General features: G+C 73.0%; 42 protein-coding genes and 1 pseudogene. 28 read left to right on the forward strand and 15 right to left on the reverse strand.

The window, feature by feature from the left end:
- Window positions 1–69: 69 nt before the first annotated feature.
- The gene (locus SLP03_RS24120) at window positions 70–900 is read right to left on the reverse strand and encodes an MBL fold metallo-hydrolase (RefSeq protein WP_319462906.1); all 831 of its coding nucleotides are present in this window, start codon (window positions 898–900) and stop codon (window positions 70–72) included.
- Window positions 897–1301, reverse strand: a complete 405-nt coding sequence (locus SLP03_RS24125) for a thioesterase family protein (protein WP_319462907.1) — start codon at window positions 1299–1301, stop codon at window positions 897–899. Before SLP03_RS24125 ends, SLP03_RS24120 begins: the two co-directional genes overlap by 4 nt.
- Window positions 1302–1585: 284 nt before the next feature.
- Between SLP03_RS24125 and SLP03_RS24130 the strand changes: the two genes are divergently transcribed.
- Window positions 1586–2683 carry a phosphatase PAP2 family protein gene (locus tag SLP03_RS24130; protein ID WP_319462908.1) on the forward strand — a complete coding sequence of 366 codons (1098 nt, stop codon included), beginning with the start codon at window positions 1586–1588 and terminating at the stop codon, window positions 2681–2683.
- Window positions 2684–3135: 452 nt separating this feature from the next.
- Here SLP03_RS24130 and map read toward each other — a convergent pair whose 3' ends face one another.
- Window positions 3136–3954 (reverse strand): type I methionyl aminopeptidase, encoded by an 819-nt coding sequence (gene map, locus SLP03_RS24135; protein WP_319462909.1) that lies wholly within the window; start codon window positions 3952–3954, stop codon window positions 3136–3138.
- Window positions 3955–4030: 76 nt separating this feature from the next.
- Here map and SLP03_RS24140 point away from each other — a divergent pair, with 76 nt between their 5' ends.
- Window positions 4031–4324, forward strand: a complete 294-nt coding sequence (locus SLP03_RS24140) for a helix-turn-helix transcriptional regulator (RefSeq protein ID WP_319462910.1) — start codon at window positions 4031–4033, stop codon at window positions 4322–4324.
- Between the two features lie 10 nt (window positions 4325–4334).
- Here the strand turns inward: SLP03_RS24140 and SLP03_RS24145 are convergent.
- The 4 genes and pseudogenes from SLP03_RS24145 to SLP03_RS24160 form a co-directional block, all read right to left on the reverse strand.
- Window positions 4335–5213 (reverse strand): annotated as a pseudogene (locus SLP03_RS24145) (IS701 family transposase); the annotation flags it as partial.
- Between the two features lie 143 nt (window positions 5214–5356).
- Window positions 5357–6682, reverse strand: a complete 1326-nt coding sequence (locus SLP03_RS24150) for a PH domain-containing protein (protein ID WP_319462943.1) — start codon at window positions 6680–6682, stop codon at window positions 5357–5359.
- Between the two features lie 263 nt (window positions 6683–6945).
- A complete protein-coding gene (locus SLP03_RS24155) occupies window positions 6946–7473 on the reverse strand; it encodes a PH domain-containing protein (protein WP_319462911.1) in 528 nt (175 codons plus the stop codon).
- A 22-nt stretch (window positions 7474–7495) separates the two neighbouring features.
- Entirely contained in the window at window positions 7496–7726 is a 231-nt protein-coding gene (locus SLP03_RS24160; RefSeq protein WP_319462912.1) for a hypothetical protein, read from the reverse strand.
- A gap of 240 nt (window positions 7727–7966) precedes the next feature.
- Here SLP03_RS24160 and SLP03_RS24165 point away from each other — a divergent pair, with 240 nt between their 5' ends.
- From SLP03_RS24165 to SLP03_RS24195, 7 genes are all read left to right on the forward strand, one after another.
- Complete coding sequence (locus SLP03_RS24165) at window positions 7967–9076, forward strand: MoxR family ATPase (RefSeq protein ID WP_319462913.1); 1110 nt, start codon at window positions 7967–7969, stop codon at window positions 9074–9076.
- Window positions 9055–10059: a DUF58 domain-containing protein gene (locus tag SLP03_RS24170; RefSeq protein WP_319462944.1), complete on the forward strand. Its 1005-nt coding sequence runs from the start codon at window positions 9055–9057 to the stop codon at window positions 10057–10059. The genes SLP03_RS24165 and SLP03_RS24170 overlap by 22 nt, the downstream gene beginning before the upstream one ends.
- Window positions 10056–11006: a VWA domain-containing protein gene (locus SLP03_RS24175; RefSeq protein ID WP_319462914.1), complete on the forward strand. Its 951-nt coding sequence runs from the start codon at window positions 10056–10058 to the stop codon at window positions 11004–11006. Before SLP03_RS24170 ends, SLP03_RS24175 begins: the two co-directional genes overlap by 4 nt.
- 672 nt (window positions 11007–11678) lie before the next feature.
- On the forward strand, window positions 11679–12383 hold the full coding sequence (locus SLP03_RS24180) for a beta-ketoacyl-ACP reductase (RefSeq protein ID WP_319462915.1): 705 nt from the start codon (window positions 11679–11681) through the stop codon (window positions 12381–12383).
- A gap of 24 nt (window positions 12384–12407) precedes the next feature.
- Window positions 12408–13175 carry an enoyl-ACP reductase FabI gene (gene fabI / locus SLP03_RS24185; RefSeq protein ID WP_319462916.1) on the forward strand — a complete coding sequence of 256 codons (768 nt, stop codon included), beginning with the start codon at window positions 12408–12410 and terminating at the stop codon, window positions 13173–13175.
- 70 nt (window positions 13176–13245) lie between these two features.
- Window positions 13246–14277, forward strand: coding sequence for a ferrochelatase (locus SLP03_RS24190; RefSeq protein WP_319462917.1), 1032 nt, complete (start codon window positions 13246–13248; stop codon window positions 14275–14277).
- Between the two features lie 36 nt (window positions 14278–14313).
- Window positions 14314–15093: an HAD-IIA family hydrolase gene (locus SLP03_RS24195; protein WP_319462918.1), complete on the forward strand. Its 780-nt coding sequence runs from the start codon at window positions 14314–14316 to the stop codon at window positions 15091–15093.
- A 10-nt stretch (window positions 15094–15103) separates the two neighbouring features.
- On the opposite strand, the gene SLP03_RS24200 is transcribed toward SLP03_RS24195, so the two are convergent.
- Window positions 15104–15898: a hypothetical protein gene (locus tag SLP03_RS24200; protein WP_319462919.1), complete on the reverse strand. Its 795-nt coding sequence runs from the start codon at window positions 15896–15898 to the stop codon at window positions 15104–15106.
- 180 nt (window positions 15899–16078) lie between these two features.
- On the opposite strand from SLP03_RS24200, the gene SLP03_RS24205 reads away from it, so the two are divergent.
- Both SLP03_RS24205 and tnpB read left to right on the forward strand, forming a co-directional pair.
- Window positions 16079–16891, forward strand: coding sequence for a DUF3097 domain-containing protein (locus tag SLP03_RS24205; protein WP_319462920.1), 813 nt, complete (start codon window positions 16079–16081; stop codon window positions 16889–16891).
- Between the two features lie 426 nt (window positions 16892–17317).
- A complete protein-coding gene (tnpB, locus tag SLP03_RS24215; protein WP_319462945.1) occupies window positions 17318–18712 on the forward strand; it encodes an IS607 family element RNA-guided endonuclease TnpB in 1395 nt (464 codons plus the stop codon).
- On the opposite strand, the gene SLP03_RS24220 is transcribed toward tnpB, so the two are convergent.
- The gene (locus tag SLP03_RS24220) at window positions 18681–20000 is read right to left on the reverse strand and encodes a serine hydrolase domain-containing protein (RefSeq protein ID WP_319462921.1); all 1320 of its coding nucleotides are present in this window, start codon (window positions 19998–20000) and stop codon (window positions 18681–18683) included. The genes tnpB and SLP03_RS24220 overlap by 32 nt on opposite strands.
- Window positions 20001–20094: 94 nt before the next feature.
- Here SLP03_RS24220 and SLP03_RS24225 point away from each other — a divergent pair, with 94 nt between their 5' ends.
- The 4 genes from SLP03_RS24225 to SLP03_RS24240 all read left to right on the forward strand — a co-directional run bounded on the left by SLP03_RS24225 (window position 20095) and on the right by SLP03_RS24240 (window position 24929).
- On the forward strand, window positions 20095–20568 hold the full coding sequence (locus tag SLP03_RS24225) for an NfeD family protein (protein ID WP_319462922.1): 474 nt from the start codon (window positions 20095–20097) through the stop codon (window positions 20566–20568).
- A gap of 5 nt (window positions 20569–20573) precedes the next feature.
- A complete protein-coding gene (locus SLP03_RS24230) occupies window positions 20574–21680 on the forward strand; it encodes an SPFH domain-containing protein (protein WP_319462923.1) in 1107 nt (368 codons plus the stop codon).
- A 150-nt stretch (window positions 21681–21830) separates the two neighbouring features.
- On the forward strand, window positions 21831–22631 hold the full coding sequence (locus SLP03_RS24235) for a hypothetical protein (RefSeq protein WP_319462924.1): 801 nt from the start codon (window positions 21831–21833) through the stop codon (window positions 22629–22631).
- A gap of 93 nt (window positions 22632–22724) precedes the next feature.
- Window positions 22725–24929, forward strand: coding sequence for a transglycosylase domain-containing protein (locus SLP03_RS24240; RefSeq protein WP_319462925.1), 2205 nt, complete (start codon window positions 22725–22727; stop codon window positions 24927–24929).
- Window positions 24930–24950: 21 nt separating this feature from the next.
- Here SLP03_RS24240 and SLP03_RS24245 read toward each other — a convergent pair whose 3' ends face one another.
- Window positions 24951–25385: a GNAT family N-acetyltransferase gene (locus tag SLP03_RS24245; RefSeq protein ID WP_319462926.1), complete on the reverse strand. Its 435-nt coding sequence runs from the start codon at window positions 25383–25385 to the stop codon at window positions 24951–24953.
- Window positions 25386–25414: 29 nt separating this feature from the next.
- Window positions 25415–26017, reverse strand: a complete 603-nt coding sequence (locus SLP03_RS24250; RefSeq protein WP_319462927.1) for a thymidylate kinase — start codon at window positions 26015–26017, stop codon at window positions 25415–25417.
- Between the two features lie 190 nt (window positions 26018–26207).
- On the opposite strand from SLP03_RS24250, the gene SLP03_RS24255 reads away from it, so the two are divergent.
- From SLP03_RS24255 to SLP03_RS24265, 3 genes are all read left to right on the forward strand, one after another.
- Window positions 26208–26771, forward strand: coding sequence for a dihydrofolate reductase family protein (locus tag SLP03_RS24255; RefSeq protein ID WP_319462928.1), 564 nt, complete (start codon window positions 26208–26210; stop codon window positions 26769–26771).
- Between the two features lie 29 nt (window positions 26772–26800).
- On the forward strand, window positions 26801–27664 hold the full coding sequence (locus SLP03_RS24260; protein WP_319462946.1) for an RNA methyltransferase: 864 nt from the start codon (window positions 26801–26803) through the stop codon (window positions 27662–27664).
- A gap of 108 nt (window positions 27665–27772) precedes the next feature.
- The gene (locus SLP03_RS24265; RefSeq protein WP_319462929.1) at window positions 27773–29515 is read left to right on the forward strand and encodes a PucR family transcriptional regulator; all 1743 of its coding nucleotides are present in this window, start codon (window positions 27773–27775) and stop codon (window positions 29513–29515) included.
- Window positions 29516–29562: 47 nt separating this feature from the next.
- On the opposite strand, the gene SLP03_RS24270 is transcribed toward SLP03_RS24265, so the two are convergent.
- Window positions 29563–30912: a hypothetical protein gene (locus tag SLP03_RS24270; protein ID WP_319462930.1), complete on the reverse strand. Its 1350-nt coding sequence runs from the start codon at window positions 30910–30912 to the stop codon at window positions 29563–29565.
- A gap of 90 nt (window positions 30913–31002) precedes the next feature.
- Between SLP03_RS24270 and murD the strand changes: the two genes are divergently transcribed.
- Window positions 31003–32349: a UDP-N-acetylmuramoyl-L-alanine--D-glutamate ligase gene (gene murD, locus SLP03_RS24275; RefSeq protein ID WP_319462931.1), complete on the forward strand. Its 1347-nt coding sequence runs from the start codon at window positions 31003–31005 to the stop codon at window positions 32347–32349.
- A 29-nt stretch (window positions 32350–32378) separates the two neighbouring features.
- On the opposite strand, the gene SLP03_RS24280 is transcribed toward murD, so the two are convergent.
- Complete coding sequence (locus SLP03_RS24280) at window positions 32379–33344, reverse strand: hypothetical protein (protein WP_319462932.1); 966 nt, start codon at window positions 33342–33344, stop codon at window positions 32379–32381.
- Window positions 33345–33595: 251 nt separating this feature from the next.
- Between SLP03_RS24280 and SLP03_RS24285 the strand changes: the two genes are divergently transcribed.
- Window positions 33596–34894 carry an aspartate aminotransferase family protein gene (locus SLP03_RS24285; RefSeq protein ID WP_319462933.1) on the forward strand — a complete coding sequence of 433 codons (1299 nt, stop codon included), beginning with the start codon at window positions 33596–33598 and terminating at the stop codon, window positions 34892–34894.
- Complete coding sequence (locus SLP03_RS24290) at window positions 34891–36378, forward strand: CoA-acylating methylmalonate-semialdehyde dehydrogenase (protein WP_319462934.1); 1488 nt, start codon at window positions 34891–34893, stop codon at window positions 36376–36378. The genes SLP03_RS24285 and SLP03_RS24290 overlap by 4 nt, the downstream gene beginning before the upstream one ends.
- On the opposite strand, the gene SLP03_RS24295 is transcribed toward SLP03_RS24290, so the two are convergent.
- Window positions 36350–37693 (reverse strand): acyltransferase, encoded by a 1344-nt coding sequence (locus tag SLP03_RS24295; RefSeq protein WP_319462935.1) that lies wholly within the window; start codon window positions 37691–37693, stop codon window positions 36350–36352. The genes SLP03_RS24290 and SLP03_RS24295 overlap by 29 nt on opposite strands.
- 207 nt (window positions 37694–37900) lie before the next feature.
- Between SLP03_RS24295 and ngcE the strand changes: the two genes are divergently transcribed.
- The 7 genes from ngcE to SLP03_RS24330 all read left to right on the forward strand — a co-directional run bounded on the left by ngcE (window position 37901) and on the right by SLP03_RS24330 (window position 42982).
- Window positions 37901–39316, forward strand: coding sequence for an N-acetylglucosamine/diacetylchitobiose ABC transporter substrate-binding protein (gene ngcE, locus SLP03_RS24300; protein WP_319462936.1), 1416 nt, complete (start codon window positions 37901–37903; stop codon window positions 39314–39316).
- Between the two features lie 61 nt (window positions 39317–39377).
- Window positions 39378–40283, forward strand: coding sequence for a sugar ABC transporter permease (locus SLP03_RS24305; protein ID WP_319462937.1), 906 nt, complete (start codon window positions 39378–39380; stop codon window positions 40281–40283).
- Complete coding sequence (locus tag SLP03_RS24310) at window positions 40283–41182, forward strand: carbohydrate ABC transporter permease (RefSeq protein ID WP_413644741.1); 900 nt, start codon at window positions 40283–40285, stop codon at window positions 41180–41182. The genes SLP03_RS24305 and SLP03_RS24310 overlap by 1 nt, the downstream gene beginning before the upstream one ends.
- 90 nt (window positions 41183–41272) lie before the next feature.
- Entirely contained in the window at window positions 41273–41782 is a 510-nt protein-coding gene (locus SLP03_RS24315) for a hypothetical protein (protein ID WP_319462938.1), read from the forward strand.
- 88 nt (window positions 41783–41870) lie between these two features.
- Window positions 41871–42245: a glyoxalase superfamily protein gene (locus SLP03_RS24320; RefSeq protein WP_319462939.1), complete on the forward strand. Its 375-nt coding sequence runs from the start codon at window positions 41871–41873 to the stop codon at window positions 42243–42245.
- A complete protein-coding gene (locus SLP03_RS24325) occupies window positions 42238–42558 on the forward strand; it encodes a metalloregulator ArsR/SmtB family transcription factor (protein WP_319462940.1) in 321 nt (106 codons plus the stop codon). Before SLP03_RS24320 ends, SLP03_RS24325 begins: the two co-directional genes overlap by 8 nt.
- Window positions 42551–42982, forward strand: coding sequence for an SRPBCC domain-containing protein (locus tag SLP03_RS24330; RefSeq protein ID WP_319462941.1), 432 nt, complete (start codon window positions 42551–42553; stop codon window positions 42980–42982). Before SLP03_RS24325 ends, SLP03_RS24330 begins: the two co-directional genes overlap by 8 nt.
- On the opposite strand, the gene SLP03_RS24335 is transcribed toward SLP03_RS24330, so the two are convergent.
- The coding region (locus SLP03_RS24335) for a transposase (RefSeq protein WP_319462942.1) at window positions 42909–43889 on the reverse strand (981 nt) is incomplete at its 5' end. The two genes, SLP03_RS24330 and SLP03_RS24335, sit on opposite strands and share 74 nt — an antisense overlap.

Below are 43889 nucleotides of genomic sequence, written 5' to 3' on the forward strand. Positions count from 1 at the left end.
GACCCCACGCCCCGGCCCAAACCGCAAGATCGCGGGCGGGGTGGGGGTGTGACGGGGGTGGGGGGGGGGTTAGGGGGTGCCGTCTAGTTCGGCGTAGCCGCGGCGGGCGGCGATCAGGCCGGGGCGGGCGCCGAACGGGGACTCCGCGGCCACCCGCTCGGGCGGGGCGCTGCCGGTGTTTCCGGCGCGGATCATCCAGGCCTGCTCGACGAGCTGGGCGTGCTGGGCGCGGACGAACTCGACGTCGACCAGGTCGCCGTGCCCGGGCACCACCACCGTCGCGGGGGTGGCGAGCCGGAGCAGGTCGGCGACCGCGTCCGGCCACTGCAGCGGGTACGACTCCTCGAAGGCCGGCGGCCCGCTCTGCTCCACCAGGTCACCGGCGACCAGCACGTCCGCGTCGGGTACGTGCACCACCAGGTCGGCGTCGGTGTGCCCGTGCCCCGGGTGGCGCAGCACCACCCGCCGGCCGCCGACGTCCAGCACCGTCTCGGTGTGCACCGTGTGCGTCGGGGCGAGCAGCACCGTGTCGGCCAGCTCGGCGGCGAGCGCCGGCCGCTCCTCGCGCATCTCCTCGTACGCGGCCCGGCGCAGCTCGTCGGGGCGTTCGCGCAGCGCCGCGGCGGCCAGCTCGTGCGCGTACACCGGGCGGGACGGGTCGGCGGCCAGGGTGGCGTTGCCGAAGCAGTGGTCGAAGTGGTGGTGGGTGTTGACCACGATCCACGGGTGCGGGGTGACCGCCCGGGCCGCGACGGCCAGGTCGCGGGCCTGACCCGCGGTGGAGAGGGTGTCGACCAGCAGTGCCGCGTCGTCACCGACCACCAGCGTCACGTTCACCCGGAGCAGCGGCTCCCGCAGCACGTGGACGCCGTCGGCGACCTCGACGAAGCGGCCGGTCATGACGCCCGCGAGGCGCGCTCGACGAAGCGCTGCCGGTCGACCAGCACCCGCTCGATCCGCCCCTCGGCCACGGTCTCCCCGTCGTCGGCGACGGTCACCTCGAACACCACTCGTCGACCGTCGACCTTGGCGAGGCGGGCCTGCGCGACCACCGTCCGGCCGACCGGCGTGGGGGCCCGGTGATCCAGCTCGACCCGCAGCCCGACGGTGGTCTGCCCGGCCGGCATCCGGGTGGCGGTCGCGGCCACGGTCGCCGCCTCGGCCAGGGCCAGCACCCGGGGGGTGCCGAGCACCGGCACGTCCCCGGAGCCCACCGCCTGCGCGGTGTCGGCGTCGGTGACGGTCAGCTCGACCCGGGCGGTCAGGCCCGGCGCGAAGGAGGGCTCCGGCGGCTCGTGCATGGCTTCAGCGGAGGGGCTCGCCCGCCGTCCGGGCGACGCCGGGCGACAACCGGTGGCTGCCCCGGCGCGGCCATCGGCGAGATCGACCGCCGGGTTGCCGGCGGGACCGCCGCCGGGTCGGCCGTACCGGTCCCGGGGGCCGGCCGTCGACCCGGGCGTCCGGAACCACGGCGCCGCGGGCGGGCCCGACCGACGCGGGTGAACGCGCCGGTCGCCGCCCGGGCCGGGCGCCGGCAGGTGGTCGGCGTCGGCGCATCCGTCGGCCGCCGTTAACCTTGACCGCGATGGCAGTCGTGACAGATCCCCAGCCCCCCGCCCGGACCGGCCCGGCCGCGTCGCCCGACGGCGGGCGTCGCCGTGTCGTCGCCATGGCGATCTGGGCGGTGGCGTTCGTGGCCGGCTGGTTCGCCATCGGCCTGCCCACCGACCCGGCGTACGCCTTCCTCTGGATCTGGGCGGCCACCGTCGCCTGGAATTCCGCCCGGCCGTGGCGCAGCCACCTGCGGTTCGCCCGGGACTGGATCCCGGTGGTGCTGCTGCTCGCCGGGTACAACCTCACCCGGGGGTTCGCGGACAACGGGGAGACGCCGCACGCGATGGAGCTGATCGTCGCGGACCGCTTCCTGTTCGGCTGGGCCACCGGCGGCGAGGTGCCCACCGTCTGGCTGCAGCAGCACCTCTACCGGCCCGGGGTGCACTGGTGGGACGTGCTGGTCAGCTGGGTCTACTTCTCCCACTTCGTGGTGACCCTGGCCGCCGCCGCGGTGCTCTGGCTACGCGACCGGAAGCGCTGGGCCGCGTACATGCGGCGCTGGGGGTTCCTCTGCGCCGCCGGCCTGGTCACCTACTTCCTCTACCCGGCCGCGCCGCCCTGGTGGGCCGGGCAGAACGGCCTGCTCACCGAGGTCGCCCGGATCTCCACCCGGGGCTGGAAGGCGTTCGGCATGCACGGCGCCGGCAACGTGCTCAACGCCGGGCAGGTCGCCGCCAACCCGGTGGCCGCGATGCCCTCCCTGCACACCGCGTTCGCCCTCTTCGTGGTGCTGTTCTTCCTCGGTTCCACCCGGCGGCGCTGGTGGCCGCTGCTGCTGGCGTACCCGCTGGCGATGACCTTCACCCTGGTCTACAGCGGTGAGCACTACATGATCGATGTGTTGGTCGGCTGGGCGTACGTCGGGATGACCTTCCTCGTCGTCGGCCTGGCCGAACGCTGGTGGGCGGCCCGCCGGGCCCGGCGCGCGGAATGCCCGCCGTCGGCCGCGGAACCGGACCGGGTGGCGCTCACGAACGGCCCGGCGGCGGACCGGGCAACCCTCGGCGCCGGTTGGGGAGCGGAACGGACACCCGTTGCCGACCCCTCGGCGGTACCGGCCGACCGCTGACCGGTCGCCGTCGGCCGGGCCGCCCCGCGCCTCGGCCGGGCCGCGCCGGGCAGTCGGCCGCTGGCGGCACCGGTCGCGCCGGGTGCCGCCACGGCCCGGCTAGTGCTCTGACCACAAGCGTTGGCCGGGTTGGTTGGGGTTGGGGACAGTGTCGTAGGGGTGGTGTTGGCTTCGGTTCGTGCCTCGTCGTCGGGATCCGGCCGCCCCGCGGGTCGTGCATCGCACCGCGCGTGTGGCGTTGCCTGCTCGAAGTGGGCGGCCGAGATGCCGGCCGAGAGGGAAGCAAACGGCCGCGCGACGACCTGCCTCAACAGCTGGCCGCTGAAGGGGCCAGCCGGACGGCACGCATGCCTGAGCGGTGGGCTGAGGCGTGCGGCTGGGACTTGCTCAGGAAGCTGCGGCAGGCCCCATCCCCGAAACGCCCTGAGTCACGCCCCAAGGCGGGCAGTGGGTCAGGAGGCTGAGGCGGGCTTTTTGGTGGGATCGGCCGAGGTGGCGCCGTGAGTGGGGAGGCGGGTCAGGACCTGGGGGCCGGAAGCCGTGATGGCGACTGTGTGTTCGGAGTGGGCGGTGCGGGAGCCGTCGGCGGAGCGGATCGTCCACCCGTCGTTGTCGAACTTGATTTTGTCGGTGGAGCGGCAGAACCAGGGCTCGATGGCGATGGTGAGGCCGGGGTCGAGTTTCATGCCGCGGCGGGCGCGGCCGTTGTTGGAGACGTGCGGGGCCTCGTGCATGGTGCGGCCGATGCCGTGGCCGCCGAACTCGGCGTTGACGCCGTAGCCGTAGGAGTGGGCGACCTCGCCGATCGCGGCGGAGATGTCGCCGAGGCGGCCGCCGGGCTGGGCGGCGGTGATGCCGGCCTCCAGTGCGACCTCGGTGGCCTCGATCAGCTTCAGGTCGGCCGGGTCGGGGGTGCCGACGATGACGGAGAGCGCGGAGTCGGCGACCCAGCCGTCGATGCTGGCCGCCGTGTCGATGCTGAGCAGGTCACCGTCCCGCAAAACATAGTCGTGCGGCAGGCCGTGCAGCACCGCGTCGTTGACCGACAGGCACAGCACGTTGCGGAACGGGCCGCGGCCGAACGAAGGGGCGTAGTCCCAGTAGCAGGATTCGGCGCCGCGTTCCTTGAGCCGGCGGCGGGCGTGGTGTTCGAGGTCTATCAGGTTGACGCCGACTGCGGCGACACCGCTCAGCTCGGCGAGCAGCTCGCCGACGAACTGGCCGGTCACCGCCATCCGGCCGATCTCCTCGGCGGACTTGAGCTCGATCACGACAGCCTCCCTCTCCGTATGCGGTATTTTTATACCACGCCAGGTCGGGGATGCTCCGGAGGGATATCCTGCTGGCATGGTTCGCCAACCACTCACCGCCGAACAGATCGCAGCGGGCCAGCGCCTCGGAGCCGCCCTCCGGGCCGCGCGGGCCGGCCGCAGCCTCGTCGAGGTGGCCCTGGCAGCCGGCATCTCCCCCGAGACGCTGCGCAAGATCGAGGCGGGTCGCCTTCCCGCACCGGCGTTCGGCTCTGTGGTCTGCCTCAGCCAGGCCCTCGACGTCCCCCTCAGCGACCTGGCCGACGTCTGGCTGGCCGACATGCCCATCCGCCAGGCGTCCTGGAGACCAGCCGCCCAAGTACTTCAGTAGGAGATCCGTTTTAGGGTTCCGGGAGGGCTTGCCGGGTGTAATGGCTGGTCTTGGCGGCGGCTTGATGCCTGCGTCGGAAGAGGGACCAGGCGATGACGTCGGCGGCCCGCCGTGCCGGTCGATGATCAGGGCGTGGAAGAGCCGGCGTAGTTCGTTGACAGTGATCGCGATCAGGCCGTCCGGGCTGCTGGTGGTGACGGTTGTTGCGGCGGCGAGGAACGCGTGGGCGGCGATGACCAGGGTGGGTCCAGCGGTGCCAGGCTTTCCAGCGGCGGTGCTGGTGCTGGTCGAGACCGCGGCCGGTCTTCGTGGCTTGGAACGACTCTTCGATGCTCCAACGACGCCCGGCGACGGCGACCAGGTGGTGCAACGGGACGGGTTCGGGTGACCAGCAGAGGTAGAACGCCAGCTCACCGGTGGTGCGGTTGCGGCGGATCAGCAGCCAGTGATGACCTGCGTGCTCGTCGGTGGCCTGCAGCAGGGTGATGAACGCCCAGTCGTAGTAGCGGTAGCCTTTCGCCCCGTTGCCGGCAGAGACTCGCTGCCATGCCTGTTTCGGCAGGCCGGCGGCGATCTGGTCGGTCCGCTGGATGCCGAGACCGGTCGGCACGCGGTGCGAGCAGGCGACCGCGAGGACGTAGCCGAGCCGGTTCCCGCGCAACGCGGCGGCCAGGTGTGGGTCACCGCCGTAGGCTTCGTCGCCGGCGACCCACCTGCAGGGCAAGCCGTCGGCGAGGGCGGTTTCGACCAGCCGTCGCGCCAGCTGCGGTTTCGTGGCGAACCCGACGGTGTCGGGCACCCCGGCCTCAGCGCGGCGTGCGGGATCCTCGGTCCAGGATTTCGGCAGATAGAGGGCGACGTCGACCAGCGTGTGCCCGAGTGGTGAGGCAGGCCTGAAGGCCCAGCGGCCCGCCGCCGTCGGCCGCACCGGCCACGGACAGCGCCCACGGACAGACCGGGGAAGACCTTGCCGTACTCCTTGCCGTGCTGGCTGCCGCGTTCGGGCAACCGCTCAGCCTGCGCGAGACCGCACTAGTGCCGCGCGCCTCCGTCGGCGTGGCGGGCGGCGTGCGCCCGCGCGGTCAGCTCCGCGGCCAGCTCCCACGCCTCGGCCACGTCCCGGTCGTGCGCGGCCGCGCCGGCCCCGCCGGCCGTGTCCGCGTGCACGGTGGCCAACCGCAGCCGCCGCTGCGCCGGCCCCTGCGTCACCCGCACGCTCTGAATCCGGGCGTACGGGACGAGTGCCAGCTGCCGGGTGAGCAGGCCGGAGCGGGCGGCGAAGACGCGGTCGTCGAGGCCGGCGCCGATCGCCGACCGGCTCAGCGGGCGCAGCCAGCGGGCCCGCCGTGGCGGCCGGGTCAGCGGCAGAGCGGTGACGCGTACGCCGGGCAGGACCTCCGCGACCACCAGCTCGCCGGTGCGCAGGTCGCCGACGGGCAGCAGCCGGTCCGGGCGGTTCCGGTCGTCCGGCTCGGCGGCCGAGTAGCCGGCCACCTCCAGCCGCAGCCGCAGCCAGCCCTTCATCCGCCACAGCAGCGGCCAGGTCACCCCGACGGTCTGCACCCGGTGCAGCGGCACCGTCTGCGCCCGGGTCTCCAGCAGCCCGTTGCGGATCCGCAGCGTGTCGCCGTCCCGGTCCAGCCGGAAGCCCCAGTCGTCGAGGACCCGGCGGACGGGTTGCAGCAGGACGCCCGCCATCGCGGTCAGCGTGCTGGCGACCGCGATGAAGGACCAGGAACCCTCGGAGAGGAACTGCGCCACCACGAAGGCCACGCCGACCGGCAGCAGGAACGCCTGCGGGGTGAGCAGCTGGCTGACCAGCAGGTCCCTGTTGCGTACCGCGTGCAGCCTGCGCCCGGCCGGCGCCGCGGCCTCCCCGGCGGCGGGTGGCGCGACGCCCTCCGGCGCGCGGCCGGCGACGGCGAGCAGGCGCTGGCGCAGCGCGGCCGCCTCGGCCACTCCCAGGTACGCCAGCGGCGCCTCGGTCTTGCCCCCGCCCACCACCTCCAGGCGCAGCTCCGCCAGCCCGGTGAGCTGGGCCAGCAGCGGCCGGACCACCTCGACGGCCTGCAGCCGTTCCAGCGGGATGGCCCGGGTACGCCGCCAGATCAGCCCCTCGTGCACCCGCAGCTCCCGGCCCACGATGTGGTACCCGGTGTTGTACCAGCTGATCACGGCCAGCACGGTGGCGCCGAGGGCGAGCACCGCGGCCATCGCGGCGAACCAGCCGAAGCCCACCCGGGAGAGCGTGGACCAGGACAGGCCGGCGATCACCACCACCAGCGACTTGGCGCCGTGCAGCGCGGGACTCAGCGGATGCAGCCGCTGCCGGGGCTCCTCGCCGGGCGGGGGAGCGATGCCGGGCGCCCCCGACCAGCCGTACCCCCCGGGCCAGCTCTGCCCGGCCGTCCCCGGCGCTGCCGCCCCGAGCTGCGGCGCGGCCGGCCAGTGGGCCGGGCCGGGGGCGCCGGGTGGTCCGGTCGGCCAGGGCGGCTGGGCGGGTTCGTGGGCGGGTCGCGGCGCGTGCGGCGAGGGTGGCCAGGTGGGGCCGGCGGGCGGCGGGGTCTGCTCGGGGCCCGGGGGTCGCGGCGCGTCGGGCCGCGGGTCGGCCGGACCGTCGCTCACAGGCCCTCCGCCCGGTCCTCGCCGAGCGCCGTCAGCCGGTCGCGCAGCCGGGAGGCTTCCGCCGGCCGCAGCCCGGGCACCCGGGCGTCGCTCGCCGCCGCGGCCGTGTGCAGCTGCACGGTGGCCAGGTCGAACGCCCGCTCCAGCGGCCCGGCGGTGACGTCGACGAACTGCATCCGCGAGTACGGGACGATGGAGAGCCGCCGGACCAGCAGCCCGTGCCGGACCAGCAGGTCGTTCTCCCGCTCGGCGTACCCCCAGGCGTGCACCGCCCGGACGATGGTGACCGCCCGCCAGCCGGTCAGCAGGACGACCACGCCGAGGGCGGCGCCGAGGAGCCAGTGCCCGCTGAACGCCCAGCCGAGGCCGAGCCCGATCAGCAGGACGGCCACCAGCACGCCGAGCCGGATCAGCTCCACCCAGATCAGGTCGCGGGAGATCGGCTGCCAGCGGACGGTGTCCGGCCACGGCTCCAGCGGGCCGGCCGGGGCCGATGGCGCCCCGGCGAGGTCGTCACCGTTCACCGGGATGATCCGCTGCGCTCGCTCACCCTTCGAGCGTAGGCGATTCGGCCACGGCCGCCACCTCGCGCAGGAAGCCACGCGCGTCGAGAAACGCGCCGAGTGATTCGCGGTGCTCGGGACAGGCCAGCCAGGTCTTGCGCCGGTCGGGGTCGTGCAGGCGGGGATTGTTCCAGCGCAGTGCCCAGACGGCGGGAGCGCGACAACCGCGTGCCGAGCAGATCGGCGTCTCGTCGGCAGGGCGGGGAGTGGTCATCCGGGCGAGTCTAGGCTGCGCACCGGGAAGTTTTAGCGCCGGGCGGCCACGGGGGGAGCCGCCCGGCGACGGGGTGAATCGTACACACGCCGTACCCCTCTCTGTCCACCCGTGTTCAGGGTTTTCCGGGCCACGGGACGGCGTGGCGAAAATCGTCCTCTCCCACCCTCGGCTCTCAGCCGGGCATGACAGTCTTGATGCGCACCATGCCGCGAGGACCGATCATGCTGTGGAGGACCGGTGGCCCAGCCGACCACGCCCGACGCCCCGACCCCGACCGAGGCCCTGCCGGACGCGCCGCCGCCGGTCATCACGACCCCGGCCGAGGACGCCACCCTGCTGGAACGCGCCCTGTTCGAGATCAAGCGGGTGATCGTCGGTCAGGACCGGATGGTCGAGCGGATGTTCGTCGCCCTGCTCTCCCGGGGGCACTGCCTGCTCGAGGGGGTGCCCGGGGTGGCGAAGACCCTCGCCGTGGAGACCCTCGCCAAGGTGGTGGGCGGTTCCTTCGCCCGGATCCAGTTCACCCCCGACCTGGTGCCGGCCGACATCATGGGCACCCGGATCTACCGCCAGTCCAGCGAGAAGTTCGACGTCGAGCTGGGTCCGGTCTTCGTGAACTTCCTGCTGGCCGACGAGATCAACCGGTCGCCGGCCAAGGTGCAGTCGGCGTTGCTGGAGGTGATGAGCGAGCGGCAGGTCTCGATCGGCGGCGAGACCCACCGGGTGCCCGACCCGTTCGTGGTGATGGCGACGCAGAACCCGATCGAGCAGGAAGGCGTCTATCCCCTGCCGGAGGCACAGCGCGACCGCTTCCTGATGAAGATCGTGGTGGGCTACCCGACCGACGCCGAGGAGCGGGAGATCGTCTACCGGATGGGCGTCGCCCCGCCCGAGCCGACGCCGGTGTTCAGCACCCCCGACCTGATCGCCCTTCAGCGCAAGGCCGACCAGGTCTTCGTCCACAACGCGCTGGTGGACTACGCGGTCCGGCTGGTGCTGGCCACCCGCGCCCCGGCCGAGCACGGCATGCCGGACGTCGCGCAGCTCATCCAGTACGGCGCCAGTCCGCGCGCCTCGCTCGGGCTGGTTCGGGCGACCCGGGCGCTGGCGCTGCTGCGCGGCCGGGACTACGCCCTGCCCCAGGACGTGCAGGACATCGCCCCGGACATCCTGCGCCACCGGCTGGTGCTCAGCTACGACGCGCTCGCCGACGAGGTCTCCGCCGACCACGTCGTACACCGGGTGATGTCCACCATCCCGCTACCCGCCGTCGCGCCCCGGCAGCAGGCCACTCCGCCGCCACCGGGCGCCCCGGCCGGCGCGGGCTGGCCCGGGCAGCGGCCGTGACCCCACCCACCCACCTGCCGGCCGGGGCCGGCGCGGAGCGCAGCGGCGCGGTGCTGTCCCGGTTGCAACTGCTGGTCACCCGCAAGCTCGACGGCCTGCTCCAGGGCGACTACGCCGGACTGCTGCCCGGACCGGGCAGCGAGGCGGGGGAGTCCCGCGAGTACCGCCCCGGCGACGACGTACGCCGGATGGACTGGCCGGTCACCGCGCGGACCACGATGCCGCACGTTCGGCGTACGGTGGCCGACCGGGAGCTGGAGACGTGGCTGGCGGTGGACCTCTCGGCGAGCCTGGACTTCGGCACCGGCCGGTGGCTCAAGCGCGACGTGGTGGTCGCCGCGGCGGCCGCCCTGGCCCACCTGACGGTCCGCGGGGGCAACCGGATCGGGGCCGTGGTCGGCACCGGCGCCCCGGCGCCCGCGCGGGCCGGCCGGTGGCGGGACGCGCCCCCGGCGACCGGGCCGGGGACCCTGCTCCGACTGCCCGCCCGGGCCGGCCGCAAGGAGGCGCAGGGTCTGCTCCGGGCGATCGCCGGGGCCGAGATCCGGCCCGGGCGCAGCGATCTCGGCGCGCTGGTCGACATGCTCAACCGGCCGCCGCGCCGGCGCGGGGTGGCGGTGGTCATCTCGGACTTCCTGGCGCCCCCGCAGCAGTGGGGCCGGCCGATCCGTAAGCTGCGGGTCCGGCACGACGTGCTGGCGATCGAGGTGGTGGACCCGCGCGAGCTGGAGCTGCCCGACGTGGGGGTGCTGCCCGTCGTCGACCCCGAGACGGGGGAGCTGCACGAGGTGCAGACCGCCGACCCGCGGCTGCGCCGCCGGTACGCCGACGCGGCCGCCGCCCAGCGGGCGGCGATCGCCACGGAGCTGCGCGCCGCGGGCGCGGCCCACCTGCGGTTGCGTACGGACCGAGACTGGCTGCTGGACATGGTGCGTTTCGTGGCCGCGCAGCGGCACGCCCGCACCCGAGGGACGACACGATGATCCGTTTTCTGCAACCATGGTGGCTGCTGGCCGTGCTGCCGGTGCTCGCCCTGGCCGCCGCGTACGTCTGGCGGCAGCTGCACCGTCGGGCGTACGCGATGCGGTTCACCAATGTGGACCTGCTGCGGACCCTCGCGCCGAAGGGGCTGGGCTGGCGGCGGCACGCGGCGGCCACCGCGTTCCTGCTCTGCCTGCTCGTGCTGGCCACCGCGCTGGCCCGGCCGGCGATGGACACCAAGGAGCCGCTGGAGCGGGCCACCGTCATGCTCGCCATCGACGTGTCGCTCTCCATGCAGGCCGACGACGTGGCGCCGAACCGGCTGGAGGCCGCTCAGGAGGCGGCCAAGCAGTTCGTCGGCGAGCTGCCGGAGAACTACAACCTCGGGTTGGTCTCCTTCGCCAAGTCGGCGAACGTGCTGGTCTCGCCGACCAAGGACCGGGAGGCGGTGACCACCGCCATCGACGGGCTGGTGCTGGCCGAGTCGACCGCCACCGGGGAGGCGGTCTTCACCTGCCTGGAGGCCATCCGTTCGGTGCCGGCCGACGGCGCGGCGGGCATCCCGCCGGCCCGGATCGTGCTGCTCTCCGACGGGTACCGCACGTCGGGGCGGTCGGTGGAGGAGGCCGCCGCGGCGGCCCAGGCCGCGAACGTCCCGGTCTCCACGATCGCGTTCGGCACCGACTCGGGGCAGGTGGACATCGGTGGCCAGCCCCAGCGGGTGCCGGTGGACCGGATGGCCCTCGCGCAGCTCGCGGAGACCACCGAGGGGTACTTCTACGAGGCCGCCTCGGTGAGCGAGCTGAAGCAGGTCTACCAGGACATGGGCAGCTCGATCGGCTTCCGGACCGAGCCGCGGGAGATCACCCAGTGGTACGCGGGGATCGCGCTGCTGCTTGCTCTCTGCGCGGGTGCGCTGAGCCTGCTCTGGTCCTCCCGGCTGCTCTGACCGGGCGCGGCGACCAGCGGTCCGCGGCGGTGGGCGACCGCCGCCGACGGCCGGCGGTGGTCAGTGACCGCCGCCGGCCAGGACGAAGAGGACGGCCACCCAGACGGCGGCGAGGGTGAAGCCCAGCGGGGCGACGTAACGGCTCATGGACAGGCTCCGGTGGCGACTGGACGGTCCGCGACGGGACCGCAGGAGTAGGCAGGACGCACACACGAAGTCGCGACCGGGGGGCTCACCCACGGCCGGCCCGGGTCGGGGCGGCGCAGCACGGTCACCCCGGCCCGGGGCCGAGGGTCACGCGGGGGGAGCGGGAGCTGGGTCAGCTCACCTGACTGAGTCGTGGCTCAGCGGGGCTGACGTTCGGCCCGGCCACGACTGGGAGGATCGCTATCTCGCACAGCGATCACCTCCTGCGGTCGGCGGAGCCCGGAGCGCGGGCGATTCACCGCCCGCAAACGCCGATCATGTTACACCGCCGCACCGCGGCGCCGCACTCGGCCGACCGGCCCCCACCGGCCCCACCGGTAGGGTCAGCCGGCTCCGGCCCGGTCCGTCGGGACGACCGCCGGGGCAACCGCGTACCCAGGGGAGACGTGCCGGCCGTTAGCGCTTACCTACCGGTAACCCCTAGGCTCCGACCGACGCAGAGATCAGCTGAGCAGAGGGGGACCCGTGGCCCGTACCGTGCTGGTGACCGGCGGCAACCGGGGTATCGGCCTGGCCATCGCGCAGGCCTTCGCCAAGCAGGGCGACCGGGTGGCGGTCACCCACCGCAGCGGCGATGCGCCCGCGGGCCTGTTCGGCGTGCGGTGCGACGTCACCGACTCCGCCTCCGTCGACGCGGGCTTCGCCGCCGTCGAGGCCGAGCTGGGCCCGGTCGAGGTGCTGGTCGCCAACGCCGGCATCACCGACGACACCCTGCTGCTGCGGATGTCCGAGGAGCAGTTCACCGGGGTGTTGGACACCAACCTGACCGGCGCGTTCCGCTGCGCCAAGCGGGCCTCGGCCAAGATGCTCCGGGCGAAGTGGGGCCGGATGATCTTCATCTCCTCGGTGGTCGGCCTCTACGGCGGCGCCGGCCAGGTCAACTACGCGGCCAGCAAGGCCGGCCTGGTGGGCATGGCCCGCTCGATCACCCGGGAGCTGGGCAGCCGCAACATCACCGCGAACGTGGTCGCGCCCGGCTTCATCGCCACCGACATGACCGCCGCCCTGCCCGAGGAGCGCCGCGCCGAGTACCGCAAGGCCATCCCGGCCGGCCGGTTCGCCGAGCCGGACGAGGTCGCGGGCGTGGTCGCCTGGCTGGCCTCGGACGCGGCCGGCTACATCTCCGGCGCCGTCATCCCGGTCGATGGCGGCCTGGGCATGGGCCACTGAGAACGTACGGAGGAAGGTCTTCACATGTCTGGACTGCTCGCCGGTAAGCGGCTGCTGGTCACCGGCGTCATCACCGACGCCTCGATCGCCTTCTCGGTGGCGAAGCTCGCCCAGGAGAACGGCGCCCAGGTCGTGCTCACCGGCTTCGGCCGGCTCTCCCTGGTCGAGCGGATCGCCAAGCGGCTGCCCGAGCCGGCCCCGGTGATCGAGCTCGACGTGACCAACCCGGAGCAGCTCGCGGGCCTCGCCGACAAGGTGCGCGAGCACGTCGACGGCCTGGACGGGGTGGTGCACTCGATCGGCTTCGCCCCGCAGAGCTGCCTCGGCGGCGGCTTCCTCGACGCCCCCTGGGAGGACGTGGCGACCGCGCTGCAGGTCTCCACGTACTCCTACAAGTCCCTGGCCATGGCGGCGCTGCCGCTGATGTCCGCGGGCGGCGCGGTGGTCGGCCTCACCTTCGACGCCACCAAGGCCTGGCCGGTCTACGACTGGATGGGCGTGGCCAAGGCCGGGCTGGAGTCCGCCTCCCGCTACCTGGCGCTGCACCTGGGCAAGCAGGGCATCCGCAGCAACCTGGTGGCGGCCGGGCCGCTGCGCACCATCGCGGCGAAGTCCATCCCCGGCTTCGACCAGTTCGAGGACGCCTGGACCGAGCGCGCCCCGCTGGGCTGGAGCCTCACCGACCAGGAGCCGGCCGCCCGCGCCTGCCTGGCGCTGCTCTCCGACTGGTTCCCGGCCACCACCGGTGAGATCGTCCACGTCGATGGCGGCTACCACGCGATCGGCGCCTGAGACAGGGTCGAAACCCGACCGTCCCGGGGCGGTCGTCGGGCCGTCACGGCCGTCGGGGGAGAATGGCGCCATGGCGTACGACGCGTTGGTGCTGGTCTCCTTCGGCGGCCCGGAGCGGCCCGATGACGTGCTGCCCTTCCTGCAGAACGTGACCCGGGGGCGGGGCGTGCCGCCGGAGCGGCTGGCGGAGGTCGCCGAGCACTACCTGCACTTCGGCGGGGTCTCCCCGATCAACCAGCAATGCCGGGAGCTGGTCGTCGCGATCCGGGAGGACTTCGCCGCCAACGGCGTCGACCTGCCGGTCTACTGGGGCAACCGGAACTGGGACCCGATGCTCGCCGACACCGTGGCGCAGATGCGCGACGACGGCGTCCAGCGGGCGCTCGCCTTCGTCACCAGCGCGTACGGCGGCTACTCGTCCTGCCGGCAGTACCAGGAGGACATCGCCGCCGCGCGGGCGGCGGTCGGCACGGACGCCCCGGTGATCGAGAAGCTGCGCCAGTTCTGGGACCACCCCGGCTTCGTCGAGCCGCACGCCGACGCGGTGCGCTCCGCGCTGGCCCAGCTCGACCCCGCGACCCGGGACACCACCCGGCTGGTCTTCACCGCGCACTCGATCCCGTCGTCGATGGCCGCCACCGCCGGCCCGAACGGCGGCCGGTACACCGCGCAGCTCGAGGAGACCGCCCGGCTGGTGCACGCGGCCGCCGCCCCGGACCTGCCGTACGACCTGGTGTGGCAGAGCCGGTCCGGCCCGCCGCAGGTGCCGTGGCTGGAGCCGGACATCAACGACCACCTGGCCGGCCTCGCCGAGTCCGGCGTCACCGGCGTGGTGGTCAGTCCGATCGGTTTCGTCTCCGACCATCTCGAGGTGGTCTGGGACCTCGACACCGAGGCGCTGGACACGGCCAAGCAACTCGGCCTGGACTTCGTGCGGGCCGGCACCCCGGGCACCGACCCGCGCTTCGTGGCGATGGTCCGCGAGCTGGTCACCGAGCGCACCGCGCCGGACGGGGAGCGGCTGCGCCGCCGCCTCGGCGAGCTGCCGATGTGGGACACCTGCCCGACGCCGTGCTGCGTGCCCGCCACCCGCCGTCCCTGAGCCCGACCGACCCCCGACAACCCCTTGGGACGACACATGCATGACCGCAAGCCGGTGCAGAGCTGGCTCACCGACATGGACGGCGTGCTGGTGCACGAGGGCCAGCCGGTGCCCGGAGCGCCCGAGTTCATCAAACGGCTCCGCGCCTCCGGCAAGCCGTTCCTGGTCCTCACCAACAACTCGATCTACACCCCGCGGGACCTCCAGGCCCGGCTGGTCCGGATGGGGCTGGACGTGCCGGAGGAGGCGATCTGGTCGTCGGCGCTGGCCACCGCCCAGTTCCTGGCCGACCAGCGGCCGGGTGGCACCGCGTACGTGATCGGGGAGGCCGGGCTGACCACCGCGCTGCACGCGGTGGGGTACGTGCTCAGCGACTTCGCGCCCGATTACGTGGTGCTGGGCGAGACCCGTACCTACAGCTTCGAGGCGATCACCAAGGCGGTCCGCCTGATCAACGACGGGGCCCGGTTCATCTGCACCAACCCGGACGCGACCGGTCCCTCGGTGGAGGGTGCGATGCCGGCGGCCGGCTCGGTGGCGGCGATGATCTCCAAGGCGACCGGGGTGGACCCGTACTTCGTCGGCAAGCCCAACCCGATGATGATGCGGTCGGCGCTGAACACCATCGAGGCGCACTCGGAGTCGACCGCGATGATCGGCGACCGGATGGACACCGACATCCTCTGCGGGCTGGAGGCGGGGCTGGAGACCATCCTGGTGCTGACCGGGATCAGCAGCCGCGCCGAGGCGGAGCGGTACCCTTACCGGCCGTCCCGGATCGTCGACTCCGTGGCCGACCTGATCGACGAGATCTGAGCCCGCGGGCTCAGGGGCGCAGCGGGGCGTTGCAGGCGGCGACCAGCGCCTGCCGGCAGGCGGTGGTCAGCGGGCGCAGCGCGGCGTCACGCTGCTGCGCCTCGTAGTTGTTGATCGCCCCGCCGGGCGCGCTGTGACCGGCGAGGGCGAGCACCCGGTCCAGCACGGCGGCCCGGGCGAAGAGTCGCCGGGCCCGCGGGTCGAAGCCCGGCGGCAGGTCGGTGGCGCCGTCCGGGCGGCGCAGCGCGGCGAGCGCACCGGCCAGCTCGGGCCGCCACTGGGCGACGTCGAGGCGGGTCAGCGCGGCGGTGGTCTCGGCGAGGGCGACGGCCAGTTCGGCCTCCGCCTCGGCCGCGCCGGGCGTGGCGAGCGACGCGGCCGGCGCGTCGGGGGGCAGCGGGTACACCCGCCAGAGCACCGTCTCCCAGGTCATCCCGGAGCCGGAGGTATGGCTGCGCACCTCCGGGATCAAGCCGAGCCCGCTGGCGATGACCGCCTCCCCGGCGAGCAGCGCCGCGCCGGCGAAGTCGCCGGGGCCGGGCAGCCCGCGCGGGTCGCCCGGCGCGGGCAGCACCAGACGGATCTCGTCGGGGGAGAGCTTGGCCAGGGTGGGCAGCGCGTCCCGCAGCGGGACATCGGTCCAGGTGCCGGGGGCGTCCGCGACCAGGTGCTCCTCGTCGCCGGCGATGGAGTCGGCGACCTCGTCGAAGGGCACCAGGCCGGCGCGCCAGGCGCGCACCCAGGCAACGAAACGGCTGGACCGGCGCGGAGCCAGCGTGGCCGCGCCCGTTGCGGGGAGGGACATGCCGAAAGGGTACGTGCTCGCCGCCGCCCCTGTCTCGACTGCCGCTCCGGCCGCGTAGCCTGCCCCGAACTGCCTTCTTCGCCCCCTTTTGTGGGCCTGCGGCGTCCGTCTCCGGGGCGGCCGGCGTACCGGCGGCGCGTCGGCGGGCGGCGCGCCGGACCGCCGGTTAGCGTGATCCACATGGCGGGGCGATACGGCGAGGACGTGCTGGCGGGGGACTGGCGACGGCGGAAGGTCACCCCCGACGTGGAAGCCGAGCCGGACCTGGTGGTCGAGGACGCCGACTCCGGGTTCTGCGGCGCGGTGGTCGGCTTCGAGGCCGGTGCGGTGGTGCTGGAGGACCGGCACGGCCGGCGACGCAACTTCCCGCTGCTGCCGGCGGCCTTCCTGCTCGATGGCCAGCCGGTCACGCTGCGCCGGCCGACCCGCGCCCCGGTGCCGGCGACCCGACGGCGTACCGCCTCCGGTTCGATCGCGGTCGACAACGTGCGCGCGCAGGTCGCCAAGGCCAGCCGGATCTGGGTCGAGGGCGTGCACGACGCCGCGCTGGTGGAACGGATCTGGGGCGACGACCTGCGGATCGAGGGCGTGGTGGTGGAGCCGCTCGACGGCATCGACGCCCTCGACGCCGAGGTCCGGGACTTCGGCCCCGGCCCGGGCCGCCGGCTCGGCGTGCTCGTCGACCACCTGGTGCCCGGCTCAAAGGAGAGCCGGATCGTGGCCCGGGTCTCCCAACCGCACGTGCTGGTCACCGGGCACCCGTACGTCGACGTGTGGCAGGCGGTCAAGCCGGCGGCGCTCGGCATCGCGGCCTGGCCGGTGGTGCCGCCCGGACGGCCCTGGAAGGAGGGCGTCTGCGCGGCCCTCGGGGTGTCCGAGCCGGCGGCGATGTGGCGGCGCATCCTGTCCCGCGTCGACAGCTTCGCCGACGTGGAGACGCCATTGATCAACGCGATGGAACGGTTGATCGACTTCGTTACGTCGCCCGAGTGATCTCTTGGTCGCATGTCGGTCGCGGTCTCTCAGTGGTTTCGGTTGAGGGCCGGGGCCGCCGTGCCCGGCTCAGGGCGTGCAGGCTTGATCCCTCGGCCGGTCACGGCGGCCGTCGGCCCCTGGTCGGGGGTGTGCGGGTCGGGCCCCTTGGCCCTCCCCAAGATCGTGTTTCGGTTGGCCATGTTCGTTGACACGGCAGCTGCCGGAAGCTGTGGCCTCGCCAGTTGTGGGCTCCCGGGGTGGGCGGGTGCCGCCAGCAATGGTCAATCGGTGATGATCTATGATGCATGACGATGACCCGCTGCCCGACGTCACCGAGATGCTGACCTCATTGTGTGCCCGTCCGTACGGGCGGCGCGCGAAGACCGACCGCGCCCGTCGAGCTCTCAAGCTCGTCAGGGGCGAGAGCAACTCGGCGTGAAGACGATGCAGGCCTACCGCTTCGCCCTGGACGTCACTCCCGGGCAGGAGCGGGCGCTGCTGGCGCACGCCGGCGCGGCGCGGCTGGCGTACAACTGGTCCCTGGCGCGGGTGAAAGCCGTCCTTGACCAGCGGGCGGCCGAACGTAGCTACGGCCTCGCCGAGGCTGACCTCACACCTGCGGCGGGCTGGACGCTGCCAGCACTTCGTCGAGCGTGGAACGCCGCGAAGAACGACGTGGCGCCCTGGTGGAGCGAGTGCTCGAAGGAGGCGTACAACACCGGCCTGGACGCCCTCGCCCGGGCGTTGAAAAACTGGGCCGACTCCCGGTCGGGTAGGCGCGCCGGGCGGCCGGTCGGGTTTCCCCGGTTCAAGTCCCGCCGTCGCTCGGCGCCGACAATACGGTTCACCACGGGCTCGATCCGTATCGAGTCCGACCGTAAACATGTGGTGCTGCCCCGGCTGGGCCGGCTCAAGACCCATGAGTCGACCCGCAAGCTCGCCCGCCGCCTCGAAGCCGGCACCGCCCGGATCCTGTCCGCGACGGTCCGCCGCGACGGTGGCCGATGGCACGTCTCGTTCTGCGTTGCGCTCGACCGCGCCGAGCGCGAGCCGGCCCGGCCGCACACTACGATCGGCGTGGACGTCGGCGTTAAGCACCTCGCGGTGCTCTCCAGCGGCGAGGTGGTGCCCAACCCACGTCACCTCGACACCGCCGGGCGGCGGATGCGGCGCCGGGCTCGACGGATGTCCCGGCGGGTCGGCCCTGATCGGCGTACCGGTCGCTACCCGTCGAAACGGTGGGAGGCGGCGCGCCGCCAGGTGGCCCGCGCGCACAACCGGGTGGCGAACCTGCGCCGCGACGGGCTGCACAAGCTCACCACCCGGCTGGCCCGCGAGTACGGCACCATCGTGGTGGAGGACCTGAACGTGGCGGGGATGCTGCGCAACCGGCGGCTGGCCCGGCACATCGCCGACGCCGGATTCGCCGAACTACGCCGGCAACTGGCCTACAAGGCCGGATGGAATGGAGGCCGACTGGTCGTAGTCGACCGCTGGTATCCGTCCTCGAAAACCTGCTCTGGCTGCGGCGCGGTGAAAACCAAGCTGACCCTGTCCGAGCGCACCTACACCTGCACCACCTGCGGCCTGACCCTCGACCGGGATCTCAACGCCGCACGCAACCTCGCCGCGCTCGCGCATGAGGCCACCGACGCCCGGAGTGGCCGGGAGTCGCAAAACGGACGTGGAGCCGACCGTAAGACCCGCCCCCGCGGGCCGGTGGCCGCGAAACGTCAACCCGGCACCGCCACAGCGGGTCAGACCGGGACCGTCCCACCGCAAGACGGGACGGCCGACCATGTGCCGTTTAGGCATCATGAGAGGTTACGATGCGGGTGAAGACGAAGGTGGCGATGTCGAGGGCGACCGGACGGCCCTCCTCGTCCCGGACAACCGTGAGGATCTCCCCGTCCTGGCCGCCGGAGCGTCCCCGCCAGCGGTCCGGGCCCTCCGGGGTGAACCGGAGCACCGGCTGACCGACCGGGCCGGCCAGCAGGTCGCCGGAGCCGTCGGAACGCACCTCGTACTCGGCGCCCATCCACCACCAGCGGCCGGTGAGTTCGGCGAGGTCCGCCGGGGGCGGCGCGGCGGCCGGGCGCCACGGCGGCACCCCGACCGGTTCGGCGTCCAGCACGAGGGTGAGGATCTGCCGGGCCAGCCCGACGATGTGGTGCCCGCCGCGCAGGCCGTACGAGTTGGCGAAGTCCACCACGGCGGTGCGGCCGGGCCGGTGGACCGCCAGCCCGGCGACGTATCCGGGCATCGAGCCGCCGTGGCCCAGGTACACCCGGTCGCCGACCCGGTAGAGCTCCACCCCGAGGCCGTGCCCGCCGGTCCACGAGTCCAGGTCGCTGATCACCACCGGCGCGCACATCTCGGCCAGCGTCTCCGGCACGAGCACCTCGGGCGCCGGGTCGGCCAGGAACGCCGCCCAGCGGGCCAGGTCCTCGACGGTGGACCAGAGCTGGCCGGCGGGCGCCATCGCCCCGGTGTCGGTACGCGGCTCCTCGCGCAGGGTGTCGTGCCACGGGTGCACGACGTAGCCCCGGGCGTACGGCTCGGTGGCGTGGTAGGTGGTCCGGTGCATGCCGAGCGGGGCGAGGATCCGCTCGCGGAGCAGGTCGTACCAGGGCGTGCCGGTGACCCGCTCCAGCACCCCGCCGAGCAGTCCGTACGCCAGGTTGGAGTAGTGGTAGACGTGGTGCGGCGGATAGGCGATCTTGTCCGGGGTCAGCCCGGCGATCAGGGTGGCCAGGTCGACGCCCTCGGTCCGCTCCCACCAGGACCCCTCCGGCTCCCGCTGCAGGCCGCTGGCGTGACCGAGCAGCTGGCGCAGGGTGAGCGCGCCGACCGGGGTGCCGGGCAGGTGCCGCTCCAGCGGGTCGTCCAGGGCGAGCCGGCCGGCGTCCCGCTGCTGCATGACCAGCACGGCGGTCATCGTCTTGCTGATCGAGCCGAGCCGGTACTGCCGGTCGGCGTCCGGCCGCGGGTGCTCGCCGGCGACCGCGAGGTGCGCGAGGGTCCCGTTCCGGACCACCCCGACGGCGAGCGAGGGCGTACGCCCCTCCGCCTGGGCCCGGTGGACGAGGGCGTCGACCTGTCGGGCGGTGTCGGGCAGCAGGGGCACGGCGTTCTCCTCCGGCGGGGCGGGATCGGGTGCCGCAGAGCTTACTGATGATCACGGGACGCCGGTGCGTGCTTCGACGTGTCACGATTGCCATGTGGACGCCGTGGTGTGGATCGTGTTGGGTGTGGTGCTGGCAGTCGCCGAGATCTTCACGACGACGCTCTTTCTGATCATGTTCGCGGCCGGGGCGTTCGCCGCCGCCGGCGCCGCCGCGCTCGGTGCCCCCGTGGCGCTCCAAGCGTTGATCTTCGCGGTGGTGTCCGCGCTCTCGGTGGCGCTGGCCCGGCCGGTCATTCGGCGGCACGCCCAGTCGGCGCTGGAGAGCGGCGACCAGCCGTTCGGCGTGGAGGCGATCGAGGGTTCCACCGCGCTGGTGTTGGAACGGGTGGACGCCGAGCACGGCATGGTCAAGATCGACGGCGAGCTGTGGAGCGCCCGCGCGTACGACGTGACGCAGACATTCTCCCCCGGTGAGCGGGTGCAGGTGATCAAGGTCCGGGGCGCCACCGCCCTGGTCTGGCAGGACGACATTTCCCACCCCGGTGACCTTCCCGAAGCGAAAAGGTGAACGGTATGGACTTTGCATTGGTGCTGTTGGCCGCCGTGGCGTTGATCGTCGTGGTGACGCTGGTCAAGGCGGTGCGAATCGTGCCGCAGCAGCGCCAGGACGTGGTCGAACGGCTCGGCAAGTACAAGCGCACCCTCAATCCCGGCCTCAATCTGCTGGTCCCCTTCGTCGACGCGGTCCGCACCAAGGTCGACATGCGGGAGCAGGTGGTCAGCTTCCCGCCGCAGCCGGTGATCACCTCGGACAACCTGGTCGTCTCGATCGACACGGTGCTCTACTTCAAGGTGGTCGACGCGGTCCGGGCGACCTACGAGATCTCGAGCTTCCTGCAGGCCATCGAGCAGCTGACCGTCACCACGCTGCGTAACGTGATCGGCTCGCTGGACCTGGAGCGCGCGCTGACCAGCCGGGACGAGATCAACCGGCACCTCTCCGGGGTGCTGGACGAGACCACCGGCCGGTGGGGCATCAAGGTGACCCGGGTGGAGATCAAGGCGATCGAGCCGCCGGCGAGCATTCGTGACTCGATGGAGAAGCAGATGCGCGCCGAGCGGGACCGCCGGGCGGCGATCCTCACCGCCGAGGGTCACAAGCAGTCGCAGATCCTCACCGCCGAGGGCGACAAGCAGTCCGCGGTGCTCCGCGCCGACGGTGACCGGCAGGCCCGGATCCTGCAGGCCGAGGGTCAGGCGAAGGCGATCCGGACGGTCTTCGACGCGATCCACCAGGCGAACCCGAGCCAGAAGGTGCTCGCCTACCAGTACCTCCAGGCGCTGCCGCAGATCGCCAACGGCACCGCCAACAAGGTCTGGATCATCCCGGCCGAGCTGACCAAGGCTCTCGAGGGGATGGGCGGCGCGCTGGGCGGTCTGAGCCAGATGGTGGGTGACCTTCCGGCGCCGGAGGCGGCCGACCACGCGATCCAGGTGGAGCGCGAGGCCGCCGAGGCGGCGCGGGCCGCCGCCGCCGCGGCCCAGCAGATCCACGACGAGGTACGCGTCGCCGAGGCGCAGGCCACCGGCGGCGCCAAGCCGCAGGGGCTGCCCGCGCCGGAGCCGGTTTCCCCGGACAGCCTGCTCAACGACCCGAGCGACCAGCGCGAGCGGGGCTGATCCGGTAGCCGTCCAAGCCGGGCGGCAAATGCGAGAAACACTCATGCGGCGCCCCGGTGCCTGCCACGATCGGTCTGAGGACGGGTGGTGAACAGGAGCCGGGGCGCCGTACGCGTCCCGGCGCCGCCCGCAGGCGGAGCGAGGTGACGCATGAAGGATCCGGCGAACAGCTTGTGGTCCAGGGAGCCGGTCCCCGGCGCGCACGATCCCGGCGGTCCGCTGGGCACCCGGCGTACCGGGGGCGGGTTCGGGGTGCTGCCGTTCCTCTCCGACCCCGGGCCGGCCGCCCCGGCCACCAACGCGAGCTGGGCCTGGTCCGTACGGCGGTTCGCCCGCGCGGCGGTCTGGCTGCTGCCCGCGTACGCGATCCTCTACGGCTCGTTGGCGATGGCCAGTGACGGCGGGGTGGGCAACGACCCCTACCCGGCCGACGGCCAGCAGCTCTACCTGGTGGGCTGGGTGGCCGCGGTCTGGCTCGGCCTGCTCGCCCTGCTGGCGCTGACCGGCCTGCTCGCCGCCACCCGCTGCCGCCGGGTCGCCGCGGCCGGGCTGCTGGTCAGCATCGCCGGCACCGTGCTGATGCTGCCGTTCGCCGGGTTGGCCGGGCAGACGCCGGTCTTCGGCACCACCGCGCGGAGCCTGGTCCTGGTCGGCGCCACCTGTTACAGCCTGGGGTGGTTCCTCACCGGGTGGTCGGTGGCCCGGTCCGGGATGTTCAGCTACGGCGACGGCGTCATGCTGATGATCGCCGCCCCGCTGCTCGGCCTCGGCGGCGCGCTGATCGGCTCGCTGCAGACCTTCGGGGCGCTCTTCGTGCTGGTCTCCGGCATCGGCATCGGCTACCGCTCGGGCCGGCTGGTGCCCGCCACCATCGCCCGGGACGCCGCCAGCGCCAGCGTCTCCACCCCCACCGTGCCCGGATCCTCCCCGAACGGCCCGCTCCCCACCTGATGACCAGACCGTAGCTGAGAAGTCACCGTGAGGTAACTGACAGTTGGCTGGCGGGGTGGCCGATTGGCGGCTTTCGCGGTCATCCTGGGGTTCATGCCGTCTCCCCGGTCGCCGCTGTCGCGGCTCTTCACCGTGCTCCTCGCCGGCCTCCTCGCCGGGCTCGTCCTCGCGGTCGCCGCGCTGCCCGGCAACCTGATCGGCGGGCAGGTCGCCAAGGCGGCCCTCGGGGCGTACGTGGAGCTGCCCGACGCGCTGCGCACCCCCGCGCAGCCCCAGCGTTCCTACCTCTACGCCAACGACGCCAAGACCCTGCTCACCACGTTCTACGACGTGAACCGCACGGACGTGCCCCTCGCGGAGATCGCCCCGGTGATGCGGCAGGCGATCGTCGCGGCCGAGGACCGGCGCTTCTACTCACACGGCGGGGCCGACCTCCGTGGCATCGTCCGGGCCCTGGTCGCCAACGTCCGGGGCGGCGGCACCGAGCAGGGCGGCTCCACGCTGACCATGCAGTACGTCCGCAACGTGCTCAAGAACGACCCCACCCGCACCGCCGAGGAGCGGCAGGCCGCCACCGAGCAGACCGTCGGGCGCAAGCTCCAGGAGATCCGGTACGCGGCCGCGCTGGAGAAGAGCCTCAGCAAGGACGAGATCCTCAACCGGTACCTGAACATCGCGTACTTCGGCTCCGGCGCGTACGGCGTCGCGGCGGCCAGCCAGCGCTACTTCGGCAAGGCTCCCGGCGACCTGACCCTGGGCGAGGCGGCCCTGCTCGCCGGTCTGGTGCAGTCGCCGGACGAGTACAGCCCGATCGGCGGGGACCAGGCCAGGGCGCTGGAGCGCCGGGCGTACGTGCTCGACGCCATGGCCGGGACCGGTGCGATCACCGCCGCGCAGGCGACCGCGGCCAGGGCGGAGAAGCTCACGCTGCACCCGACCGCCCAGCCGAACGGCTGCACCGCCGTCGCGCAGGGGCACGACGACTGGGGCTACTTCTGCGACTACCTGCGCCAGTGGTGGCTGACCCAGCCCGCCTTCGGCAACACGGTCAAGGAGCGCGAGCAGGCGCTGCGCCGCGGCGGCTACACCGTGGTCACCTCGCTGGACCCGAAGGTCCAGCAGACCGCGCAGCAGCAGGCCACCGCCGTCTACGGGTACGACAACAAGCGCGCGCTGCCGATCGCGGCGGTCGAGCCGGGCACCGGCCGGGTGCTCGCCATGGCGGTCAACCGGCACTACAGCCTGGACCAGAACCCGGCCGGGCAGGCCAATCGCCCGAACACCGTCAACCCGCTGATCTCGGGCGGTGACAGCGTCGACGGCTACCAGGCCGGCTCGACCTTCAAGCTCTTCACCATGCTCGCCGCGCTGGAGGCCGGCAAGCCCCTCGCGACCGGCTTCGACGCCCCGGCCAAGCTGCCCACCCGGTACGCCGCCGAGGGCGAGGGCGCCTGCGACGGCAAGTGGTGCCCGGCCAACGCCAACCCGCAGTGGATGGACGGGTACCGGATGATGTGGGACGGCTTCGGCCGTTCCGTGAACACCTACTTCGTCTGGCTGGCCGAGCAGGTCGGGCCGGCGAAGGCGGTCGAGATGGCGCAGCGGCTCGGCATCAAGTTCCGGGCCGACTCCGACGCCGCCTTCGCCAAGGACAACGCGGAGAACTGGGGCGCGTTCACCCTCGGGGTGGCCGCCACCACCCCGCTCGACCTGGCCAACGCGTACGCCACGGTGGCCGCCGAGGGGACGTACTGCACGCCGGTGCCGGTGGTCTCGGTGACCGCCGCGAACGGCGAGAAGGTGGCCGTCGGCCAGCCGTCGTGCAAGAAGGTGCTGGACACCGACGTGGCCCGGGCGGCCACCGACGCGGCCCGCTGCCCGGTCGGCCAGCAGTCGGCGTACGGGCAGTGCAACGGCGGCACCGCGACCTCGGTCGACCGGATCGTGGGCCGGCCGGTCGCCGGCAAGACCGGCAGCTCCGAGCAGAACGCCACCGAGACCTTCGTCGGCTTCACCCCGCAGGTCGCGGTGGCCGGCATCGCGGCGAACCCGGACGACTCGACCGACCTGGTCGGCTCGCCGGTGCAGGCCAAGGTGATCGACGCGGTGGCCCGGGTGATCAGGACCGCGGTGGCCGGCCAGGCGGTCAAGGACTTCACCGCTCCGAGCCGGGAGTTGGCCGGCGACCCGCAGCGGCCCACGCCGCAGCCCACGCCGCGACCCGACCAGCCGCGACAGCAGCAGGACCGGGGCCTCCCCTCGGACCTCCTGCGGTGGCTGCAGAACCGCCGCGGCTGAGCCGACCGGACGGGCCGGGTCCTAGCGACTCGGCCCGTTGCTCGACGGCCGGTGCGGGCCGACGCGGAACATGCCGGTCATGTCCTCGTGCACGGCGTACCCGAAGCGGCGGTAGAGGCTGACCGACTCCCCGGCGGCGAAGAGCCCGACGAACGTCCGGGACGAGGCCCGGGTGGCGATCCACTCCTCCAGCCGGCCCAGGATGGCCGCGCCGACGCCGCGCCGCTGCCGTTCCGGCAGCACGGCCACGTCCTGCAGGTAGTGGTAGATCGCCCCGTCGCCGATCAGCCGCCCGATCCCGATCACCCGGTCACCCTCCACCGCGACCACCCCGTGCAGCGAGGCGGCCAGCGAGGCGGGGATCGCCGCCGGGTCGTACGCGTCGGCCCAGCCGACGGCGGACGTGACGGCGACGAACTCCTCGACCGTGGGCAGCCGGTCGATCAGGCGGTACATGATCGAAAGTTAGCCGGTTTCCCGCGCGATCAGCGGCCGACCAGGGGTGACACCACCCGGTCCAGCGCGGTCGCCACCCTGTCCGGCCCGTCGTCGCCGTCGACCACCACGAACGTCTCGAACTCGGGCAGGGCCCGGTACGCGGCGTCCAGCGCGCGCAGGTGCGCCAGCTCCTCGGTGTCGATGCCCCGGGCCAGCACCCGGCGTTGCGCCACCGCCGGCGACGTGGCCAGGAAGCAGACCATGGTCGGTCGGGGGAAGAGCGCGTACGCGGCCCAGACGAGCCGATGCCCCCGGTCGCCGCGGGCCGTCATGATCACGTACTGGCAGTACGTCCACCGGTCCAGCACCGCCGTCCGCCCCGTCAGCCGGGACCAGAGCACCGTCCGGCCCATCGCCAGGGCGCGGACCGTCGCCTCGACGGCCGGATAGCCGGTACGACCGAACAGCGCCGCCCCGTCCCGCCGGCCGATGGCGCGGGCGAGCCGGTTCCACAGTGGCCGCCCGCCGGCATTCTCGAAGTACCGGGCCGGAGTGCCTCGCGCGGTCAGCCGGCGCGCCAGCGCCCGGGCCTGGGTGCTCTTGCCGGAGCCGTCGACGCCGACCAGCGCGATCATCACCGGGCGGGGCACGGTTCCGGACGGTACCGGGACCGCGCAACCCGGGTGCGGCGACCCGTCGGCGGCGGCCGGAGCGGCGCACGCCGGGCGGGCCGAGGATGCGCCGAAAAAGGCGGGCCACGGGTGTCGGATCCCGGGCGGCGGCGCCGACCCACCGCTGAGAGCGCCCCCCGGGGCGACCCGATCCAGGAGGAGCACCGCCATGGGCAAGGTCATTTACTGGGTGCACCAGTCCGTCGACGGCTTCATCGAGGGACCGAACGGCGAATTCGACTGGCCCGCGATGGGGGAGGAGTTGTCCGCGTACTCGCTGGGGCTGACCGAGCGGGCCGGCGCGTTCCTCTACGGCCGGAAGGTCTGGGAGATGATGTCGTACTACTGGCCGCGGGCCGAGTCGATGTCCGACCACCCGCACGACCTGGCGTTCGCGCCGATCTGGCGCCGTACCCCGAAGGTCGTCGTCTCCCGCACCCTGACCGAGGCCGACCACGACGCCCGGGTGGTCGGCGGCGGCGACCTGGCCAAGGAGATCACCGAGGTCAGCGAGGCGACCGCCGGCGACCTGCTGCTCACCGGCGGTGCCGGCGCCGCCGCGGCGCTGACCGACCTCGGCCTGATCGACGAGTACCAGGTCATCGTGCACCCCGTGGTGCTCGGCGGCGGGAAGCCGGTCTTCCCCGGCAACCGCCACATCGACCTGCGGCTGGTCGACAGCCGCGGCTTCGACGGCCGGTCCGTGCTGCTGCGGTACCACCGGGCGGGCTGACCGACGCGGCGGGCCGGGAACGGCGACGACTGCCCGGCGGGCGGGCCGACGGACCCGACGGGGCCGTCCGGCAGAATCGTCGGGTGCCCGTCCACGAGATCACCGACCCCGACGACGACCGGATCGCCGACTACCGCGCGCTGACCGACGTCGAGCTGCGTACCCGCTGGGAGCCCCCGCACGGACTGTTCATCGCCGAGGGGGAGCTGGTGCTGCGGCGGGCGCTGCGGGCCGGCTACCCGGCCCGGTCGTACCTGGTGGACGCCAAGCGGGCCGACCAGCTCGCCGACCTCGACACCGGGGACGCCCCGGTCTACGCGGCCACCCCGGAGGTGCTCCAGCGGGCCACCGGCTTCCACGTGCACCGCGGGGTGCTCGCCTCGTTCCACCGCAAGCCGATGCCCAGCGCGGCCGAGGTGCTGGCCGGTGCCCGGCGGGCGGTCATCCTGGAGGACGTCAACAACCACACCAACCTCGGGGCAATTTTCAGGGCCGTGGCGGGACTGGGCGTCGACGCCGTTCTTCTTTCGCCCTCATGCGCCGACCCCCTTTACCGGCGCAGCGTCCGGGTCAGCATGGGTGAGGTCTTCGCCGTGCCGTACGCGAAGCTGGAGCCCTGGCCGGACGCACTCGCCGACGTCCGCACGGCCGGCTTCACGGTGCTGGCGATGACCCCGGCGCCGGACGCGGTGCCGATCCAGCGGCTCGACGCCGCGCGGCGGGCCCGCTCGGCGCTGCTGCTCGGCGCCGAGGGCGCCGGGCTGACCCGGGCGGCGATGGACGCCAGCGACGTCCGGGTGGTGATCCCGATGCGCCGCGGCGTGGACTCGCTGAACGTCGCGGCCGCCACGGCCGTCGCCTGCTGGGAGTTGGGCCGCGACGACCCGATGTGAGGGGGCCGTCGCACCCGTCCGGTCGTCTCCGGTCAGCGACGTCCGCCCCCGGGCCCGGTCAGGCCCGGTTCTTCGAGATCGGGGGTGACGCAGGGTAGCGTTGCCGCCGTGTTCCCTACCGTCCGTGAGGTCCTCGCGCTCGACCCGGTCCGCCACGGCGCCCCGCGCCTGGTCGCCGGGGAGGCGGGTCTGGACCAGCCGGTCCGCTGGGTGCACGTCACCGAGGTGCCGGACATCGCCACCCTGCTCGGCGGGCGGGAACTGGTGCTCACCACCGGCATCGGGCTGCCCGCCGACGACGCCGGCCTGCGCGCGTTCATCGGCGACCTGGCCGACGTCGGCGTCTCCGGCCTGGTGGTGGAGCTGGGCCGCCGGTACGTCAGCGGGGTGCCCCGGGTGATGGCGGCGGCCGCCGAGCGGCGCGGCCTGCCCCTGGTGGAGCTGCGGCGGGCCACGCCGTTCGTCCGGATCACCGAGGCGGTGCACGCGCTGATCGTGGACGCCCAGCTCACCGAGCTGCGTGCCACCGAGGAGATCCACCAGCGGTTCACCGAGCTCTCCGTCGAGGGCGCCGGCCCGACCGAGGTGGTCCGGCATGCCGCCGAGCTGGCCGGCTCCCCGGTGGTGCTGGAGAACCTGTCCCGGCAGGTGCTCGCGTACGACCCGGCGGGGGAGAACGCGGAGCTGCTGCTGGACGGCTGGGAGCAGCATTCCCGGCGGATCCGGCCGGCCGGGCGGACGGCGTACGACCCGGACAGCGGCTGGCTGGTGACCACGGTCGGCGCCCGGGGCCAGGACTGGGGGCGGCTGCTGCTGCGCTGGCCGGCCGGCACCCCGCCCACCCGGCTGACCATCCTGATCGAGCGGGCCGCCTCCACCCTGGCGCTCGGCCGGCTGATCCGTCGCGACGCCGAGGGGCTCGAACGGCAGCTCCACCGCACCCTGCTCACCGCCCTGCTCGACCATTCCCGGCCCGTCGACGAGGTGGCGCTGCGGGCGAAGGCGCTCGGCGTGGTGCTGGACCGCCGGCACCTGGTCGGCGTGGTGGTCCGGCACCGCGCGGACGACCCGGTCGGGGACGGCGCCGCCGCCGAGGCCGGCCCGGAGGCCGGCCCGGCCCGGCTGCGGGACCTCGCCGAGGCCGTCGGCCAGGCGCTGTGCGAGGCCAAGCTGACCGGACTCACCAGCGCCGTCGACGACCAGGCCGTCGGCGTGCTGCTCGCACTGCCCGACCCGGCCGTCGAGCAGAAGTCGCTCGCCGCGTTCGCCACCACGCTGCGTCGGGTACGCCTCGACGCCGCCCCGCCCCGCCCACCGGCCCCGCGGTCGGCCGTCGCCGCCGCCCTCGCCCGGCCGACTCCGGCCGGCACCGCTGTCGCCCGCCCCGCCGGCCCGGGCCCGGCGGCGGTGATCGTGGCCGCCGGATCGGGGGTGGGCAGCCTGCGGGAGGCCGGGCGGTCGCTGATCGAGGCGCGGCAGATCGCCGAGGCGGCCCGCCGGGACCGGCGGGACCTGCCGATCTTCCGGCTGCCGCACGTCGGTCTGGCCGGCCTGCTGCACCTGCTGCGGGACGAGCCGCGGTTGCAGACCTTCGTCGAGCGGGAACTCGGCGCGCTGCTCGCGTACGACGCCCAGCATCCCCGAGAGCAGCTGCTCGGCACCCTGCGGGCGTACCTGGAGCAGGGCCGGAACAAGTCGGCGGCGGCCGCCGCGGCGCACCTGTCGCGGCCGGCGTTCTATGAGCGGCTGGCCCGGATCGGCCGGATCCTCGACGTCGACCTCGACTCGGTCGAGGCCTGCCTCTCCCTGCACGTCGCCCTGCTCGCCCTGGACGCCGTCCGCACCCCCTGACCACCCCGCGTCCGGCTTCGGACCGGCCGGGGACGGTGGGGGTCAGGTCAGGTCAGGGCGGTGAGGGCCTTGGCGTACGCGGCGGGGACGAAGTTGGGGCCGCCGGGGGTGAAGACGTCCGAGGTGGCGGCGGCCGACCAGGCGGTGTCGGGGAGCGCGTCGACCAGGGCGCGGACCACCGGGGCGTCGCGCCACTGCCCCTGTTCGGCGAGGAGGCTCAACGCCACCACCGACTCCTCGACCTCACCCACGCACTCGAACGGCTTGTGCCCGTCCACGCCGAGCAGTTCCCGGTAGCCGGGGACCTGGGACTCGTCGGCCAGCAGGTCGCCGCCGAAGATGTGGGTGATCCGCTCGCGCGGCATGAACGGCGCCATGGCCAGGAAGACGAACCGGCACTTCGGGCAGTTCCGGCACCAGCGTTCGCTCGCGTCGCGCAGCTTGAACGCCGCGTTGCAGCTGGTCACCACGTCGTCGTACCGCTCGATCTCGGCGAAGAGCCGGGCGATGTGCAGCTCGGACAGCGAGCGCAGCAGGGAGAAGTACGGCTCGGTGAGGCCGGCGTGCTCGGCCAGCGCCGCCCGGAGCAGCCCCTCCGCCTCGACGCCCTTGGACCACTGGTGGTTGATCTCGTGACCGTTCCAGATCAGGTTCGGGTCGGACGCCGAGCGCTCGTTGGACATCACCACCGGACCCAGGCCGTGCAGCACGGCGGTGGCGACCGCGATCAGCGAGTTGATCGCGGTGACCGGGATGTGTCCGTTGAGCGCGCCGGCCGCGTTGAGGTCGAACAGCACCGGGTCGATCCGCCGGCGGGCGGCCAGCGGGGTCAGGTCGGAGGCCTGGTTGACCGCGACGATGACGTGGTTGGGGTTGACCGAGAAGGGCACCGGGTCGAAGCCGGCCCGGCGCAGCGCCTCCAGGCTGACGATGGAGTCCTTGCCGCCGCCGACGGCCGAGAGCGGGCGACGGTCCGAGTCGTCGTACACCCGGGTTGGGGTGACCTCGCCGGCCGGGACCTCCGGGCGCAGCTCCAGCACGTGCGGCAGCCGGTTGCGGTACGCGTACTCGGCGAGGCCCCTGGTGTAGACGGCGGTGACCAGCTCGGCGGCGGCTGCGCCCAACGGCGCCGGCAGCACCAGCCGGTGCGGCGCGGCGACCTTGTAGTAGCTGACCCCGGCGACCACGTGCAGCAGCTCGAGGACCCGGTCGAGGGTGGCGACGGTCTCGTCCGACGGGGGTTCGGCCGGCAGCGGGAGCGTGATCACCTCGGTGAACCGTTGCTCCCCGTGCGGGCCGGTGAGGGCGTAGTCGAACAACGCCTCGCCGGTGGAGAGGTCGATCGAGTAGGACGGGAAGGTGAAGGCGTCCATCCGCCGGAGCTGCTCGTTGGGCACACGCCATACTAGGCCCTGGTTCGTCCGGCCGTGTCCGGCTGCGTCGCACCCCGCCCGCCGATCGCGTCGAAACACCAGAGGAGAGAGCCCGTGCGCCTGTCTGACCTGCGCGGACGTACCGTCGCCGTCTGGGGGGCCGGCCGGGAGGGCCGGGCGGCGGTGACCGCGATCGCCGCGCACGGCCCGGCCGACCTGGTCGTCGTGGACGACAGCGCCAACTTCCTCACGCTGCCCTGGGAGGGGCCGCTCGCCGAGGCCGCGCCCCTGGTCACCGGCGAGACGGGCTTCGACCGGCTGGCCGCGGCCGACGTGGTGGTCCGCTCGCCGGGGGTGCCGAACACCCACCCGTGGATGGTCGAGCTGCGCCGCCGCGCCGTGCCCGTCACCCAGGGCAGCGCGCTGTGGATGGCCGACCACGCCGACCGTACGGTCGGGGTGACCGGCAGCAAGGGCAAGAGCACCACGTCCAGCCTGATCAGCCACCTGCTGACCGCGATGGACCGGCCCAACGTCTTCGGCGGCAACATCGGTGTGCCGCTGCTCGACCTGCCCGAGGCCGAGCTGTACGTGCTGGAGCTCTCCAGCTACCAGTGCGCCGACCTGACCGACTCGCCCCGGGTCGCCGTGGTCACCGCGCTCTTCCCGGAGCACCTGGACGCGCACGGCGGCGAGCGGGAGTACTACCAGGACAAGTTGAACCTGCTCGCGTACGGCCCGCGGACCGTGGTGGTCAACGGCGCCGACCCACGGCTCGCCCTGGAGCTGGGCGACCGCGCGGCCGTCCGCGCCGGCTCGACGGACACCGCCAACGTGGCCACCGGCCCGGACGGTACGCCCTGGTTCCATCTGGTCGACCAGCCGCTCTTCCCGCGCGCCGTGCTGCCGCTGGTCGGCCGGCACAACGAGGGCAACCTCTGCGTGGCGCTCGCCGTGCTCGACGCGCTCGGCGTCGACGTGGTCGCCCGGAAGGACACCCTCGCGCTCGCGGTCGCCGAGTTCCAGGGCCTCGCCCACCGGCTCACCGAGATCCCCGACCCGTCCGGCCTCACGTTCGTCGACGACACCCTCGCCACCAGCCCGTACGCGGCGATGCACGCGATCGACGCGTACGAGGGACGGCCGCTCACGGTGATCGTCGGCGGCACCGACCGGGGCCTGGACTACACCCCGCTGCGGGAGCACCTGGCCGAGCGGGAGATCACCGTCATCGGCATCCCGGACAGCGGCCCCCGGATCGTCGAGGCGCTCGCGGGGCTGCCGACGGTGCGTACCGAACTCGCCGACGACCTGGTCGCCGCGGTGGCGCTGTCCCGCAAGCTCACCCCGGCCGGCGGGGTGGTGCTGCTCTCCCCGGCCGCCCCCAGCTACGGCCGGTTCCGCAACTTCGAGCACCGCTCCGAGGTCTTCGCCCAAGCGGTCGCCGACACCGCCCGCTGACGCCGGCCCGAGGCGCGCCCGCCCGCCGGTCAGCCGGGCGGCAGCGTGGCGTGCAGGGCGCGCAGGGACCGGATCGCCGAGCGGATCTCCTGGAGGTACCGCCCGGGGGTGAGGGTGGGTTCCGGCACCCGGGGCAGCGCGGCCAGCGCCGGGTCGGCGCCGACCGTGTCGATCCGGCAGCCGTACGGCACGGCCAGGGTGCGCAGCGCGTCGCAGTGCTGGAACGGCACGTAGATCGGCGCGGTCACCATCAGCACCGGGTCACCGGCACGCAGCCGCACGTGCTCCGCCCAGAACCGCTGGGTGTCGGCGGTGTGCGCCCGCCGCCGCTCCGGCTCGCTGGACGGGGCGGCGAGCACCCGCACCGGGGGCAGCCCGGCCGGCCGGTAGGTCCGCGACGACCACGAGTGGTGCGGGTGGCCGCCGTCGTGGCCGTCCTCCTCGACCGGCGCGGCGAGCCCGAACGAGCGCCGCACGGCGGCGTCCAACGCCTCCACCTCGGTCTCCGCGCCGAGCCCCACGCCGGCCAGGACCTGCCGCTCGACCCGGCTCAGGGGCCGGAAGCTGCCCAGCACCGCCACCTCCCCGGTCACCGCCGGGCCCGTACGCAGCAGGTGCGCGGCGTACGCGACCCGCCGCAGGCAGGCGTGGGCCAGGCCGCCGAGCACCACCAGGTGGGCGTACCGGGGCCGCGGTGGGGGGAGCGCCCGGATCAGGCCGAGCGCGGCGGCCGAGTCCAGAATGAGCGCCACCGTGCCGAGGTCGAAGGCCGGTTCGCGGGCCTCGGGGCGTTCCCGACCGTCCCGGAAGTCCCAGTGCCGGGCCGAGAAGTCGTCCAGCCCGGCCAGCACCGCCGTCAGGTCCCCGGCCGGCCAGTCGCCGCCGAAGTGCCCGACCAGGCCACGGAGCGGGGGCGACTCCACCCAGGTCCGTACGCCGGCCGTCAGCTCCGCACCGGTGGTCCCGGCCGGCAGTGCCACCTCGACTGTCCGCACCGGCTGGATGCTACCGCCGGCGTGCGGTCTCGTCGGTCCATCGTCCCGCCGCTGCGGAATGAGTGGTTGACCAGCGCGGTGACGGGCGGAAAGGTGAGCGGCGATCACGCTCCACCCCGGAAACCGCAGTGCGACGGTTGACGCCGTGTCAGGCCCGCACCGTCGCTGCGCTACACAGTGACAGTTGTCCCTGCCGCCCCCTCGGTGAAAGCGTGCGGGGACGCCAACCGCCGCTGAAGGGTGCCACCACGATGACCTCCGACGACCTGCTGGCCCGGCACCGGGCCGTGCTCCCGTCCTGGATGCCGCTCTACTACGACGAGCCGATCGAGCTGGTCTCCGGTTCGGGTCGCCGGGTGACCGACGCGCAGGGGCGCAGCTACCTGGACTTCTTCGGCGGCGTGCTGACCAACATGGTCGGCTACGACATCCCGGAGATCCGGGAGGCGGTGCAGCGGCAGCTCGCCACCGGCATCGTGCACAGCTCCACGCTCTACCTGATCCGCCAGCAGGTCGAGCTGGCCGAGAAGGTCGCCCGGGTCTCCGGCATCCCCGACGCCCGGGTCTTCTTCACCAATTCCGGCACCGAGGCGAACGAGGCGGCGCTGCTGGTCGCCACCAACTACCGCCGCTCGCACCAGATCCTCGCGGTGCGCAACAGCTACCACGGCCGGTCATACGCCGCGATGGGCGTCACCGGCAACCGCAGCTGGTCGGCCAGCGCGCTCAACCCGCTCCAGGTGGCCTGGCTGCACTCCGGCGAACGGGTCCGCGGCCTGCTCTCGCGGCTCGGCCCCGACGAGCAGGTCGACGCGGCGGTGGAGGACCTGCGCGAGGTCCTCGCCACGCAGACCGCCGGCGACGTGGCCTGCCTGATCGCCGAGCCGATCCAGGGCGTCGGCGGCTTCGTGCACCCGCCGGACGGGCTCTTCGCCGGCTGGAAGAAGGTGCTCGACGAGTCGGGCATCCTGTTCGTCTCCGACGAGGTGCAGACCGGCTGGGGCCGCACCGGCGAGCACTTCTGGGGCTACCAGGCGCACGGCGTCACCCCGGACCTGCTCACCTTCGCCAAGGGCATCGGCAACGGCTTCGCCCTCGCCGGGGTGGTCGGCCGGGCCGACGTGCTGGAGTCGGTGCCGGCGATCAGCTTCTCCACCTTCGGCGGCAACCCGATCTCCACCGCCGCCGGCAACGCGGTCCTCGACTACCTGCTCGACCACGATCTCCAGGCCAACGCCGCCCGCGTCGGCGCGATCCTCGCCGAGGGCCTGCGGTCCGCGGTGGGCGGTCTCGACTGCGTCGCCGAGGTACGCGGCAAGGGGTTGATGCTCGGGGTCGAGTTCGTCCGCCCGGGCACCACCGAGCCGGACCCGGCGATGACGGTCCGGGTCTTCGAGGCGTGCCGGGCCGGCGGCCTGCTCGCCGGCAAGGGCGGCCTCTACGGCAACGTGCTGCGGATGGGCCCGCCGCTGACGCTGACCGAGGAGGAGGCCCGCGAGGGGCTGGCCATCCTGGTCGACGCGATCCGCACCTCGGCGGTGACCGCATGAGCATCGGACACTTCATCGACGGCAAGCGGGTCGGCGGCAGCTCCGAGCGGCGGGCCGACGTCTTCGACCCGGCGACCGGCCGGCGTACCGGCCAGGTGGAGCTGGCCTCGGCCGCGGACGTCGCGGGCGCGGTGGATGCCGCCGAGCGGGCCGCGCGGGCCTGGCGGGACGCCTCCCTGGCCAAGCGGACGGCGGTGCTCTTCGCCTTCCGGGAGCTGGTCAAGGCGCGGCGCGGCCGGCTCGCCGAGGTGATCACCGCCGAGCACGGCAAGGTGCTCGCGGACGCCGCCGGCGAGGTGCAGCGCGGCCTGGAGGTGATCGAGTACGCCTGCGGCATCCCCTCCGCGGTGCGCGGCGGCTTCAGCGAGAACGTCTCCACCGAGGTCGACTCGTACAGTCTGCGGCAGCCGCTGGGCGTGGTCGCGGTGATCTCGCCGTTCAACTTCCCGGTGATGGTGCCGCTGTGGTTCGTGCCGGTGGCGGTCGCCTGCGGCAACGCGGTGGTGCTCAAGCCGAGCGAGAAGGACCCCAGCGCGGCGTTGCTGCTGGCCGAGTGGTTCGTCGAGGCGGGCCTGCCCGACGGCGTGCTGAACGTGGTCAACGGCGACAAGGAGGCGGTCGACGCGCTGCTCGACCACCCGGGCGTGAAGGCGGTCTCGTTCGTCGGCTCCACCCCGGTCGCCCGGTACGTGCACCAGCGCGGGTCGCTGGCCGGCAAGCGGGTGCAGGCGCTCGGCGGGGCGAAGAACCACATGGTGGTGCTCCCGGACGCCGACCTGGACCTGGCTGCCGACGCGGCGGTGAACGCCGGCTTCGGCTCGGCGGGGGAGCGGTGCATGGCGATCTCCGCCCTGGTCGCGGTGGGGCCGGTCGCCGACGCCCTGGTCGCGAAGATCGCCGAACGGATGACCCGGCTGCGCACCGGGGACGGCCGGCGCGGCTGCGACATGGGCCCCCTGGTCACCGCCGCGCACGCGGCGAAGGTCCGCTCCTATGTGGAGTCCGGGGTCGAGGCCGGCGCGGTGCCGGTGGTGGACGGCCGGGACGTCACCCCGGACGGCGAGGCGGACGGCTTCTGGCTGGGCCCGACCCTCTTCGACCACGTCACCCCGGAGATGTCGATCTACACCGACGAGATCTTCGGCCCGGTGCTCAGCGTCGTCCGGGTCGGCTCGTACGACGAGGCGGTCGACCTGGTCAACGCCAACCCGTACGGCAACGGCACGGCGATCTTCACCAACGACGGCGGCGCCGCCCGGCGCTACCAGCACGAGGTGGAGGTGGGCATGGTCGGGATCAACGTGCCGATCCCGGTGCCGATGGCCTACTACTCCTTCGGCGGCTGGAAGTCCTCGCTCTTCGGCGACCTGCACGCGCACGGCGCCGACGGAGTGTCCTTCTTCACCCGGGGCAAGGTGGTCACCAGCCGTTGGCTCGACCCGCGCCACGGCGGGGTCAACCTCGGCTTCCCCACCCAGACCTGAGCAGCCGCAGCACCCCCGCCCCGGCCAGGTACGCGACCAGCGCCGGGGCGGGCAGCCCCAGCGGTTCCGGGGCGGCCTTGCGGGTCAGGCTGTTCAGCAGCAGCCCGGCGACCACGCCGGCGTATCCGGCCACCGCGAGCGCGGTGCGGACCGACCCGCCGGGGGTGGGCTCGCCGTGGCGGCGGGTGCGGGCCTCGATCGGCCCGAAGACGGCGACGAGTGCGGCCAGCACCACGGTGAGGGTGAGCAGCCAGGGCACCCGCCATGCCCACCAGTCCGCCGAGCCGACGCGCGGGGTGGGCAGCACCCCGAGGGCGTTGAGCACGCCGATCAGCAGCACGGCGGCGGTCAGGTGCCAGAGGAAGATGGTCAGCACCACCGAGTTCACCGCGATCACCGCCTGCCAGGGTCCGGGGCGGCGCAGCCAGCGCTCGGCCGGGTCGTGCAGCAGCAGGATCAGCCCGAGCTGGGCGGTGGCCACGGCGAGCAGCGCCAGGCTCGGCGGCGCGGCGTTGTCCAGCCGCTCGCCGGGCACGTTGAGCATCACCACCGGGTACGGCCCGACGATCGTCAGCAGCACCAGCGCGGCCAGCCCGCCCCCCAGCAGCACCGCGCCGGCGCGCCGGGAGGTGGGCAGTCGTCGACGCCGCGGTGTCGACGGGGAGCGGGCGTCGTACCAGGCGAAGCCGAGCTGGTGCACGGCCAGCCAGCCGAAGAGGTAGTTCCCGGTCGCCAGGCCGGCGGGCCCGAGCAGCCGGCCCAGGTCGCCGAGCGCCACGAGGCCGACGAGCACCAGCGGCACGAGCAGCCCGAAGCGGCGGTGCAGCGCGTACATCGGCGGGGTCAGCGGGACCACGATCAGGTAGGCGACGAGGAACCAGAGCGGGATGGTGGCGAACCAGACCACGGTGCGGATCTCGACCGGGTCGGCGCCGCGGAGCCGGGCGACCGCCGCGCCGAGCGTCAGCACCACCACCAGCGCGGTGGTGGGGCGGATCAGCCGGGCGCTCCGGTCGACCAGCCAGCCGGTGGCGTCGCCGCCCCGGGACCGGCGGGCGGTCAGCGACGCGGCGTTGGCGTACCCGCCGACCAGGAAGAAGACCGGTATCACCTGGGCCACCCAGGTCAGCGGCCAGGCCCACGGCAGGTCGCCCAGGGCGGAGTGCCCGGTAGGGCGCCCGGCGCGGTCGTACCCGATGACGGTCACTCCCCAGTGACCGATGACGACCATGATGATGGCGAGTGCCCGGAGCAGGTCGACGTAGCGCTCCCGCCCCGCCGGTGTGCGCTCGGCGAGCTGCCGCAGGCGGCGCATGAGCCCAGGCTATGCCAGCCGGCGCTGGCCGGTGGTGATAACGGTTCGGCCGTCGGGTCTTGTGGTCCGCGCCGCACTGTCGTAGAAATTCTTCAGCAGCATTCTACGAACTGAAGACAAGCAACACACGACACCCCCGTGCCTCGTGGCCGCGACCCGCCATCCCCAGGCCCGGCGGGCCGCCCGTACCCGAACCGAGGAGCTGTGATGAACAGGCGTGAGATCATGCGGCGCACCGCCGCCGCCGGCCTGCTGGCCACCCCCGCCGCCGGTCTGCTCGCCGGCTGTGCCACCTCCGGTGGCGACGACAAGAGCGACACCGGCGCCTACAAGGGCACCAAGAGCGAGCAGAACCCGCTCGGCGTCAAGGAGGACGCCCCGCTCGAGGTGGTGATCTTCAACGGCGGCTTCGGCGAGGAGTACGCCAAGAGCCACGAGGCCATGTACAAGGAGAAGTACCCCAAGGCCGAGATCAAGCACTCCGCCACCCAGGAGATCAACAAGACCCTCCAGCCGCGCTTCGTCGACGGCACCCCGCCGGACATGGTCAACAACTCCGGCGCCGGCCAGATCGACCCCGGCGGCCTGGTCTCCCAGAACGCCCTCGCCGACCTCGGCGACCTGCTCGCCGCCCCGAGCCTCGACATCCCCGGCAAGACCGTCAAGGAGACGCTGCTGCCCGGCGCCGTCGAGGTCGGCTCGTACGACGGCAAGTTCCTGGTGATGAACTACACCTACACCGTCTACGGCATCTGGCACTCCACCAAGCTCTTCACGGAGCGCAACTGGCAGTACGCGAAGACCTGGGACGAGCACATCGCGCTCTGCAAGCAGATCAAGGCCGCCGGCATCGCCCCCTGGACGTACGCCGGCATTCACCCGCGCTACATGAGCTGGCCGCTGATCTCCACCGCGATCAAGTTCGGCGGCCCCTCGGTCGCCACCGCGATCGACAACCTGGAGCCGAACGCCTGGAAGTCCGACGCGATGAAGGCGGCGGCCGACGCCTGGCACCAGATCGTCAAGGACAAGTACATCCTGGAGGGCTCGCCCGGCCTCGACCACAAGCAGTCGCAGACCGCGTGGTGCCAGGGCAAGGCCGCCTTCATCTCCTGCGGTTCCTGGCTGGAGAGCGAGCAGAAGGACGTCACCCCGGCCGGGTTCAACATGACCGTCGCGCCGACGCCGAGCCTGGGCAGCGGCGACAAGCTGCCCTTCGAGGCGATCCGGGGTACGGCCGGCGAGCCGTTCATCGTGCCGGCCAAGGCCAAGAACGTGGCCGGCGGCCTGGAGTACCTGCGGGTGATGCTCTCCAAGAAGGGCGCCCAGGACTTCACCAAGAAGGTCGCCAGCCTGACCGTGGTCGCCGGCACGACCGAGGGCGTCGAGCTGCCGTTCGGGCTGACGACCGTGGTCAAGGCGTTGGAAGCCTCCGGGTCCAACGGTTTCAACTGGGTCTACAACAACTACTACCGCAAGCTGGAGCGCAACCTCGTCGACGCCGCCTGCGGCGAGTTCTTCAGCGGCCGGTCCACCCCGGCGGAGTTCCTCGACCAGTGCCAGAAGGGCGCAGACTCGATCGCCCAGGACAGCTCGATCAGGAAGTACAAGCGGGCCGCGTGACGTCCCCGGTGGGGGCGGGCCCCGCCCGCCCCCACCGACCGAAACAGGGAGGGTCGCGCAGGTGCGACATGGCAGATACCCGCTGATCGTCAGCTTCCTGCTGCCGCCGCTGGTGCTGTACGGCGTCTTCGTGCTCTCGCCGTACCTTCAGGCCTTTCAGATCTCGACCACCGGCTGGCTGGGGTATTCCGCGCAGGCCGACCCGGTCGGCATGGCCAACTTCCGCACCCTGCTGCACGACGGCTACGTCTGGAACGCGTTGGAGAACAACGCGATCCTGCTGGCCGTGGTGCCGGTGCTGACCATCGCGCTCGGCCTCTTCTTCGCCACCATGCTCACCATGGGCGGGCGCAAGGGCCGGGCCGGGGTCTCCGGGGTACGCGGCACCTCCGTCTACCGGCTGGTCTACTTCTTCCCGCAGGTGCTCTCGGTCGTGATCATCGCGCTGCTCTGGAAGGAGATCTACCACCCCAACAGCGGCCTGCTCAACGGTGCGCTGCGGGCCCTGGGCCTGCCCGCGCCGACCTGGCTGGGCGACCCGCGATTCGCCTTCTGGTGCGTGCTGGCGGTGATGGTGTGGAGCAACGTCGGCTTCTACGTCGTGCTCTTCGGCGCCGCCATGCAGGCCATCCCGCGCGACATCTACGAGGCGGTGCTGCTCGACGGCGCCTCCCGGGCGGTGATGCTGCGGAAGATCACCATCCCGCTGCTCTGGGACACCGTCCAGGTGGCCTGGATCTACCTGTCCATCGCCGCGTTGGACGGCTTCATCCTGGTCCAGTTGATGACCAACGGCGGACCGAACTTCTCCTCCGACGTGATCGGCATGCGGATGTACGACACCGCGTTCGGCAGCGAGACCAAGTTCGGGTACGCCTCGGCGATCGGCGTGGTGATGTTCTTCCTGACCCTCGCGGTAGCGGTGCTGGCGCTGCGGGCCGCCCGGCGCGATCGGATCGAGTACTAGTGACCACTGTGGATGAGACGACGCCTGCCGCCGTGGCCACGCCCCGGTCGGCGGACCGGCCGCTGCGCCGGGAACTGGGCGTGGCGAACGCCTTCTCGCACACCTTCCTGCTGCTCTGGGCGGCGATGACCATCCTGCCGCTGGCCTGGATGTTGCTCAGCTCGCTGAAGAGCAACAGCGAGATCCTGGCCGACCCGTGGGGGCTGCCCGGCGAGCTGCGGCTGGACAACTGGGCGCGGGCCTGGACGAAGGCGCACATCGGCCAGTACTTCCTGAACAGCGCGATGGTGGTGGCCGGCTCGCTGACCCTGACCATGCTGTTCGGCGCGGCGGCCGCGTACGTCTTCGCCCGGTACGAGTTCCGCGGCCGGCAGGTGGTCTACTACCTGTTCGTCGGCGGGATGATGTTCCCGGTCTTCCTGGCCCTCGTGCCGCTCTTCTTCGTGGTCCGCAACGCCGGGCTCTTCGGCACCTGGACCGGTCTGATCCTGGTGTACGCGGCGTACTCGCTGCCGTTCACGGTGTTCTTCCTGACCGCGTTCTTCCGGACCCTGCCGACCTCGGTGGCGGAGGCCGCACTGATCGACGGCTGTGGTCACTTCCGGCTCTTCTTCCGGGTGATGCTGCCGATGGCACGACCGGGACTGATCAGTGTCGGCATTTTCAATTTCCTCAGCCACTGGAACCAGTTCCTGCTGCCGCAGGTCCTGATGCAGGGCGACGAGTCGAAGTGGATGCTCGCCCAGGGATTGAACGCGCTCGCCGTCAACCAGGGCTACGCCGGCGACTACGCGCAACTCTTCGCCGGCCTGACCATCGCGGTCCTCCCGGTCCTGGTGGTGTACATGACGTTCCAGCGGCAGATCCAGGCGGGGCTCACCGCGGGCCAGCTCAAGTGAGGTGTCGCCCGCCACGGAAAACGGGGCAGCGGGGTCGCCGGCCACTCCTCTATGGTGGACCGGCACATTCACCGGATTGACGGGGATCACATGTTTGAACTTGTCTACGAAATCCTGCTGATGCTCGGCGGCATCGCGATGATCGTCATCGGTCTCGCGATCCCCGAGCAGGGCAAGGGCTCCCGGATCCTGAACATCGTCGTGGGCCTCGCCTTCTTCTGCTACGGCTTCTACCTGATGTTCCTCGCTCCCGTGGGCAGTAGGTACACGATCTTCTTCTACGCCTTCATCCTGCCGGTCCTGCTGATCGTCCGGGCCGTGAAGGCGCGCAAGGAGGCCAGGGAGCAGGCCGCCGCGCAGCAGTTCGCCGCCCAGGGCCATCCAGGCCAGCCCGTGCAGGGTTGGACGGCTCCCGAGGGGCAGCCCGGCCCGTACGGCCACGCGCCGCAGGGGCAGCCCGGCTACCCGGCCCCGCAGGGCCAGTACGGCGCAGCCCCGCAGGCCCACCACGGCCAGGCGCCGCAGGGCCAGCCCGGCTACCCGGCGCCGCAGGGGCAGTACGGCCACCCGCAGGGTCAGCAGGGTTATCCGACCAGCTGACCGCGTACCTCTGAGCAGGCCGGTCGACGGCGTCGGCCGGCCTGCTCTCGATTTGACCGGTAGGAAATCTCCTACCTATTGTGGTGGCATGACCGTGACCCATGTGCAGCTCGTCTCCGTGCCCGTCAGCGACCAGGACCGGGCCCGCGACTTCTACGTCGACACCCTCGGCTTCGACCTGATCTGGGACAACCCGATGGGCCCCGGCGGCCGCTGGGTGCAGGTCGCGCCGAAGGGGGCCGCCACCGCCCTGACCCTGGTCACCTGGTTCCCGACCATGCCGCCCGGCTCGCTCAAGGGCCTCGTCCTGGAGACCGACGACCTCGACGGCGACGTGGCCGCGCTGCGCGGCCGGGGGGTGGCGTTCGCCGACGGCGGGATCCAGACCGCACCGTGGGGCCGGTACGTCACCTTCGACGACCCGGACGGCAACGGCATCGTGCTCCAGGCGACCCGTGTCTGAGGGGGACGTCTTCGCGGCGCTGGCCAACCCCACCCGGCGGGAGCTGCTCCGGCTGCTGCTCGAGCGGGGCGAGCAGCCGGTGCAGCGGCTCGCCGACCACTTCGACATGCGCCGCCCCAGCCTGTCCGAGCACCTCAAGGTGCTCAGGGACGCCGGGCTGGTGGTGGAGCAGCCGGTCGGCCGGCAGCGGCTCTACTCGCTGCGCCCCGAGCCGTTGCGGGAGGTCGCGGACTGGCTCGGGCCGTACGAGCGGTTCTGGCGCGCCCGCCTCGCCGCCCTGCGCGACGTGCTGGACGGGCTGCCCGATGAGTGACCCGGCGACCATCGCGGTGGACCAGTTCCTGGCCCACCCGCCGGCCAAGGTCTGGCGGGCCTTGACCGATTCTGATCTGCTGGCGCGCTGGCTGATGCCGAACGACTTCCGCCCCGTTCCGGGTCACCGCTTCACCTTTCGCACCGAGCCGCGGCCCGGCCAGGGCTTCGACGGGGTGGTGCACTGCGAGGTGTTGGAGATCGACCCGCCGCGCCGGCTGCGCTGGGCCTGGCGCGGCGGTCGGCTGGACACCGTGGTCACCTGGACCCTCGCCCCCGAGGGGCGGGGCACCCGGCTCTTCCTCGAGCACGCCGGCTTCGACCCGGACGACCCGGTGCAACGTCGCACGTTCACCCTGCTCGACGGCGGTTGGCGCACGTACGTCTGGCGCCGCCTCGAGGCGGCGCTGACCGGTTTCGATTGACGTCCTCTCCGCCCTGAAGGACGGAGATTCCCTCCACGCTGCGCGTGGAACACGCGGCGTTCGGGTGGGTTACCGCTTCGCCGCGCGGTGCCACCATTGCTGGTGGTCTGACCCGCGCTCCACGGTCGTTTGAGTTGTCCGCCCGTCCGGCGGCCAACACGTTCATCGCGGCGTTGACGTCCCGGTCGTGGGTCGTCGCGCACGGGCAGTCCCACGCTCGGACGTTGAGCGCCATCTTGTCGTTGATTCGTCCGCAGTCGGAGCACATCCGGGTGGAGGGGAAGAACCGGTCCACCCGGGCGAAGGTACGCCCGTACCGGGCGGCCTTGTACTCCAACATGCCGGTGAAACTGGCCCAGCCGGCGTCGTGTACGGACTTCGCGAGCCGGGTCCGGCCGAGACCGGCAACGCACAGGTCCTCGACGTACACCGCTTGGTTGTCGCGGATGATCGCCGTGGACAGTTTGTGCTGCCAGTCCCGCCGGGTGTCGGCCACCCGCGCGTGCGCGCGAGCGACCTTCACGACGGCCGTCTTGCGGTTCTGACTGCCCCGCTGCTTGCGGGACAGAGCCTGTTGCCGCCGCTTGAGCTTGCGCGCGGCACGGCGCAGGAACTTCGGGGCGGCCACCTTCGTGCCGTCGGACAGCACCGCGAAGTGGGTCAGGCCCAGGTCGATACCCACCTCGGAGTCCGTGGCCGGCAGTGTCTCGTCCTGGCTGGTCTGCACGACGAACGACGCGAAGTACCGCCCGGCCGCATCCTTGACCACCGTCACAGACGAAGGCTCGGACGGCAGCGTGCGTGACCAGCGCACCTCCAGGTCGCCGATCTTCGGCAGCCGCAGCCGGCCGTTGCCTAGCACCTTGAACCGGGAGTTCTTCGTGAACCGGATGGCCTGCCGGTTGTC

This window comes from Micromonospora sp. RTP1Z1, assembly GCF_033804685.1.
Lineage (GTDB): Bacteria > Actinomycetota > Actinomycetes > Mycobacteriales > Micromonosporaceae > Micromonospora.

What these genes read in the sequence shown, in the direction of transcription:
- SLP03_RS24130 (WP_319462908.1), top strand. Translation starts at nt 1,586, where the DNA reads ATGGCAGTCGTGACAGATCCCCAGCCCCCCGCCCGGACCGGCCCGGCC.
- SLP03_RS24240 (WP_319462925.1), top strand. Translation starts at nt 22,725, where the DNA reads ATGCCGTCTCCCCGGTCGCCGCTGTCGCGGCTCTTCACCGTGCTCCTC.
- SLP03_RS24285 (WP_319462933.1), top strand. Translation starts at nt 33,596, where the DNA reads ATGACCTCCGACGACCTGCTGGCCCGGCACCGGGCCGTGCTCCCGTCC.
- SLP03_RS24195 (WP_319462918.1), top strand. Translation starts at nt 14,314, where the DNA reads ATGCATGACCGCAAGCCGGTGCAGAGCTGGCTCACCGACATGGACGGC.
- SLP03_RS24120 (WP_319462906.1), bottom strand. Translation starts at nt 900, where the DNA reads ATGACCGGCCGCTTCGTCGAGGTCGCCGACGGCGTCCACGTGCTGCGG.
- SLP03_RS24255 (WP_319462928.1), top strand. Translation starts at nt 26,208, where the DNA reads ATGGGCAAGGTCATTTACTGGGTGCACCAGTCCGTCGACGGCTTCATC.
- SLP03_RS24190 (WP_319462917.1), top strand. Translation starts at nt 13,246, where the DNA reads ATGGCGTACGACGCGTTGGTGCTGGTCTCCTTCGGCGGCCCGGAGCGG.
- SLP03_RS24315 (WP_319462938.1), top strand. Translation starts at nt 41,273, where the DNA reads ATGTTTGAACTTGTCTACGAAATCCTGCTGATGCTCGGCGGCATCGCG.
- SLP03_RS24205 (WP_319462920.1), top strand. Translation starts at nt 16,079, where the DNA reads ATGGCGGGGCGATACGGCGAGGACGTGCTGGCGGGGGACTGGCGACGG.
- ngcE (WP_319462936.1), top strand. Translation starts at nt 37,901, where the DNA reads ATGAACAGGCGTGAGATCATGCGGCGCACCGCCGCCGCCGGCCTGCTG.
- SLP03_RS24245 (WP_319462926.1), bottom strand. Translation starts at nt 25,385, where the DNA reads ATGTACCGCCTGATCGACCGGCTGCCCACGGTCGAGGAGTTCGTCGCC.
- tnpB (WP_319462945.1), top strand. Translation starts at nt 17,318, where the DNA reads ATGCAGGCCTACCGCTTCGCCCTGGACGTCACTCCCGGGCAGGAGCGG.
- SLP03_RS24330 (WP_319462941.1), top strand. Translation starts at nt 42,551, where the DNA reads ATGAGTGACCCGGCGACCATCGCGGTGGACCAGTTCCTGGCCCACCCG.
- SLP03_RS24290 (WP_319462934.1), top strand. Translation starts at nt 34,891, where the DNA reads ATGAGCATCGGACACTTCATCGACGGCAAGCGGGTCGGCGGCAGCTCC.
- SLP03_RS24230 (WP_319462923.1), top strand. Translation starts at nt 20,574, where the DNA reads ATGGACTTTGCATTGGTGCTGTTGGCCGCCGTGGCGTTGATCGTCGTG.
- SLP03_RS24125 (WP_319462907.1), bottom strand. Translation starts at nt 1,301, where the DNA reads ATGCACGAGCCGCCGGAGCCCTCCTTCGCGCCGGGCCTGACCGCCCGG.
- SLP03_RS24175 (WP_319462914.1), top strand. Translation starts at nt 10,056, where the DNA reads ATGATCCGTTTTCTGCAACCATGGTGGCTGCTGGCCGTGCTGCCGGTG.
- fabI (WP_319462916.1), top strand. Translation starts at nt 12,408, where the DNA reads ATGTCTGGACTGCTCGCCGGTAAGCGGCTGCTGGTCACCGGCGTCATC.
- SLP03_RS24200 (WP_319462919.1), bottom strand. Translation starts at nt 15,898, where the DNA reads ATGTCCCTCCCCGCAACGGGCGCGGCCACGCTGGCTCCGCGCCGGTCC.
- SLP03_RS24320 (WP_319462939.1), top strand. Translation starts at nt 41,871, where the DNA reads ATGACCGTGACCCATGTGCAGCTCGTCTCCGTGCCCGTCAGCGACCAG.
- SLP03_RS24235 (WP_319462924.1), top strand. Translation starts at nt 21,831, where the DNA reads ATGAAGGATCCGGCGAACAGCTTGTGGTCCAGGGAGCCGGTCCCCGGC.
- SLP03_RS24160 (WP_319462912.1), bottom strand. Translation starts at nt 7,726, where the DNA reads ATGACCACTCCCCGCCCTGCCGACGAGACGCCGATCTGCTCGGCACGC.
- SLP03_RS24295 (WP_319462935.1), bottom strand. Translation starts at nt 37,693, where the DNA reads ATGCGCCGCCTGCGGCAGCTCGCCGAGCGCACACCGGCGGGGCGGGAG.
- SLP03_RS24140 (WP_319462910.1), top strand. Translation starts at nt 4,031, where the DNA reads ATGGTTCGCCAACCACTCACCGCCGAACAGATCGCAGCGGGCCAGCGC.